Below are 57,590 nucleotides of genomic sequence, written 5' to 3'. Positions count from 1 at the left end.
CTTACACCCGGTCCCCAACCCAATAAACTCCTTCTCATTACCTCAATTTCTAGCTTTCTTTCACCGTCTGTTTCCGAAAGGGATTGCAAAGGTAAGAAGATTATTTTTATTTGCAACACCTCTGATAATAAAAAATTGAACAACCCTTCAACTTTTAACTTAACACTCTAATGAACAGTGATTTATTTTTTAATATTTTTATAAACAGGGACTGTACTACATGGCTCACCATACATTATACTTGAAATTACCGGTAATAATTTCTCAGTTAGGCGAACATAAGCTGAAACAGGAACTTCTTTTTTACTGCACCCTTTAATAACAACTTTCTTGTCACGATACTCTTCGACATTTAATTCATCTATCACTTTGTCGATGATGATTCTATTAATGTCTTCTAAATCCCCAAAATTCACAGAAGCTACATAAGGGCTAAGCTTACTTGTGATAATCATATATGCCCAGGTTGGAATTATAGCATCGGTACTACAATAAATTCCAACATGTTTATTTGCATACTGAGACCAGTCATGCTCTTTAACAAACTGTCTGAATTCTTTTTCCCTAAGAACCAATCCCTGAAACAACAAATCTTTAAGATCAAAGGTAGTCCTTTCGAGATCATCAATTAAAGTCTCCAGATCAATTGAAATCAAAGGAGAATTCGCTACTCTATTTATTATTTCTTCAGCCATTAGTCAATAATGATTTTGGTTTCCCAGCTTTATACTCTTTTAAATAAAAAGGTTCAAAGTAAGCTACGTCTTCAAAGTCATTTTGTTTAAATTTTTCTATTGCAACTTTTCCAATACCTATAGCATCGGGTTGTAAGCCAGGAATATAATATACCCCATTCCTGTCGATTATATCATAAACCTTTTTTGCCCCATCACCAAAAAGGTAAATTTCCTTATCGGTATAATTATCACTGAAAGTGTTTTCATCAGCAATTAATGGATGCGTTTCTTCGAGCTTTATTATTGAGCTACTAAATGCTGATGTATAGACTTCCATTCGTCTTGCATCTATCATCGGAAACAATATATAATCAGCGCTAGATTCTATATATGAGTTAGCTTGGACTGCCATTCCTTCTAAAGTTTCAACTCCTATTAGAGGAATATTATTTCCATAACATATTCCTTTTGCTGTACTTACCCCTATCCTTAGGCCAGTATATGAACCCGGACCTTTACTTACTGCAACAGCCGATAAGTCTACAATTGCCAAATCCAACAACTTCAATAGCTCATCTATCGCAGTTGCCAGTTTAGAAGAATGAGCTCTTTCAATATTAAGATCTATTTTACCTAGTACTTTATCATCTTCGAGCACAGCAACCGAACATATACTAGTTGCTGTTTCTAATGCCAATATTATCATGCTATTTATTTCCCTGAAGTATTTCGCTATAAGCTTTTGTATTCCCTAAAATTTTAACTGCAGCAATTACTTGCGGATCATTATCAAATTCAGCTTCTATTGCTCCTCTTTGAAAAGTACTGCGCGATACAATCTCTTTTTCAAGAAGTTCTTTAATTTGTGGCTTGAAAGTTTGAAGATCAGCTTCCTTGTTATGTATAACTAATTTTTCAAGGTCTTTTAATTCACTGCTAATTGCCTCATAATACCTTTCCTTTTGAGCATAAAATTTAAGTTCATCAATTGATTTTTCAACACCAGTGACATAATCATACTCCTTGGTTTTTAACCAATTTGAAAAGTCCTGATATTCGCTATCTGATAATTTGAAAGAAACGGGGTTTTTAACCTCGGGATTTTTATAAGAATATTCTGTAGCATAATCAAACAAAAGTGACTTCTCTAATAAACTTCTGGTAATTGGAGCATATGACTCTTCTTCTACCAAAAGATCTGGCTTTATACCTTTCCCGTCGTAAACTATCCTGCCATTCTCTGTTTTAAATGCCTGTCTTAATGAATCCGGAATAGTACCAGGTGTTCCATCAGAATTTCTGTGAGAATAATCTATTGCCTGAATACACCTTCCGCTTGGAATATAATATTTTGCGGTAGTGATTTTTAATTGTCCATTATATGAAAGACGTCGGGTTGTTTGAACCAGTCCTTTCCCAAACGTCCTGGCTCCTACTAACACTCCTCTGTCATAATCCTGAATTACTCCAGCAACTATTTCTGATGCCGAAGCACTCATATTATCAGTTAATACCGCTACAGGCATTTCAATATCAACAGGCATATCAAGAGTTTTATAGGTTTGATTCCACTCTTCTATTCTACCTTTGGTTGTAACTACCTCTGAAAACTTAGGGATAAATACTGACGCAACATTAACCGCTTCATTAAGTAATCCGCCGGGATTTCCTCGTAAATCAAGAATGACTGACTCAGCCCCTCTGTCTCTTAGCGTCTCCACAGCTGCGCGTACTTCCCTTCCCGCTCCTTCGGTAAAGTCGGTTAGCTTGACAAACCCCACACTACTATTGATCATGCCAAAATACGGCACATTTTCAACTTTAATTTTTTGTCTTTCAACATCAACATCAAAAGGTTTGTCCACACCATACCTGTTGATTTTCAAAGTTATCATCTTGCCAATCTCTCCTTTTAGAAGAGTACTTACTTGATCATGACTTTTACCTTCTATGTTAACGCCATTCACAGCCAAAATAACATCTCCTGCTTTTAAACCAGCAGTTGTGGCAGGAGATTCTTCAAAAGGCATTATAATAATACTTTTCCCATCTCGGTTACCGACTACAGCGCCAATACCTCCATATTGACCTGTTGTCTGGGTTCTGTATTCTTCAATGGCTTCTTCAGGGATATAATTTGTGTAGGGGTCTAAAGAGGATAACATCGCATCGATACCAGTCTTTATTGCGGTACCGGGAGTTATTTCATCGACATAATAAGTATTCAGCTCTTTATACAGAGTTGCAAAAATATCAAGGTTTTTTTGAATCTCGAAATAGGTATTATTTGGTCTGAAAGAAACCAGACCTACCGCCAACAAAAGAACTGTGAATAGTAAATACTTAACTTTTTTCTTCATCTTTCTGCGTATTATGAATTTTATCAGCCAGAATTTGCTGACATCGGATCATTGAAGATTCGATGTCAGCATAATTTAATATTTTTCTAGCAGTATAAATATACGCAATAATGAGTGGTCGGGATATAGGGATATCATAAAACTCGGGTTTATTTTTTCTATAAACCTCTTTGATACGACGTTTTATCAAGTTTCTTTTAGTAGCTTTTGGCACCAATCTTTTTGGTACTGAAAATAAAGCACTATGATTCCCTTCAGCTTCTGTTGGTAAGCTGTAATAGACCTTGAAAGGAAAAAAATAAAAAGAGGAACCTTGGTTAAAAAGTTCCTGTATATTCTTTTTACCGCAAAGACGCTCTCCCTTGGATAATGTATTTCGTCGACTGATCATTGCATCGACTAATTACAAAGAGGTAAAACCTCCATCCAATGATTATTTATGAGTCTTCTCGTCTGATACGGATAACTTCTTTCTTCCTTTAGCTCTTCTACGTGCTAACACAGCTCTACCACTTGCTGATGCCATTCTAGAACGGAATCCGTGCTTATTGCTTCTCTTACGTCTGGAAGGTTGAAATGTGCGTTTCATTGTATCTTTTTATTATTTTTGGGCTGCAAAGATAAGTTTCTTTTTTATAATTACAAACCTATATTGCGGATAATATTAAAAAACTATTCATGCAAAGATATACTATTTCTTACGAGCAACCATTAAATCATTGGTTAGATATTAAATTATCTTTAAAGAATAACTCTAAAAACCATCTTAAATTAAGTCTAGCTGGTTGGAGACCTGGCAGGTATGAGATGGCTGAATATGCCTCTTATATCCGGCATATCAGAGCTAATGATGATGATGGAAATCAAATCAACATATCTAAAACAGATAAAAATACATGGGAGATTGATCACGCCTCAAAAAACATCACAATCTATTATCAGTATTACGCAGCACAACAGGATGCTGGAGGATCATGGCTTGACCCACAATTGATTTACCTGAATTTTATAAATTTCATATTTAACGTTTCAGGCTTTGAAAACGAAGAGATTACGGTAGATATAAACATACCAGACACCTATAAGGTTGCGTCAGCATTAAAACTCAATGAAGACAAATTACTTATTGCCGAAAATTATAATACTATAATTGACTCTCCTCTTTTTGCTTCTGAAAACATAACTTTTGAAAGCTATTCAATTAATAATACTAATTTCAGGATAGCTGTAAATGGTGATAAGATAAATTCAGAAAAATGGGTCAATGATTTTAAAGAATTCTCTAAGAAGCAGCTTGAAATTTTTGGGGAATTTCCTTTTGATGAATACACATTCCTTATCCTTGCTTTACCATACCCGGCTTACCATGGAGTAGAACACAAAAAAAGTACAATTATAATTCTTGGACCTGATTCTGAAATTAACACAACCAGATACAATGACCTTTTGGGTGTGAGCTCACATGAGCTTTTCCATGCCTGGAATGTATGCAGAATCCGTCCTGAGGAGATGGTGCCATATGACCTAGGCAAAGAAACATATCACAAGACTGGATACGTTACAGAAGGCTTTACAACATATTATGGTGATAAAATACTTATATCTTCCGGTGTTTTTGATTTTAATCAATATTCTCTTGAAATGAACAAAATCTGCAAGCGTCATTTTCAGAATGAAGGCAGAAAGTACTCCTCTTTAAGTGACTCTTCGTTTGATTTATGGGTTGACGGGTATAAAAATAAAGCTCCTGACAGAAAAGTGTCAATATATATGAAAGGAAGCCTTTGTGCTTTGGCTCTTGATCTGACGATTATTAAAAATACAAAAGGAGTAAAGAGCCTGGATGATGTTATGAAAATACTCTGGGTTAGACATGGCAAGATAGAGAAAGGGTATTCTGAAAATGATATTTTACAAGTTTTAAATGAAGTAAATGGAAAAAATTTAACTCAGGAATTTTATTCATTATATCATCAAACTTTACCACTTGAAAGCATTCTTAATCCACTTTTAAATTATGTTGGGTGTCATCTAAACTACACTGATTCACAGCTATCAAACGAAAGAGTATTTGGATTTAAAACGGTTGATGAAAATAACTCTCTTAAAGTTGTCGGAATAGCCCCGGGAAGCCCTGCTGAGTCGGGATTAATGATAGGAGACAAAATTATTGGGGTTGATGATATTAAAGGTCTTGAAGAAATTAATAAATACTTTACACAGGAGGATAAATCTTCAGTTACCCTTACTATTTCCAGATTTGGAAAGGAGTTAAAATTGAGTCTCGAAAAAAATAATCAAAATTATTTTTCCTGGTATGAAATAACCAAAAATAAAGAGGTTAGTGCTAGTCAGAAGGATTTATTCAGAAAATGGCTTAATACAGATTATTAAAAATAAAAGCCGGAGAATATTCTCCGGCTATTTAATATTATAATTCAGTAATTATTCTCGAAACTTCCTTGGCATCGGTCATATCAAGTCTTGGTCCCATTACGGTAACTACTTTTGATGATGCATATGCAGCAAAGATTCCCGATTGGGCAAATCCATGGTTTTGAGTTAACCCATATAAGAATGCTCCGGCAAACATATCTCCTGCACCATTAGTATTAATTGCCTCTACAGGATATGGTTCAATGTCTATATATGTTAATCCATCATATATTATTGCGCCATTTTTACCTTGAGTTATTGCAAAATGTTTAGCAAATGGTTTAAGAGCTTCTCTGGCATCAATAACTGTTTCAGTATCTGTAAAACTCAAAGCCTCTGCCTCATTACAAAACAGCATGTCTATTGGCTCTTCTAATAAGGAATGAAATTCCTCTTTAAAACCAGCTATTATACCTGGATCTGAAAATGTCATCGCAATTTTAGTGTTATGTTTTCTTGCCAACTTCATTGCGTGTCTAATCGCATCACGACTATCAGGACCAGTAATTAAATAACCTTCAATATAAAGGTATTCAGAATTAGCCAAAGCCTCTTCGTCAATCCTTTGTGAATCATATTCAGCTGTAATCCCTAAGAATGTATTCATCGTTCTCTCAGCATCCGGAGAAATCATCACAAGACATTTTCCGGTTATACCCACAGGCACACGTTGTTCATCAAGGTTTGAATCAACACCATTTTCTTTCAAGTCTTTAGCATAAAAATGACCAGTATCATCATCTGCTACCTTACAAGAGTAATAAGACTTACCTCCAAACTGACTTAATGCAATTACAGTATTCGCAGCTGATCCTCCACATTGTTTTTTTGCTGGAATATTATGAAGAACATCCATTAAAAAATTTTGTCTCTCTTCATCTACTAGAGTCATTAGACCTTTTTGAATTCCATTTTCTTCAAAAAAAGAATCATCCACTTCAAATTCAAAATCAACAAGAGCATTGCCCATGCCGAAAACATCATACTTTTTTGACATAATAATATTTAATTAAAAGGCATTCTTTCGAATTCAGCATTTCGATCAAACAGATACCTATACGTTTTATGCGTTTTTAAAATTTCACCACCTATTTGCTCAACCACTCGCATCATCTTTGGATTAAAATCACCAATCCAATTCATTTCAGTGGTTATATATTCATACTCCTCCGAAAAGGCTAGATCAGAATATGAAACAACCATCGCTGCCTCAATACCTTTACCCTGATGCTGCGGAACCACACCAAATACCAAACCCAGCGATTTATCAATTATCCCTCTACTTTGGTAATACAAAAACAATAGCTTTTGAATAAGGCCAAATTTTCCTTTAAACTTTCTGAAAATTTGATTGATATCCGGAATGCTTATATAAAAGGAAATTGGTTCTCCTTTATAAAACCCAAAATATAAAAGCCTTCTGTCCATGATAGGCTTTAACTTCTTAAAAATCATTTTTGCTTGTCGCAGATCCATAGCTTTAACACCACTATGACCGGCCCATGCTTTATTATAAACAGTTACAAAATATTCAGGAAGTTTATCCATCTCATCCTTGGCAGGATACCTAAATGAATAATCCGGGTTATCAATATTCAGTTTTGCTTTATCATAAAACCGCTTTTCAAACTCCTTACCTTTTACTATTCTATAATAAGTGTATTGATTAAAGTAGACTTTAAATCCGAAATCTTCAAAGAATTGCTGATAGTACTCCTTATGATAAAACATTCCATAGTTAGGAGGATAAAACCCGTCTGTCAAGAGCCCCCAGAAACGATCTCTATCTCCAAAATTTATAGGGCCATCCATTGCTTGCATACCCTTCGACTCCAACCATTCTTTTGCTGTTTCAAAAAGTTGAAATGCAATCTCCTTATTATTTATGCATTCAAAGAAGCCGATTCCACCAGTCGGTTGCTTATTGCCTTTATTTGCAAGTTTATTGTTAAAGAATGCTGCAATCCGACCCAAAACTTTACCATTTTCTATTAGTAAAAATCTTACAGCGTCTCCATCTTTGAATAACTTGTTCTTACTTTTATCAAAAACATCTTCAACTTCATTGTTTAAAGGGTGAATATAATTCTCATCCCCTTTATACAGCTCCAATGGGAATTCTAACCATTTTTTGATATCAGATTTATTCTGAACCGTTATAATATTCATCGAGTACTTTTTTTACAATTGAATTTTAACAATCTCATCAACAGGCAGGCTCTTATTGTAGATTGATTTACCAACTTTAATTTCTCCTTTTAAATTTAGGGTAACCGACTTTGAAGCCAAAAGACTTAAAATGCTATTCAATTTACCTATTTTTTTTAGATCTATAGATAAAATAACCGGTACAGAATTTCTACCATACTTTATCTTGACATTTTCATTCATATAAAGGTTTCCTGCTATATCATTATCATTATAGATATCAATATTAACATCTTTGATATTCCAGGTTCTTTTTTCTTCACTATTTAAAATTACATCTCCATGTAAAACAGCCTTATCAGAATTTACATCATTGACAATAATATTTTCAATACCAAGGTATTCGGGAGGAATAGGTTCTTTACATGAGAAAAAAAATAATAAAATACTAATTATAAGTAGCCTATGGTGCAACCCTTTCACTCTTTTTGACATCATTATTACAGAAGTTTGAAAACAGGTGTAAAGATGCAAAGAAAGGACGGTTTTACAACAAAAAGAAAGATAGGAGGAGTAATATTCCACTTTTACTCCGATGCTGCAGAATTTTACGACAAACACTCTGCAAGTTTTAGCATTAACTGCGATAAAATATGTGAAGATCTGGCAGAAGAACTACTCTATGATATAAATCCAACCAACCCGTTAATTAGTAAAGGTGAAATCCGTAAAGCGATATCATTATTAGCTCATTATTGATTTCGAAAAAAAACTTTGTTTTACCCCTCCCATTATACCAAAATTTCATGAATCGCAACATCAAATTATTTTAATTAATCTTTTTCTTAAAAAATTAATATTACTCAGGCAATATTTAAATATTATCCTTCAATAATTCTAATTTAGAATCCTCTAACTGATTTAAAATTTATAACTATTTTCAAATTATTTTGAACTATACTTAGTTTTTATCTAGTCTTTTACCTATTTTTATCATCCGATCAATTATAAGACAGGCTAGATATTTGAAATTGTATCTTTTTAATGAAGTAGAATTAAGAGACGAAACGAATTACTTTTTATGAGTAACACAAGAAAAAATATACTTGTAATTGACGACGATAAAAGTATATGCTGGTTGTTGGAAAGACTGTTGGGTAAGGATTTTAATGTTGTCACACAAACTAGTGGATTAAAGGCCATGAAATGGTTAAATGCAGGCAATAAACCTGATTTAATCATATCGGATATTAACATGCCTCAATTAAGCGGTGGTGTGTTTGTAGAAAACCTTAAGAAAAGCGGATTGTGGAAGGAAATTCCGGTTGTAATGCTATCGGGATATGATGATGAAAAAGAGAAGGAAAAAGCTTTAGCTGCCGGAGCTATAAGTTTTTATCAAAAACCTTTTAATCCGGAAGTATTTATAAAAGAGATCCATGATTTAACTGGTAACAATAAAATAGGTAACTATGCATAGTTTTACTATTAATGAATCTATATCTAACCAAACGCTAACCGAACTTGACTCATTTGTTACCCCAAAAAACAAAAAGAGAAATATTATTTTATACATCGGTTTTAATGGTATAGCTATCTGCCAACAGATGGTGAACTATGCATATGATGGTCTTGCACTAAATGAGACTTCAAAAGCATTCAAATGGTTAGAGGAGCAACTAGTTCAAGGGCATAAACTTCCTACAGCAATAATTTGTGATGCTGATCTTCCTAATGATGCAGCATTTGATTTATTTAATAAATTAAAGAGTAATAACTACTTCAAACATTTACCTTTTATTCTATTATCTACAACTGCCAAAGATGAAGACAAAGAGAAAGCATTGAGATATGGTGTAGATGATTATTATGATAAAAATGTAAATGTTGAAGACCTTGTTTATCGCATTCAATTTCTAAAAGAATACAAAACATTATTACTAGAAACTGAAGAAGAAAAGGGGGCTATAACATTTCATAAAAAACCGAAAATCCCTACTTTAAAAAGACTCTTCGATATTGTAATATCAGGATTAATTTTATTATTTATTAGTCCAATCCTCTTGGTTGTAGCTTTAATTATAAAGTTAGAGTCAAAAGGTCCGATATTTTATATTTCCAAAAGAGCTGGTTCCGGATATCAAATATTTGACTTTTATAAGTTCAGATCAATGCGCGTTGGAGCCGACAAGGAATTAGAAAAGTTAAAGCACCTAAATCAATATAATGAAAGTGGTTCTTTTGTCAAGATCAGTAATGATCCTAGAATAACAAGGTTTGGTAAATTCTTAAGAAACTCTAGCCTTGATGAACTTCCACAACTATTCAATGTATTAAAAGGTGACATGTCATTGGTAGGAAACAGACCATTACCTCTTTATGAAGCAGAGCAATTAACTGTTGATATTTGGGCTAAAAGGTTTGATGCACCTGCGGGCATAACTGGCTTATGGCAGGTAACAAAGCGAGGTAAGGCAGAAATGTCTGAAAAAGAGCGTATGTTACTTGATGTTGCCTATGCGAAGAGATTTTCATTATTGTTTGATATAAGTATCCTTTTAAAAACAATTCCTGCATTGTTACAAAAGGATAACGTATAATTTTTTATGCAACATTTGCCAAAAGTTAGCATCCTCACGGTAAATTATAATCAAGAGGATATGACTCGTGAGTTTCTGGGTTATGTTAAAAACCTGACTTACTCTAACATTGAAACCATTGTTATTGACAATGGAAGTAATCCAAGTTTGTCTGAAAAGATAAAATCAGATTTTCCTGAAGTAATATTTATTATTAGTGAAGAAAACTTAGGTTTTGCCGGAGGAAATAATCTTGGAATTCATAAAGCCACGGGAGATTATCTGCTTCTGCTCAACAATGATACTATTCTTCACACTGATTTTCTTGAGCCGCTTATTGAAAGCGCATCAAAGCTAAAGGACTTAGGAATGGCTACCCCAAAGGTGAAATTCTTTGAAGGAGAAAATCTAATTCAATACGCCGGAGCCACTGGCATCCACCCTATAACAGGCAGGGGCCGATCAATTGGGCATCTTGAAAAAGATACTGGGAAATATGATACTATCTATGAAACAGAATTAGCTCATGGATGTGCTCTGCTTATTCCAAGAAAAGTAGTTGAAGATATTGGCATTATGCCAGAAATCTTCTTTTTATATTATGAAGAGCATGATTGGTGCCAAAAAGCAAAGAGAAAAGGCTACAAAATATATTATTTAGGGGTTACAGAAGTAATTCATAAAGAATCTGTTACGGTAGGTAAAGCAAATCCACTAAAAACTTATTATCTTACACGTAACCGGTTGTTGTTTATGCGTAGGAATAATTATGGATGGAGATGGCTATTTGGAGCTGCCTTCTTTTTTACCATTTCCCTTCCTAAAAACCTGATTCAGAAATTATTGAGTCTGGAATTTCAACATGCCAAAGCAATTATTTCCGGGGCAATTAAAGGTTTATTGATGAAAAAAACTCATCCATCAGATGAAGTTTTTGTTAATAAAAACAATAAGGCCTTAATGAATCAACTTTAACAATTAGAATAAAGGTCATATGCTTTCAGGCATTTCCAAAATATTAGCTGACAAAGAATCTGAATTACGTCAGGACTATCCTGATAAGTCAAGTTTTGGCATTAAGATAAAACTTATTGGATATTTCTTTAGTGGATTATACAGGTCACTTATGGCTAACTGGTATCTAAGGAATTGTATAAAAGGAAAGTTTGTATCGGTAAATGGCAAACCGAAGATCAAAAATGAAGGTGAAATAATATTGGCTGACCGTGTTAGGATATGGTCCGTTATTGAAAGAGCTAAAATCTTTGTTCATAATGGAGCTACATTAAAAATTGGTCAAAATTCACGGATTAATGGATGTCATATCTCTGTAACAGGACTCGTTGATATTGGGAAAAATGTGAGAATCTCACCTTATGTCCTAATCTTAGATGATGATTTTCACGATGTAAAAAATCATTTTGAGAAAGGAATTCAGGCACCTGTGGTTATTAAAGATGATGTTTGGATTGCAAGTAAAGCAATCATTTTAAAAGGGGTTAAAATAGGTAAAGGAGCTGTAATTGCAGCAGGTGCTGTTGTGACAAAAGATGTTCCTGACTATTCAGTAGTAGCAGGTGTTCCTGCTAGAATAATCAAATCAATAAAACCTGAGCATGACAAAATTCTTAATTAATCTTTTATTAGTATTTACATTCACCTTAATCAATGGTCAGGAACTCCTATCTGATAAATTTATATTTGAAACTGATTCTACTCACTATACTTTACAATACAAATACAATAAACCTAAGTCGGACACAACTCCAATTTTAATTTATTTACATGGCGTTGAAGGCAGGGGAAACAATATTGAAAATGCATTAGCCAATAGTCCTGTCAGAATTGGAAAGGACTTGCCTGTAATAAATAATTTTTTAATTGTAACACCTCAAACCTATCAACCAATTGATTGGGACCCAAAGGTAGTCGATGCATTAGTCAACAATATAAACAAAAAGCTTAACCCTCGTGGAAACCCTATCTATATGACTGGGATAAGTATGGGAGGTAATGGCGTTTTTAATTATTTATTAGAATTTACAGATAAAATCAAAGCCGCTGCCCCAATCGCAGGCTGGGGAGACCCTAAAAGAGCTTGTGAATTAAAGAATATTCCAATTTTCGCTTATCATGGAGAATTAGATCATAAACAAGGTAGAAAGACCGGATCTGAAAATATGGTAAATGCAATTGCGGCATGTAATGGGAAAGCTAAATTGACTTTACTCGAAAATACAGGTCATGATGCCTGGACAAAAACATATAGCAATAAAGACTTTTATTACCAATTATTGAATGCTGATAATCCAAAGAATGCCAAAGTCGCATCAATGAGTCAAAGTATCATAAAAGTACTAGATAATACATCTGGATTAGACTATTACCAAATCACAGAACTACATAAGCAATTATCAGAAACATCAGGGCTAGTCTGTATAAATGAAAATGAATTTTGGACGATAACAGACAGTGGCAATCCTCCATATTTATATTCATTTGATTCAACTGGGAAAATCACAAACTTTATTAAAATAACCGGAGCATCAAATATTGATTGGGAAGAGTTAGTTTATGATGGCAGATACTTTTATATCTGTGACATTGGAAATAATGAGAATCAAAGGAAATCATTTCAAATCTATAAACTTCTTTATCCTGGAACCGAAAATCAAACAAGAGCTGATGCAGAAAAAATTACATTTACTATCCCTGAGCAAAAAGACTTCCCTCCTGCTGCTGCTCAAAAGAATTTTGACATGGAATCAGTTGTCAGTTTAAGAGACAGCCTATACATTTTTAGTAAAAACAGAACAAATCCTTATAATGGATTAGTTTCCATTTACAAGATTTCGAATAAACCAGGCTCACATCTTGCTGAAAAAATCGGTTCTTTCTTTATAGGAGAAGGAAAAATATTAGAAACATTTGTTACGGGTGCCACATATCTCAAAACAAGCAAATTATTGTTATTAACCTCATATGCATATCTATACGTCATTCCTGGATGGGATGGAAATACTATAAATAAAGATGAAATAATAAGAATACCATGGAAAAGCTTTAGCCAAAAAGAAGGAATTTCCTTTTACCAGGATCAAATTTATTTTACCGATGAAAGGTATCAAAACTTTATTGGAGGCACCCTAAATAAACTACCATTACACAAAGTAATAAAGACACAATAATTCTCATTTAAAGAATTATACTATATTTGTCTTTAAAGAATAATAAATATTCATTATTTTAGAAAAGGATTAAGAATCCAGAATTACCAGCTATTACACCATGTTGACCAATACCAACTGCACCACGTGGGCACTAACATGTTTGCTGCTTATTAATTTTTGCATTCAAACTGTTGCTCAAACATCTCCTGCTGAAAGACAAACAGCACAATCCTGGACATCTTCTGTTGTTGCTCCCGGAGAAAAATTTGGATACTGGGAATACCTTCCTGAAGGTTATAATGACCCCGGAAAAACTTTTCCAATTGTTTTATTTCTTCATGGAGTTGGGGAAAAAGGTTCTGACTTAAACAGAGTACTAGTTGCTGGTCCTCCAAGACTAATAAGAAACGGTAAAAACTTTCCATTTATTTGTATTTCACCTCAAGCCAGATACCCATGGGACTGGAACCCTGTATTTGTTGATGAATTATTAACCTGGATGATCAACAATTATAAAGTTGATAAGACAAGAGTTTATGTAACAGGGCTTAGTATGGGTGGTAATGGAACCTGGGATTATGCTGCTTATGGCAACCATTCAAGTAAGCTTGCTGCAATTGTTCCAATAGCAGGCTGGTTAACAGGAGACGGATGTAACCTGCAAAGTTTACCTACCTGGGCATTTGTTGGTGAATATGATGGTTCAGGTTCTCCAAACACTGGAACAGAAAAAGGTTTTGAAAGAATTTACAGATGCGGGACGCCTGATCCAGAACCTCTATTAACAATTTATCCAGGAAGAGGCCATGACGCCTGGACCCCAGCTTATAATGATGACAATATGTGGGCATGGTTACTTGCCCAAAGGCTAGGTAGCCCCCCAAACCTACCTCCAACTGTTGATGTTGGTAAAGACTTTAGCATAACACTTCCTACAAATAGTACAACATTAACTGCAAGAGCATCTGATCCAGACGGCAGCATATCAAGTTACCTTTGGACAAAAGTAAGTGGTCCTGCAGCCTTTCTTGATGGTACAAGTAAAGCTAACCTGACAGTAAGAGACCTAGTTGAAGGGCAATATACATTCAGATGTAAAGTAACAGATAACAAAGGAGCTTCAGCTTCAGATGACATTGTAATTACAGTAATAGCCGAGGAAGTAAATAAATCACCGACTGCCAATGCAGGCCAGGATATAACAATTAATTTACCAGCTCAAAATATAACTATCAATGGATCGGGAAGTGATCCGGACGGTCAAATAGTATCATATAGGTGGGACAAAATATCTGGACCTAATATTACACTAAATGACCAAGATAAGCCATCATTATTACTAACTGATTTGGTAGCAGGTACCTTTGACTTTAGACTGACAGTAACTGATGATGATGGAGCTACAGGTAGCGATGTTGTTAGAGTGATTATAAACCCTGAAGATGTAAACCAAAATCCTGTTGCTAATGCTGGTCCTGATAAAGAAATTTCATTACCCACAAATTCGGTTACTCTTTTTGGTCAGGGTTCAGACCCAGATGGAAGAATTGTAGCTTTTAAGTGGGAAAAAGTATCTGGACCTACTGCAACTTTAGTAAATACATCTAACCCAAACCTGACAGTTGAGAATTTGGTCGCAGGTATTTACCAGTTTTCATTAACTGTTACTGATGATGATGGGGCTACAGCCTCTGATTTAGTAAATGTTTCTGTTACCGGAACTAATCGTACCCCTGAGGTGGATGCTGGATCAGACAAAACTGTTACTCTCCCTACAAATACCATTGTTTTGATAGCTAATGCAAATGATCCCGATGGTAAAATTGTTCTATATCATTGGGAGCAGTTATCAGGCCCAAATACTGCAGGACTTGCAAATTATGAAACTGCTGAAGTTACAGTAAATAACCTTATTGAAGGATCTTATACATTCATGATTACAGTGGAGGATGACCAAGGTGCTTCCGCTAGTGATGAGGTGGTTGTGGTAGTTAAAAATCCTCCAACAAATATTCCCCCAAAAGTAAATGCAGGTCCGGATTTACAAATTCAGTTACCAGAAAACAGCATTACTATAACAGCAACTGCAACTGATGATGATGGACTTATAGTTTCAACAATTTGGGAAAAACTTTCTGGTCCAACTGTAACTATTTCAGGTGAAAACACTACAGAACTGGTATTAACTAACCTCGTTGAAGGACAATATGAATTTAAAATTTCTGTAACGGATGACTCTGATGCCACTGTATCTGACAGGGTAAAACTTACTGTTTTCCCTGAAGAGACTAATAAAGCTCCCACAGTCAATGCTGGTCCGGATAAATTTTTGACTCTACCTAATAATACAACGACAATAGCAGCTTCAGCAAATGATACTGATGGAGAAATTGCCTCATATCTATGGACAAAAATACAAGGGCCAAATGCAACAATATCCGGAGCTCAATCTGCAAATCTATCCCTGTCTGATCTGGTTGAAGGTATTTATGTTTTTGAAATAGTAGTCGAAGACAATGATGGTGCATCTGCTTCTGATCGTATAAGAGTTACAGTTGGAGCTGCAAATATCCCTCCTACTGTTAATATAGGTAATGATAGAACAATAACGTTACCTGAAGACAGTGTTATCTTTAATCCTACCGTAGTTGATAATGATGGCACAATTGAAACTTACCAGTGGGTTAAAGTTTCAGGGCCTTCTGCTAATTTGACAAACGGAAATCAAAAGAATCTAAAGGTAATAAATATGGTTGAAGGAACTTATATTTTCTCTTTAACTGTAACTGATAATGAAAATGCACAAGCAACAGATGAAGTTACGGTTACAGTTCTTCCAGAAATTGCTAATAAACGTCCAACTGTTACCGCTGAAGATGATAAAATAATTTATCTGCCAACTAATAGCACTACATTATCAAGTAATGCAAAAGATTCGGACGGAACAATAATATCTTACCTTTGGACAAAAGTTTCTGGTCCGCAGGCAACATTAAAAAATATTAATCAAGCAACAGCAACTGTTGAAGGTTTAGAGGAAGGAATATACAAATTTAGAATAACGGTAACTGATAATGATGCTGCTTCAGCTTCGGATGATATAATAGTTGAGGTACGGTCAACTAATAAGGCACCAGTTGCTAGTGCCGGCCCGGATCAATCAATCACATTACCAACCAATAGTATAACATTGAATGGAAAAGGTTCAGATAGTGATGGATCTATTGCTAGTTATACTTGGGATAAAATCTCAGGACCTTCATTAAATTTTCAAAATAGAAATTCAGCAAATGTAACCTTAACCAATCTGGTAGCAGGTACATACACTCTAAGACTAACAGTAGTTGACGATGATGGTGCTGAAGATTCCGATAATGTTAAAGTAGAAGTACTTCCAGAAGAAATAAATCAACCTCCTACTGTAAGTGCCGGGGCGAATAAAACAATAACACTCCCTAAAAACAATATCACTTTAAATGCAAATGCATCAGATAATGATGGACAAATAGCAACCTATTTGTGGAGAAAAATATCAGGTCCAGCTTCAGATTTATCAGGCACCAATAGTGCCAGACTGGAAGTGACCAATATGCTGGAAGGAAGGTATGTATTTAGGATTACAGTTACTGACGACGATGGAGCCGGAGCTTCAGATGATGTAGTCGTAGTCGTAAATCCGGAAGATGTAAATCAAACACCAGTTGCCAATGCAGGGCCAAATAAATCTATAACATTGCCCGTAAATTCAATTACATTAAATGGTTCAGGCTCTGATCCGGATGGAAGTATTGTAGCATATCAATGGACAAAAGTAAGTGGCCCAGCTGCAACTTTACAAAATCAGAATACAGCTAACCTTACAGTCAGAGATATGAAGGAAGGAGACTATACCTTCAGGCTTAAGGTAACTGACGATGATGGTGCAACATCTTCAGATCAGGTAAAAGTAATCGTTCTCCCAGAGGAAATTAATAATCCACCGATTGTTAATGCTGGTAATGATAAAATAATCTATTTGCCTCAAAACAGCATTAAGATAAACGGTACTTCGTCTGATAGCGACGGAAATATTGAATCAAGGTTATGGACACAAGTAAGTGGTCCAAACACAGCCATAATTACAGGTGAAAATACAAACTCTATTACAATCTCAGAATTAGATAGCGGGGTTTATGTCTTTAATTTCAGAGTTACAGATAATGATGGTGCAGAAGCTAATGACAGAGTTAAAGTTACTGTCCGACCTGAAATAGCTAATAAGCCACCTACCGTTGATGCAGGCGACGACAAAATGGTTCGACTGCCAACAAATACTTTGACTTTAACAGGGTCAGTAAATGATGAAGATGGTCAAGTTGTAGCAGTTAGATGGACAAAATTAAATGGTCCGACAGTTACTGTTTCAAATAGAGACAGCATAGCTATAAATATTAGTGACCTTAAAGCTGGAACATATTCATTTGAGTTGGCTGCAACTGATGATGATGGGGCAATAACCAAGGATGTTGTAATTGTAAGCGTTCTTGCTGAAACAATTAATTACCCACCTACTGTTGATGCTGGCTCTGATCAGTACTACACTATACCCATTTCTGAAATTATTATTAATGGAACAGTTGAAGACGATGGCGAAATAGACCTAATCACTTGGGAACAAGTATCAGGTCCGGAAATAACACTTGACGGGATTAATACACCTACTTTAACTTTATCATCTTTAGTTCCTGGAAATTATACATTCACCCTAATTGCAGTTGATGTAGAAGGGGCAACTGGAACAGATCAAGTTAATATTACAATTCTTGCAGAAAGAGAAAAGTTACCTCCTATAATTGATGCTGGTGCTGATACAACTATTATTTTTCCTCAGAGGAACTTGAATGTATTTGGTAGTGCCTATGACCCTGTAAACGAAAATGAAATCATCAGTTATAGCTGGAGACAAGTAGCAGGCCCTCCGACAACAATACTGTACCCTGACTCATCAGTACTACGGTTAGAACAATTACTAGCTGGAGAGTATATATTTGAGCTTACAGCTGCCAATGAAGATGGACTATCAAGTAAAGATGAAGTTATCATTAATGTTTATGCAACTGAATATGATAAAATCAAAGCTCCTGATTACTTCTCACCAAACAATGATGGTATTGCTGACTTCTGGATTCTTGAGAACTTTGCGGATATATCTTCAAAATTTTACCTGTCTGTATTTGATAAATCAGGTGATATAGTTTACGAGTCACAAAATTATCAAAACAACTGGAACGGTACAGCAAACGGAGGTGGAAGAGACCTACCTGAGGGTGTCTACTTCTTTACATTAAGTATTAACGGAGCCGTTGTAAAGACGGGTAGTATTACATTATTAAGATAATACAATGACCAACTTTAAAAAATTATTTATCATTCTAATAATAGTTACATTAGGTCCGACATTTAAAATATTCGGTCAGGACCAACCAGTTTCTTCAAGTTGGTTATATAACCCAATGTATTATAATGCCGGATATATTGGCCGTGAAGGAATGACAGAACTAAATATGTTTTATCGTCAACAATGGCAAAAAATTGAAGGGGCACCAAGAGTATTATATGGGAACATACAAATACCAATAAATAAGCAAATTTCTTTAGGAGGAGAGTGTCTCTTTGAAGAAGCTGGTTTGTTAAGATCAACTTCAATGAGAGGAGGGGCATCTTATCATTTACAAATGAGTAAAAATCAATGGCTGAATTTCGGAATCATGCTAGGTGCAGGAAAAGAAAATGTTATTGCATCAAGTACAGGAAATGTAAATGACCCCGTTTTCAGGCCAGGAATTGAAGATACCTGGTTTATGAGTGCAACAGCTGGAGTAATGTATTTTAATAGATTTTTCGAAGTTGGTATCAGTGCTCCCCAATTAATAGAAAGAGATTATGCTTACGAAGGATCAAGAGATAATATTTCTTTTGGAGGCATTAATTATTTCACATCTCAGGCCGCAATAGTTCTGAATCTCGATAAAAAATCTAAATTCAAAAACAAAACTGGCGTATTATACAGGCATAGACCTGAGGTACTTGGCGATGGCTGGGAAGTTTTTACAAATTTTATGTTTTATGATATTGTATCAGTTGGTGCGGGTTATAGAAATAATTTTGGCCCAATATTAAATGTGGCAATTCAGCTTAAAAAAAGGGCCCGATTCTCTTACCAATATGACTTCCCTACAAATAATATTGATGGTTTTAATAATGGATCTCAAGAGTTTAATATTGCTATCGGACTATCAGATCAAAACTATTATTATATAGAACCAACCGTTCCGCAAGTGCCAGCAGTGGTTCCACAAGAAGAAAATCAAGCGTTAGAATTTGAAGAAGACCCAATTGATGAATTAATTGAGGACGTTTCTGATGTTGCAGTGGCTATTGACCCTTCTGAAACAGTTGAAGATACTATGGCTGTTGAACAACAGGAAGTTGAATTTGTTGATGTGCCTGCAGATGAAGATTCACCTGCAAATCTATACAAAATGAACAAGGGACATTACATAGTTGTAGGATCTTTTGAAGTAGAGAAAAACGCATCCGATTATACCCAAAAACTTAACAATGAAGGCATTAAAACAGTAATGGGTTACAGGCCTGAGGCTGGCTTATACTATACCTATGTATTCTATACTGAATCAAACATTGAAGAAGCACTTAAAAAAGTATATCAAATACGTAAAATAAATCGTGATGATTTTAGAAAAGCATGGATTTTAACAATTAGATAAGGACTTTTTTAAGAAAAATATAAAACATTGCAATACGATTTTTTCATAAATTAAATTATTCTAATAATATTTTTCATTTACAAAAGATTTAGGTAGTTTTGTTATTCGACATTACTTATGTAATGTTTAAAATCATTCATTCAATTTCCGCAGGCCACAATATACTTAAGAATTATTTTTTCTATGAAAAAGGTATTAATCATCTTCGCTATCACGTTGATAGCCTCTTTTACAGGATTCACTCAGACGGCAGAAACTGAATGTCCTGACCCATCAAACCCATCGCGGATCGGGCCTAATGGTTTTTTGTATAGCAGATTAGGAGGCAATGCCTCTCTAAGAGATACGATTGTAACAGACTACATAAACATGACCCCCTGGGATTCAGAGCGTTACATTCCATATCTATTCAGAACGGGTGCATATGGAGAAACAATGGATTTCAGAATGATTCATCCAAATGACTGGACAGCAGAGTCTACGCAAAAATGGCCTTTAATAGTTATGTTTCACGGACGAGGTGAACGAGGTAAAAAGGAGTATTACTCAACACCCGGAGACAGATGCGACATGACTAGTCAAACCTTAATCAATAACTGGATTAACGACAATAAACGATGGAGAAATAACGACCACTCAATGGTATGGAGTGGTAGAGAGCATCGTGACTGGGTAACTAGCGGTCAATATCCAGGATTTGTGCTTTTTGCACAGGAAGGTTTTGGCTATTGGGTTAATGGTCCTGGTTTTACAAATGGATACCTTGACTTCGATAATGTAGAAAATGATCCTACCAAGGAAATGCGTATGACGATCGAACTAATTGATTATCTAATTTCTCTTGGGCAGGTTGATCCAGACAGAATATATGTCCATGGTCTTTCGTCTGGTGGCTCAGGCTCATGGTACATTACTATGAAGAGACCTGATTTAATTGCTGCCGCATCACCAATGTCTGCACCTGGTGATTTAAGTCAATCACAAAAACTTTCTCATATTCCGGTTTGGTTAACCCAGGGTGGACAAGATGGAAACCCCATTCCGGCGGTTTCACATAATGTAATGGCATCTCTACGCCAATATGGAGGACAAGAAAAGATTTATGAAGGTGAACAAAGAATATATACTGAATATCCGAATAGAGGTCATAATGCATGGATAGATACTTATGCAGACCCTTACTGGATGGAGTGGATGTTCAAGCAAGATAAAACTAACATTACCATCTTTGGAGATACTGCTCTGTGCCCTGGATCATCTATTACAATGGGCGTTGATGGCAGTTTTCTGGATTATGAATGGAAAAGAGATGGTCAGGCAATAGCTGCTAGCACAAACGATATCACAACTGACATCCCTGGTCAATATCAAGTTAGATTCTTAAGAAATATAGGAACTCAGCAAGAGTGGAGTAAATGGTCAAGACCTGTCACTGTATATATAAGAGAAGACAGAACTGAAACACCTGAAATCACACCACTTAGCACTACCGCTCTTCCTCCATCAGGAAGTAATGTTACATTAAGGGGGCCTGATGGCATGACAAGCTATCTTTGGTCGACAGGGGCCACCACCCAGCAAATTACAGTATCGAATATCGGTAGTTATACTCTAGAGGTTACAGCACCTGGAGAATGCGTAAGTTTACCTTCTGCCCCAATGGTTGTTACTCGTGGTCAAGGTGCAAACGTACCTACCTCGCCTGAAAACCTAAGGGGAGTTGTAAGTTCAGAAACAGAAGCAAATCTTTTCTGGGATGACCTGTCTGATAACGAAACAGTCTTTGAGGTTTACAGATCAACTAGCAGCTCTGGACCTTGGAGTTTAATTGCAAGGGTTGATGCAAATATTGAATATTATGAAGATATTACTTTAAACCCAGGAACAACATATTATTATAGAGTCAGAGCAATAAACAATCAAGGTTATAGTAATAATTATACCAATACCATATCACTAACTACTGCTAATGATAATACTGCACCAACCCCTCCTAATTTAACGTTAGGAAGTGTCACAGAGAACTCCATATCATTAACATGGGATACTCCTGAAGATAATTCACAAATTGTAAATTATAATCTTTATCAAGATGGTGTTTTATTAGTGCAGGTAAACAGGAATGACTATACAGTTTCTGGTTTGGATCCAAATACTATTTACCGCTATACTGTTAGAGCGATTGATGCAGCCGGAAACATTTCTGACCATAGTAATCAGGTTACAGCAGTTACAACTCCAAATGGAGTTTACTACGAATACTATGAACATTTAAATTCAATCAACACAGTTGATGTAATCGGACCTTCGGTGCCGGGTGGAAACCGTTTTTCTAAAACAGGTTATGCACCTACATTTACATATGACCCTGCAGAAAGGTTATTCAACATTAGCTTCATCTATATGTCATACCTTGATGTAGAAGTTGCAGGTTACTACAGTTTCTTCACATCCTCAGATGATGGATCCAAATTATGGGTTAAGGGTAATCTTGCCGTTAATAATGATGGAAATCATGGATGTAGAGAGCGCAATAGCTATGGTAATGATGACGGAGATGCAGTTCAAGGTATCTGGCTCGAAAAAGGAAGACATTTATTAGATGCAAGATATTATGAAAACTCAGGAGGAGAATGTTTCTCAGTATCTTACGAAGCTAGAGATATTAATGGAAATGTGTTTTTAAGTAAAACAACAATACCAGCAACAAGATTATTCAGAGGACCTGGAATTTTACCTGATCCTCCTGCTACACCAACTGGCCTTAGTGCAACTAACATCACTAATTATCAGGTAAGATTAAATTGGAATGATGCATCTAACAATGAAACAGGATTTGAAGTATATAGAAGCACAACTTCAGGCTCAGGATACATCATGTTAGGTACTGTTGGCCAAAACGTAGAACAGTTTATTGATGATACTGCAGTTCCTGGGACTGATTATTACTATGTAGTTAAATCAATTTCAAACTCAAATACATCTCCTGCTTCAAATGAAGCAAGTATAACAGTTACAGTTGATAACAATGCTCCTTCTACACCACTAAATCTGACAGTAATGTCAGTAGGAGCTACAAATATCGGACTATCATGGTCTGCTTCCAGTGATGATTTTGGAGTTAGCCACTATGAAGTTTATGCTAATAATAACTTGGTTAGTACTGTATCAAGAACTACAGGCAATGGTTCAGAAATGCAGTTAATGGGTTCAACACCATCAACTGCTACATTAATAACCGGACTAACTCCTGATACAGATTATGACTTCCAGGTTAGAGCAGTCGATGTAGGAGGTTTACAAAGTGGATTTAGTAATACAGCATCAGCTAGAACAGGACAAGAGGGTCCATTACCTGTTGAGTTTGCTTATGTAAGGGCAGAATTAACCGATAATGGAAACACAGTAACTGTATACTGGGGAACTGCATTAGAAATAGACAATGATTATTTTGTAATTGAAAAATCAACTAATGGTAAAAACTTCTCACAAATAGGAATAGTTGAAGGAAATGGCAACTCAAATCAACTTATTAATTATTCTTTTGTTGATGAGGATGTTCGTCCTAAAAACTACTATAGAATTAAGCAAGTTGACTTTAATGGAGACTTTGACTATTCTGAAATTGTAAGTGTATTTAGAAATAACAGCCCAGTGAAATTCAAAGTATATCCAAACCCATTGGTGCAAGGATCACTTAAAGTACAGGGAGAAGGTATAATTCATGGCGATGAAATCACGTATACTGTTTTTGATACATATGGTAACCCTGTAAGAACCGGAACTACAACCACAGACATGTTGTTAAGTAGTGAAGGACAGACTTTGGTTCATAAAGCAGAGCTAGCTTCTGGAATGTACTTCTTACAAGTTGTTTACCGCAATAACATATACAAACAAAAAGTCATCATTCAGTAATTCAATTAATTAATAAGTAACTCCTGTTAATTTTGACAGGAGTTATTTTTTTGCTTTGGAAACAAAACAATTTTTAAGTTATATCCACCAATTTAGAGGGCTGGCTATTCTATTAATAGTCATTATTCACTGTTTTGGAATTTTTGACTGGGACCAATTTGAAAATGGTTGGTTTATAGTAAATGCGGTTATAGGCCGTGGAACATTATTGTTTGTATTTATAGCCGGTTTTTTATTTGGTTACCTTTCCTATAAATACACTTTTCCAAGTTACCTTTCTAAAAAGATTAAATATGTAATACTTCCCTACATTATATGCTCTATTCCAATTTTAGTATATAGAATAGTATTTCAAGATATTCCTCCCAGAGTATTAACATTGTTCCCTGATTTTAGTGAAATAAACCCTGTATTACAGGTTTTTCTTTATTTGGTTAGTGGAACACATCTATTACCATACTGGTTTATTCCAATGATAGCCTGTTTCTACTTTGTTAGTCCGCTTTTCAATTTTTTCCTTAAAAAGAATTTTATAATAATACCCACTGTTATATTAACTATCATTTCACTAACATTTACCCGAGTAGTTACAACTGACATTATTGGGAATTTGATACATTATATTGGAGTATTTTGGCTCGGTATAGTGTTTTGCAAATACAGAAGTGAAATCTTCAAATTCACGGAAAAATACCCTATGCTTCCATTAGGGATTTATTTAATTCTATTAATATCAAGCCTAACAATAAAAATTTGGTCAGAACAACAATTTTTTCTTCAAAAAATTGCACTTTCTTGGCTATTGATTTTTAAATTATATAAAAATGAAAGAGATATACCTGTGTTGAATGCGTTAGCAGATCTTAGCTTCGGTATTTACTTTACTCATTTTTATTTTATTCTGGCAACCAAGCCATTTATCTTAAAATTAGCTCCGGATAACCCTATTTATCTCGCTGTCTATGCATTTATTTATTTTGGTTTGATCGTATTGTTGAGTGGAGTTGCAACAAAGATTGTTAAAATTCCATTTAAGCAAAACAGCAGAATGCTTGTCGGATCATAAATATTTGATAATGAAAAGAGCTTTAATACTGGTCTTACTAGCAATGTTAGTTTTCCTGATCAATAACTTATGGTTAGGAGGATATTTATATTCAATTGACACCTTAGCTGTTGAGTTAATGACTACTCCAGAGTCATTAACTGAATTTAGGATAACTAATGAAGAACCATTTAAGTTCAGAATAGTATTTCAAGGACTTGTGAAAGAAACTTCTTCATTTATTAATCCTGACTCAGCTGAAGTTTTCTATTATACCTACTTGTATTATTCACTAGCATTCTTTGTCATATCAATCTTATCATTCTTTTATCTATTCAAACTAGTATCAAAGAATCAAAATCTCGCATTTATATTTACTTTCCTGATATTGATATCACCTGCATATGTTATGGCGTATAGCATTCCTGTACATACCCGTGAAGATACACTTGCATATGCATTAATTTGCTTGGGGCTTATCGCCTTATTAAAAAATCAATATATAGCTTTAATCATTTGTATTATAATTGCTACTGCCACAAGGGAAACAACAATGATACTTCCTTTGTCAATATTGTTTTACCCTGGATGGTCTAAATTAAAAAGGTTTCTTCCTCTTATTATAGCTCTAGTCGTTTTTGTTTCAATTAGAGTCGCATTAGGTGGAAAAACTGACCTGGATCATCAGCTTTCATTAGGACTTAGATATAATTTAAATCATAAACTATCTTCACTTTCATTTCCAATTATCACTTTACACATATTCTGGGTATATTACTTAATATTCATCAAAGTTAAGTTACCTCCATACAAGACAATACCTGAATGGTTTTCTTCAACAAGTGTAATAGTATTAATACCAATATTTCTTTCCACAATTGTTTTTGGAAGGCTAAATGAAATAAGGTTACTCACTCTTGCCACACCTTGGGTTATGGCAGTCATTTTACTTAATCGAGATAAATGGTGGGTTTTACCTTCACCAAAAATGATAATATTTGTATCTTCTATTTCTATGGCTATAGGAGTAATTGTAATAAGCATTTTAAAAGGACAAGAAATATTTACTCAGTTTAAGCAGTACTATATCCCTTATTCTGAATGGACAGGAATATTTTGCGCATATGGAATATTACTTCTTTATGGTATCCTAAAGTTAATTATCAGTTATCGCCATGAGTATCAGAAAGTCAATTGAAACCGAAAAACTAATGGTTTTCAGTATGCTTTGGGCTTTAACAGTCTTAAGTAATCTGATAATATTTGATGATTGGATTAAAGAAACACATATTTTAGGGTATTCCCTTTTGCTATTTTGTATAGCTCTCCTAATCAGACCAATCTCAAAATTGATATTTATTGCAGCTGTTGTTAATAGTTTGGTTTATTCATTTCAAAAGATGCCATACATTCCAAATCAAATGATGTTTGAGTGGCTTATTAATATCCCAATATTACTTTATCTATTGATTTCATTTTTTAAAGAAAACCCCAATAGTGTAAATTCTGACAAACTTTTCATTTGGATGATTGAGCCAGTCGCTCAATGGGGATTACTTATTCTATACTTCTTCATGTTTTTCCATAAACTAAATACTGGCTTTTTAGATATTGATTACTCTTGTGGAATATTCAGGTTAGATGGACTAACAGATAGAATTAACCAGATTATAGGGTTAAAAAGTTTTGAGGGAATAAGTAGTTCTAGCAAATCTTTAAATTATGTTTCGATATACGGAACATTATTTATGGAAGCTATCATTCCGGTATTTCTATTTACCAGAAGATTTAGAACTACAGGTATTTTCATCGGTATGATATATCACTATATACTTTCTTTACACCCCAACATAGGTATATTTAGTTTCAGCCTTATCATATTTACTTATTACATTTTCTTCCTCCCTGATAGTTTCTTTATTTGGATACGATCATTTAGAAATAGAAACATAAATTTAATTCTAAGGATAATTCTATTTTCACTAATAGGCATTTTCTATATTTCATATTATTTCTTTGGCTATTGGAAATACTATATAACAGGCCAAATATTATGGTACATACTCGGATTTGCTTTTATTATTATTTATCTGGTCTTTTTAAGATCAATAAATAAGATTTATGAAAGTGAATTATTCAAAATTGAATTTCCTGGATTTGCAGGGTTAATATTTCTGTTCTTTATTATGCTGAATGGCTTATCACCTTACCTGGGGCTCAAAACAGAAACTTCCTTTGCTATGTTTAGTAATTTGAAGACCGAGGATGGAAGTAATAACCATTTAATTGTACCTGATTGGTTACAGGTATTTAATTTTCAAAAAAACCTTGTAAAGATAACTGATTCAAATATGAAATATGTTTCACTTGATTATTACCCTGAGGGAAGTGAAAGGCTATTTACTGATTTTGAACTTCAACGAGTTATTAATTTTATGGAGCCAGGAAGTACAATTACTTTTACGGTTGATGATAACTCTTATACAATTAAAAAGAAATCAGATGGTTCTTTAACTAATACAGATAGAGTTAAATCATATTCATATTTCACTTATAAATTTTTATTATTCAGACCATATTATAAAGAAGATATTAACTTTTGTCAACATTAAATAAATGGCTTAAAGTAGGTCTTATGACATAGTGATAACATTGGTATATCCCCTTTTGTATCACCGTACCCTACAATTTTTATATACTTTTCAAGCTGAAAATGTTCTAATACTAACCTCCTCTTTTCTTCACCGTAACAGTTTTCACCATTGTAATCACCAGTAATTAAGCCATCTTCAACCTCCCATTCAGTTGCGATTATGTTAAAACCAAATTGCTCTGACCATGGAGCTATCCAGAAACTATTTGAAGCAGTAACAATATAGAGGGTATAATTTTGGTCTTTTAGTTCTTGAATTTCAGTAATTGCCTTGGGTCTTATCATACCGGGTAATATTTCATTTGCAAACCTCTGCCCGGACATTTTAAGATCACTATATCTCATGCCTTTGAAATACCATTTAATAAAATGTCTTTTTAATACTGAATTTGATATGATCCCAAAAAAATAAAAAATTATAAAAGGCGACAAGGCTATGATACCCAACCAAAAATTGAACTCCCCTTTTACAAATTTAATAAAAGGTATAAACGTATCTCCTTTCGTGATAGTTCCATCAAAATCAAAAAGAGCGAGCTTATCGTTTACTTCCATTATAGCTTTAACCTTTTAAAAATAAATTCAGGAATATTCCTGATAACAAGCATAATCAAACCCCAAATTGGCAAAACATAAATATCATTTTTCTTTTTACTCCAACCCTTAATAATCTTTTTTGCAGCTGCTTCAGGAGAGGCTGTTATAGGCTTTGGTAGATCAAGTCCTTCAGTCATTTTGGTATCCATAAAACCAGGTCTGACAGTCATTACATGGATGCCTTCATGAAATAATTTATTTCTCAGCCCAGATAGGTAAGCGGTAAACCCTGCTTTTGCGCTACCATAAATATAATTTGACATTCTACCTCTATCACCCGCTACACTACTTACTCCTACTACAGTTTTTATCTTTTCCTGATTCCGTTTTGTAACATAACTGTTAATAATTGAAACAGCACCAGTGTAGTTTCTGCACATTATTTTTTGTGCCTCAAGGGTATTTTCTTCTGCTAATGCTTGATCCCCTAAGTATCCAAAAACCACAAATAAATTCTCGGGAAAGGCTCCATCGAATTTATCAAAAAAAACTTCATGAGAATCGGTATCATTTGCATCAAAATACTCACTTTCACACTCAACTTTATGCCTGATACTTATATCACTCGAGGTTTTTTTCAATTCATCAACCTTTCTACCTCCAAGGATTATATCATACCCCTTTGAAGCCAGTTGATGTGCAATCGCCGTTGCAAGGTCAGAAGTGCCACCTAATATTAATACTCTTTCATTCATTTTATGAAGTGTAAATGATAATATAAAAACTTATTACCCAGAGAATAAGATTAACCATTGAAAATTTATCCTTATACAATATTCTTGTTGGTGAGCCACTCTTATTGTCAACTATTGTAATCTGTAAATATCTTAATATTCCGGAAATCACAAAAAGGGAGGTTGCATATAAATAACTACTTTGAATATTTGCTTCGGGACTAAGACAATACATCAAATAAGAAACTATTATAACCCCGGATATTAGTACCAATGTAGCTGTCATATACTCCAGACTATAGTTGGTTACTGATTTTCTAGTTAAATTCCCTGATATAGTAAACTGATAAACATCATCTCTTCTCTTTGCCAGAACAATGAAAAGTGAGAGAAGATAAACCATAACAATTAACCATTGCGAAAGTGGAACTTCAGCTATAATTCCTCCACTAATAACTCTAATAACAAATCCACTAGATACCATAACCATATCTAGTATGGCAACTCGTTTTAGACCTAAAGAATAACTAATATTAATTGCCAGATAAATCAATAGCATGATCATAAACCGGTATTCCAAAAAATAGCCTAAAGTTAGTCCTGCCAAAAGGCAAATAGTCATTATCACAAATGAAGTTGTAATTGATACTTTCCCTGCTGCAATAGGTCTTAATTTTTTTGTGGGGTGTTTTCTATCGTTTTCTCTATCCCTATAGTCATTAATTATATAGATAGCAGACGCTACTAGAGAAAATGAAAAAAAACCAACTATAAGATGAAGAATTTTAGTTGTTTTAAATAAATCCCCGGCAAAAAATAGTGGTACAAATAAAAATGAGTTCTTTATCCATTGATCCACTCTCAACAGATTAAAATAAGTTTTCAGCATAATTTCAACAATATAGGCCAAAAATAAGATTATTTATAAAAAGTATAAAAAAATGAACATTTTTATTTAGAAATTGTGCAAGAAACTGCTATTTTCGTAATTCAAATAAGACAAGTATTCTATGACCAATACCGGAAGGATCATCTCTGTTTCACAAACAGTGGTAATCTTATTTTTTTCTGTGTTGCCATTATTTTTCTCCTATCCTTACCGGATCAATATATTTTTATCCTGGGAAGGCGCTTACAGGATAATGAATGGAGAAATTCCTTTTAGAGACTTTGGAATACCAATGGGCTATGCTTATTGGGTTTTACCATCCTTATTCTTTAAAGTATTTGGCCCCAAATTATTTACACTAATTATCTGCCAAGTATTTATAAATATAATAGGAGGATTAACCTTCATTGGAATTTTAAGGCAATTCAGGATAAATAATTATTTAATACTTGTCTCAGCGTTTGTTTATGGGCTAACCTATATCTTTTTAAACTATTGGCCTTGGTATAACCATAGTGCATTTATATTTGGACAGATTGGTTTATATTTTACGTTAAGATATATCCTTCAAAAGCAAACCATCACTTACCTTATTCTTTCAGGTTTATTTGCTTTTATTTCATTTTGGACTAAGCAAGACTATGGTGCACTTTTTATGGTGTTCACGTTGATTTTACTTGGAGTAAAATCTTTAGAAACAAAAAAGTTTGTCATTCCACTGATATCTTTAGTATCATTTTTACTACCGCTAGCAGCTCTTTTTATTTTACATGGAGAACATAATATACACTATTGGTTTAATTATGGTCAAAGCCCTCATAGTGCGAGGATAATGCCAGTGAATTTTATTCATAAAGCCTTTGGAGAGTCATTCTTTGAAAAAGTTGGGCTACTTATTTTATTCACAGCCGGATGTTACCAACTTTTCAATAAAGAGCTAAAGCTATTTTCAACTAAGTTTTACTTTATACTTACAATTTGCGGAATCCTTTGCCTAGGTTTCATTACTAAAGTAACAAGTGTACTACAGTTAGGAAACGATGCCTTCATCTATGCATATATTTTTGCTGGTATTTTAGGTTCCTTTGAAATCATAAAAAATTACAACTTTAAAATATCTGCAATAATCATTCTTATAGTTGCTCTAATTGGAAGTGAATTATACTGGGGATATGCTACAAATATCCTAAAAATTAGTCCACCAATTACTTTTAACAAAGTTGAAAGTAATGAAACATATGAGCCCTGGATTACCCCACCATACGAAACATTTAATAAAATCAAGGTTCCAAAAAGCACATCAGATACAATGCTTTGGCTAGAAAGATTAAATGATACACTTCCTGAAGGAACAAAGGTGTTGAATATGTCAGAGCTAACTCCGTTAAACCATGAATTTAATTGGGCATATGATAATGGAACACCTTTATGGTTTCACTATAGGGTAAGCATTTTTGATAAAGAGATTGATGAGTATTGTCAAAAAATAAAGAACAAAGAATATGGCATGGTCATTTTTGAGAACATACCAAACCTCAATAACTTTTATCCGGAAAAGATAAAAATGTGCCTTGAAGAAAACTATAAATTAATTAGAACCTGTTCTGCTCCAAGACAAATTAAAGGAGCAACTATAGATATATATGTAAAATAACCCATGCTTTTTAATTCATTACATTTTGCATTTTTCTTTCCGTTAGTTGTCGGAATATTTTTCTTCCTGAAGCCAAAGCACAGGCAGATATTGCTATTAATAGCTTCATATTACTTTTATATGAGTTGGAAGGCAGAGTATATCATTTTAATACTGCTATCAACTTTTATAGATTACTTTGTAGCCAATAGTATTGAGTCAACAGATAGTGCTTCTAGGAGAAGATTTTTCCTGATGATTAGTGTAATCTCGAACCTTGGAATCCTTTTCTTTTTTAAATACTTCAATTTCTTTAGCTCGAATGTCCAGGATGTAATCAATATCTTTAATATAGATTATGATGTTCCTGTACTACAGGTATTACTACCGGTTGGTATTTCGTTTTATACCTTCCAGACAATGAGTTATACAATAGATGTATACAGAAAACAGCAGGAAGCAGAAAAGAATATATTCACCTTTGCATTGTATGTATCTTATTTCCCTCAACTTGTTGCCGGACCAATTGAGCGCCCAAGGCAATTACTTCCTCAATTAAAGCAAGATGCTAAGTTTGATTACAACCGTGTTACATCGGGGTTACGACTAATGGCATGGGGGTTCTTTAAAAAATTAGTTGTTGCAGACCGGGCAGCAATGATTGTAAATGAAATCTATAACAACCCGGATGAATTTAAGGGTTGGTATGTCATAGTTGCCTCAGTCCTTTTTGCCTATCAGATATATTGTGACTTCTCTGGATATTCAGACATCGCAATTGGTACTGCACGAATCATGGGTGTTGAGTTAATGAAAAACTTTGAAAGGCCTTATTTTTCAAAAAGTATCTCTGAATTCTGGAAAAGATGGCACATTTCACTTTCGACGTGGTTTAGAGATTATGTATATATCCCGCTAGGAGGAAACAGAACCAGCAGGCCAAAGTGGTATATGAATTTATTTATAACCTTTTTGGTTAGTGGTTTATGGCATGGTGCAAACTGGACTTTTGTTGTGTGGGGAGCTCTACATGGTTTTTATTTAATATTTGCCATTGTATATGAAAAACCAAAAGCTAAGATCAATCAGATAATTGGACTTGATAAGGTTCCAAGGTTATACGGCAAAATTCAATTATTAACAACCTTCATATTGGTATTAATTGGCTGGGTATTTTTCAGAGCAAATAACATATCTGATGCTTTTGTTCTTTTATCAAACAGTCTAAAAGTTGAATCACAACAGCTTTCATTTGCCTTACTTGAAACGCCTAAAAATCAATTAATTACAGCAATTATATTTATATTTATCTTAGAGGTGATTCAACATTTTCAAGGTAAAAAAGAGATTGAAGAATGGATGGCTTTTAATAAAAAGCCGATTCGCTGGGTTTTCTACATATTATTGATTGCAGCGATCCTTAATTTCGGGATCTTTACTAGTAACGATTTTATTTATTTCCAGTTTTAGCATGAAAAAACTATTAATCAATATATCACTGATTCTATTCTTTGTATTACTTCTTAACATTATAGTTAGGTCAGTATTTGATCTTCCATTCTCATGGGGGTTTGACAGACTTGATAGTAAGACTCAGTTTTATCTGGAAAATGAAGATAATTATAATTGCCTAATGATTGGCTCAAGTAGATTATATAGGCAAGTTGATGTAAGTGAATTTGATAGACAAAATAAGGCTAAAGGTGTAAATACAAATACTTTTAATTTTGGTGTTCATACAATGAGTGCTGCAGATACTTACAGAGTATTAGATGAACTATCAAATTCATTAGAACCTGGAGACCTTGATTATCTAATCATTGAATTAATGAATACAAACCAGGTTAGTATCAGAAACCTGGGCACAACAAGGAGTACTTTTTGGTATACACCCGAATCTTTTGTGTTTAGTGTTAGATCAATTTTAAATTCTAATCGATCATTAACAAACAAGGTTTACGGAGCATTTAGTCATACTTTATCCTATGGACTAAAATATGCTAATGCAGGATATATTTCAGAGTATATGGATTATCAAAACATTGATCCACATTCTGAAAAATACAGTTATTATCTTGGCCCAAATAAGGATGGATATTTTCCATTGATGGATGAAATGACAAATCCACTTACTCAGGATTCAGATAGAAAAGAGTTAAAATCAAGAAATGATTTCTTTGTAAATGATACGGCCTCAGTTACTGAATATTTGAATATTAGTCTGGAAAGCTATTCAAAACAAAATAGTGATAATTTAAACGAATATCATTTAAATTATTTGAATGAGATCATTCAAAAAGTTGAATCTAAAAATATTAAGGTTTTCATATTATTTCCTCCCCGCCAGACCTATGAAAACTATGGGGAACTTTTACCAATTTTAAATAGATTACCTGACAATCAGGTCATTAGTATTTCTGACGCTAATGTTTACCCACAATTTTATATTGCTAAATATTCATTTGATTTCGGACATTTAAATAATGAAGGATCTGAATTATTTACTAAAGAAATCAGTGATAAGTTTATAAACGAATTAAATAAATAATGAGAATAGCGATTGAAGCCCAAAGATTATTCAGACCAAAAAAACATGGTATGGAGGTAGTCACTCTTGAGCTAATCAAGGCAATGCAAGAGCTTGGTCCAAGTGATGAGATAAGGGTTTTTATTAAGGATGACAAAGATGATCAATGCCTGCATAACAGTAACAATGTTATTATTCATAAGACTTCATCGCATAATTACCCTTATTGGGAACAAGTACTTTTACCAAAACTTGTTGGGAAATTTAAGCCTGATATTCTTCATTGTACTAGTAATACCGGCCCTTTAATAGGTGGTACACCAATAATTTTAACACTACATGATATTATATATTTGGAGTCAATAAACTTTGATGGGACGCCTTACCAGAATTTTGGTAACATTTACAGAAGGTTTATTGTTCCACAGATTGTTTCGAAGGCAAAAAAAATTATCACAGTTTCTGAATTTGAAAAGGAAAAGATCATAAAAAAACTCAACTTACCTGAGGATAAAATATCAGTTGTCTACAATGCAAAAAGCGAAAAATTTAAAAAAATTGACGATTTAGATCTTTTAGAATCATTTAAAGTTGCCCATAATTTGCCTGATAAGTTTATTTTATTTCTTGGCAATACGGCTCCAAAGAAAAATACTCCATCTATGATAAAAGCATATTGTGAGTATTTGGAAAGAAGTTCAAATGGACTAAAAATGGTAGTTCTTGATTTGAAAGAAGAAGTTCTAAATAAGATTTTAGCTGATCAGGGGTTCAATAAATTTAGAGAATATTTTGTTTTGCCAGGTTACATTAGAGCTTCTGAAATGCCACTTATTTACAATCTTGCAGAATTATATGTTTATCCATCATTGAGAGAAAGCTTTGGGCTTCCGATAGTTGAAGCAATGGCATGTAATACACCGGTAATTACTTCAAACACATCATCAATGCCAGAGGTGGCTGGAGGCGCAGCAAAACTAATAGACCCATTTAATCACTCTACTATAACAGAAGCATTGTTAGAATTAGCAGATAATGAAGAAAAAAAGGAAGATCTTAAAATACAAGGGTTAAAAAGATCCTCCTTTTTCTCATGGGAAAATGCCGCTGGTCAGATGTTAAAATATTATCATGAATTAATTAATTAACTTCTTCAAGCTTCATCCCAATTAGCTCTTCGACTTCCAGTTTAGAGATTTCTCTATCTCTCTCGGTTGTCATTCTTTTTATTTTTTCAGTATTGTAAACTCTTAATGCAGTATTATACTCATTTAAAGTAGCTCCGCCATTTTTAAACTTTTCCTCTAAAAGCTTTGCTTCAGCATCAGCATCTTCCATAGCAACTGTATTAATCTTAAGAAGTTCATCGTAGAGCTTAAAGTTCTCATAACGCTGAAGAACTTCCTTCCTGATTGTTAACTTTTGTGCATTTACTTCTTCCAGGGAATTTCTATAGATAGCTTTAGCTCTTTTCACCTCAGCAGGAGTATTAACCAAATCACCTAACTTAAGAGTTAATCTAAAGTTGTACCTAGGAAAGAACTGATTACCTTCACCTGGATCTGGATCAATATTAAATTCATTTAAGTTTCCTTGTGCTTCAACATTATCTAACCAATCCCACTGAGCTAAATGAATATCTTTTTTGGCAACCTCAACATTATTTTCTCTTACTCTGTTTAATGGGTAATTTAACCAAGCAAGTCTGACTAGTTTTTCTTCAAACGAAAGTCCGGATGCTTCTTCCGGTAAAATAATTTTATCATAGTCGACATTCTGAGCATTCATCGCAAATGCTCCGAAAATAAAAATGATTAATAGATTTTGTTTCATGATCTTAAAATTTATTCTGTAGCGGTGTTTTGTTTTATTTTATTGTTTATAATCGTTGTCATTTTAATAACCATACCCACTGATATTGCCCAATATGTCATGGTTTCCATTAGCATTACTTCTTGTGGGTAATTTCCCACCATGATAGTAAAAATTGTTGTCAATAAAGCTGCTAATAATATTTTCATTTCAGGGTCATCCGAACGAAAGTAAGCTTCAACCCCTATTTTCAATGATAAAAAGAATATAGTTAAATAAATTAAAAGTCCAATCCATCCGGTATCTAAAGTTACCAGAACAAATTGGCTATCCGGTGGAAACCCGGCTAATAAAGGGTGACCTGATGCATCCATAGTACTTCCTAGACCAGACCCAATAGGATGACTTTGAATAAATGGCTGAATAAACTTCTGGTTTTGAGCTCTTACATCATAAGATTTATCATCACCTCTAAATGCTGTTTGAATAATATAATGTTGTGCATTCAATGGTGGCATCACAATAAATATCACTCCGGCTATAAGCATCATAGCTACACCAATCACAACTGGCTTTCTAAATGTTAGAATTGCATAGAAAACCAACCCAATAGGTATTAGTGCATATGCGGTTCTGGTACCGGTAAAAGACATAGCATAGACCATCAACACAATTAATACTCCCAAAATAATTTTGCTCTTGGACTTGAATGGTCCAGCTAGTAAAACCATACATAATAATGAAGAGTATGCCATGATAATTCCAAAACTCATAGGGCTTGCCAGAAAACTAAACCTTCTCCAACGTCCAAATGTAAATATCCTTGTTGCAACTTCCGGATGCCTGTAAAGCCAGCTTACTTCATAATCTAAAAATCCAAAAAACTCCTGATACAAGCCATAAACTGCTGCCAAACATGCTAATATCAACCATACCCTAATAAAAAGCTTTACCGTTTTTTTTGAATCTACAATATTATAGAAAAGAATATACGACATAAATGGAAACAAGGCTGTCCGAAAACCATTAAACCATAAAGCTCTTGAAAATGTAAACGGATTAGCTATTTGAATAAAATTATATACCACAAAAGCCAACCAAACCCATGTTAAAGCATTATTTGGAAAACCAAACTGTCTTTCACTTTTCATCCGGAGCAAAATGTAAAGCAAAAGGACAAAACACACTGCATCTAATGCCAAGCCAACCGGAATATCAATTGGAAGATACTTTCTTACCCAGCCTAAAGTAAATCCCAATATAATGATGATAATACCCCCAACCTTGAGGGAAATTAATGATATGATCAGAATAATTAAACCAATAAAAAATGCTGATAGTCCTGCGCTTATAGCAAAACCACCCTTCCCCATAATCACCGCAAGTCCTAATGAAAGTACTGTGATTAAGGTAATAACTATTAATTCCTTATATTTTAAGACAACGTCTTGCATAAATTATAAGAACACAATTTTTAGAAAGAAAAAATATGTACTAACAAAACAAAATATCAAAACTACCCATTTCAATATCTTTTCATTGATCCAGGATTTATCCAACATGCTCATATCCCTTATTCTTATAAGATTTTAAAATATCCCAAAACTGGGTTACTCTTGCTCCCCAGGTGTTTTTTTCTGCCACCTTAAATCTGGCTTCCACTCTCTTTTCGCTATTATTTACATATTCTGAAACTATACTTTCAGCGAATTCTTCAGGATCGCTTCCGAAAGAAATAACTTCAGAAAAAGTCAGTATATCTTCCGAAAACCTTGTTGCAACAACAGGTTTACCAGCTGCTAAATACTCATTTATCTTAAGAGGGTAAATACTTTTAGTTAATGTGTTACACTTAAACGGAATAATTGCAACATCAATATATTTTAAATACCCCGGCAATTCATCAATCTTTTTTGGTCCAAGATAAAAAACATTATTCTTATTAAATAAGTCAATTGTTTTATATTCATCAGTTCCGGTTGGTCCAATAAAAATAAATTTATAATCTTTTAATCTATCAATTACCCCTTCTAATAATTGATAATCCATCCGTGTTTCAATATTTCCTATAAACCCAACAACTTTATCAGTAGCTTCTTTTGGCCAGTCTTTTGGCTTTATCAAGTTAGGATCAAGACTTCTTTTGAAAAGCTTCAAATCAGCAGCATTTGGATGATAATAGGCAGACCCTTTTACTTGATTTTTAATCTTATGAAGCTCTTTACCTGTAGTCAAAGTCACATCATAATTGGCAATTGTCTCCTTTTCAAGTCGAGAACCATGCTTATGTGTATATGCCACCTGTGATATATCGTCCATAGACTGATAAACTGATACCTTAGGTTTTATTGATTCCGGTAACTTTTGAAGGAAAAATGGATCAAAGGCATTTATAAAGATAAAATCTTTAATGTCAAACTTTTCAATAGTTTCAGTAATGGCCCTTAATATTATTTTATCATTCAAATTTGAAAAATAATCATACAATTTACCTTGAGGCAAAAAGTTTATCGGAACAGTTAATCCTGGAGTAACGATAGTTAAGTTTTCCGGTAGTTTTTCAGGTCTTGAAAATCTTGTATCAGATTTAAACCATGTATTCATCCTTTGCTTTATTTGAGAAGAATCGAAGTTTCCTATCAAATCCTTATATGAAAAAGGATGATCAACATAAAAAACCCTGTTCTTCTTAGCAAATTCTTTGGCAATAGCCAATGAAGGAGAAGAGATTGGTGAATCCCATCTAGATAAAGTAAAGATTATTATATCTTCGTTGGTTGTTATATCTTGATTCATGGTCATCTTACGTATCTGGCTGACATTAACAGCCCTTTTCGATAAAAATTAAAACATTCCTTAAGTACCCTTAAAAAACTAACACTCAACTTCTTACTAAGATACATTTGATTAAGGAATAATCCGACTGCTAAAGAAGTTAGTGTTCCATAAGCAGCTCCTACCAGTCCGAATTTTGAAATAAATATATAATTGAAAATCACATTGAGAGCAGCTCCCAAAACGATAAAGTAAAAATTAATTTTAGGTCTACCAGTTGCATCCATAACAACTCCAAACTGACGAGCAAAAGGTTCAATTAGAGCATAAAATATAGTTACCTGCACAACTAAAGCGGTATCCAAATACTCCGCACCAGCAAGAATTTTAATTACAAAGTATGGGAATATTAAAACAAAAATCACCAGGGGTATTATAAGTGCTAAAATCAAGCCTACAGATTTTTCATATAATGGTGCTACAGCTTTTACTCCTTCCTCCTTTATTCTCTTTGATGCTTGTGGAAAAAGCACCGTTGCAATACTCATAGTAGGGATTTCAACAAGGCTACTTATTTTTACTGCAGGTTCATAAAGCGCTACCATTGCAGGAGACATCATAGAACCAAGCATCCACTTATCAGTATTTTTAAATAACATGGTACTAATATTTGTACCTAGCGTGTACTTTCCAAAATGAAATAAATTACCCAACCATGTTTTAGAAATAATAAATCTTTTATTTAAAAACTGCCTGCTGAATATATACCCCACAAGAGCCGCTAATAAAACACCAAATGATTGTGCCATGGCAAGATTTATCAAGGAAACTTCCACTCCTTTAATCCAACAAAAACAAACATAGCAAAAGAAAAAACCTTGTTTTATAAAATATATCCAGAATGTCCCCCTGAAATCAAAGTTACTTTGGTTAATATATTCGAATTGCGAAAAAGGAATAAGAAGAAAATTTGTAATCAAATAGATCATCAATATCTCAGAAAGCCCGCTAGCATTCCATAATGACTCTAAAGGAAATCTGAATACCAAAATCAATAAAGTAACCAGTACGGTATAACCCAAATTTAACACCCAGGAAGCTGAACATATTTCATCATATTCAGATTTATCATGACTAGTTACATGCTTAACCAGCGGATTTCTTATAAATCCATTTCTAATTACCTCAAGGATTGAAGTCAGAGATACAAAAAGTACCCAAATACCATAATCATATTTTGGTAGCAGTCTAATAAGTAAAATGAAACTTAATAAGCCAAAAAAGGTCATTGCAACCCTTTGCATTAAAGTATAGCTCCCTGATTTTACCCAATATTTTTTATCCGAACCCGACATCTAAAAAATTATAATATATAAATATATATTGAAAAAGTTGATTTATTTTGCTAATAACCCGATCTGGTAGTAATTTAGATTTTTAAATCGACACTAAATTATCACTATTATCCAATTTAATAAAACTTTCGTCATATTATTGTTTTAAATATGTCTGTAAACACAAAAAAACTTTTCCCAGACTTTTTACTTATCGGAGCCGGTAAGTCGGGAACAACCTCCTTACATAACTATTTGGATCAACATCCTGATATTTATATGAGTAAGATAAAAGAGCCATACTTTTTTGCTTTGGAAGGAGAGGATATTGTTCCTCCGGAAAAAGATCCTTATAAACTTTATGACTTTCCGTGGGCTGTAACTAATCTTGAAGAATATAATAAACTTTTTGAACCAGCTAAAGAAGGGCAAAAAAAGGGCGAGTCATCAACGATGTATCTTTATGGAGATAAAGCACCTTCGAATATAAAAAAATACATCCCGGATGTAAAAATTATAGCTATATTCAGGAAGCCATCATCAAGATTATATAGCAGATACTTACATTTGGCCAGAGAAAACAACCTTATGGGATCATCATTTGATAAGGTTTTAGACAAAAATAGTATCTGGTGGTTAAGAAATGATTTGGTTAAGGAAGGGTTTTATTATAAACATCTTTCCAGGTATTTTAAATTATTTAATGAAGATCAGATTAAAATCTTTCTTTATGATGATTTGAAAAAGGAACCAGAAAAAGTAATTCGAGAATTATACTCATTTGTAGGTGTTGATGAATCTTTTACTCCTGATGTTAGTATCAGATTTAATCAATCAGGCTTTGTTAAAAATAAAGCTCTTGATAAACTATATGGAACAGACAGTGTAATATTTAAATCTGTCAAATCTGCCATGCCGGGGGTTTTTAATAAACTAAAAGAAAACCTGGTAATTCAAAAAGGACTGAATAAGTTGAGAGGGAAAAATCTTGAAAGACCAAAAATTGACCCGGAAATAGAAAAAAAATTAACTTTTGATATTTACTACGAAGACACTTTAAAATTCCAGGATCTGATCAATAGAGATCTGTCTCACTGGCTAAAATAACTAATATGCTTTTTAATTCGATCCATTTTTTGATCTTCTTTCCGGTCGTTGTAAGCCTGTTTTTCATGCTCCCAAAAGCTGTAAAATGGGTTTTATTACTAGTTGCCAGTTACTATTTCTACATGATGTGGAAATGGGAATATATCGGCCTAATAATACTAAGTACATTTGTTGATTATTTTGTTGCAATGGCTATCGAGTCATCTGCAAATGAGCGTAAAAGAAAGCTACTATTATTTATAAGTTTGGCTGTAAATCTGGGGCTGCTATTCTATTTTAAGTATTATAATTTCTTTCTGGATAATATCAATTTAGCATTTTCAGCATTCGGCTCCAGCTATAGCTTACCGTATGCCGATGTAATTTTACCTGTGGGTATTTCATTTTATACATTCCAGACCCTTTCATATACTATTGAAGTGTTTATGAAAAGGACACATGCTGAAAAGAATTTTGGCATTTTTGCCTTATATGTGAGCTTCTTCCCTCAGTTAGTAGCAGGACCAATTGAACGACCTCAAAATCTACTTGGGCAGCTACGCGAGCTCAAGGGCTTTAAGTATGAAAACATAGTATTAGGTTTAAGGCAAATGCTTTGGGGTATGTTTAAAAAGGTGGTTGTAGCTGATAGACTAGCCTTTTTTGTTAACCTCGTTTATGATAATCCTGATCAATTTCATGGGCCTTGGCCAATAATTGCTACAATCTTCTTCACATTTCAGATTTACTGTGACTTTAGTGGTTATTCTGATATTGCCATTGGTGCAGCAAGAATTATCAATGTTGACTTAATGACCAACTTTAGAACTCCTTATTTTAGTAAATCTATTAAAGAGTTTTGGGCAAGGTGGCACATCTCTCTTTCAACATGGTTTAGAGACTATGTATATATTCCACTAGGAGGAAACAGGGTATCAATGTTCAGGTGGATATTTAATCTGTTTGTTACATTTGTCGTGTCAGGCATATGGCACGGAGCTGCCTGGACATTCGTAATATGGGGCTTGATACATGGTCTAGCTGTTTCGATAGAAAGTTACCACAGTGCAAAACCACTTTTTTCATTTAAATTTCCATCGGGGGTTCAAAGGACATATACAATTCTTCTGGTAATGTTTGCCTGGATTTTCTTCAGAGCCTCAGGTTTCAATGAGGCGATAGACATAATTAATAACATGCTTAACTGGAAAGCTAATATTGTTGGAGAAATTAAAAGGATAGAAACAAAAGACCTTTATAATATGGCAATTGGTTTTCCATTAATCATAATGCTACTTTCATTTGAATTATTAATGCAATGGAAAAAGGGAATTGAAATATTCAATAGACATAGATGGATCAGGTGGTCAGGATATATACTTTTATTAATAATTATCGCATTATTTGGAGTCTTTGTTGATCCAAGCGACTTCATCTATTTCCAATTCTGATATGAAAAGATTATTTAAAAATCTATTAATATTCTTCGTACTGGTTTATGCTGTATTCTGGTTTTTAGACTTTGCATTTACATCGATCTATCAACAAGGAACATATTATAAAACACAGTGGCTAAACAATACGGAAAATAATGAGTATGATTTTGCTATTCACGGTAGTAGTAGACCATATACCTGTATTGATACAAAAAAGGTTGTAGAGGATACAAACTTAAAAGGAATAAATATTTCTTTGGATGGAAGTACCACACCAACTCATGCCCTGATGCTGGAAATGTTTTTGAAAAGAGGGAATAAGATCAAAACTCTTTATTTAAATGTCGATAACTGGGAAGCAGATACAGAGGTGGTTGGACAGTTTTCATATCCTCGTTTTTTTCCTTATTACAAAGAAAAAGAAGTGTATGAGCACTATTCACGTTTTGGATTAAAATGGCAATTGTACCGCTTTATTCCTTTTATAAGGTACGCAGAGCAAAACACCACATGGGGGTTACACCAATTGGCCAATAGCCTATTTCATTTCAAAAAGCCTGATTATGATAGCTATGGATCAAAGATCTATGAGTCAACCGAATATCATGGTACACAGGACCTGTTCGAATACAATTTTGATACATCAGGAAAAATGTATTATCTGAACAAGATAATTGAGCTTTGCAATTCTAACAATATTGAACTTGTAGTATTTGTTTGTCCGTTTGCAAATGCAAAAACAGATAGTGAGTATTATAAAGGAATAGAGGATTTCAAAGAATACCTTAATAATAAAGGAGTGAAGTTTTACAACTTTGGAGACAAGTACAATTTGAAATTTGATCTTTTCGTAGATGAAGATCATTTAAATAAAAATGGTGTTCCTTTATTTACTGAAGATGTAGTGAAAATGATTGAAGAAACAAAATAAAAAAAGCCGGACAATGCTGCCCGGCTTTTCCCACATACTACTATCCCCTCTTAATTTTTTAATATTCTTACAGGTGCTCCATCAAATCCAGCTCCGGTCACTTTGATATAGTATGTACCAGTAGGGATGTTAGCTGATACAAGCTCTACTCTGAACTCAGTCATTGATTCAGTTACCTGATATGAGTTTTGAAAATATACAGTTCCGTTTGCGTCAATGATTTCTACATTTGCTTCTCCACTTTTTCCTTCTGCAAACCCAACGTTGATATAATCAGTGAATGGATTAGGGTAAGGATTAATTCCTGAGATTGCAGCTGAAGATGTCATTGCAGAAGCACTAGCAGTTCCGCCGATTTCTTCAATGATCATTGCATTAAGGTATGCGTACATTGAACCAGAAGCTGTTTGAACTGTTAACACAATCTGACCGTTTGCATCAGGAGTCAAGTCTTTAAGAGAAACCCAGCTGCTAGTATTGTTAGAAGCCTGAAGTTTTCCTGACTTACCACCAGCAGAGAATACTGTTGTTCTGTCTCCACCTCCACTACGGCTACCAAACAGGTTCAGATTATAAGTTAATGACTTGTCTAATCCAGTTACAATTATTTGTGCTTTATCACCTGGCATTGCGTAATAGAATGTCTTCATTACATTATCAGGTAGAATATCATCAGTATTGTTTGTAGTCATTCCGTTTGCAGAAGCAGATCTCCAACCAGTGCCTACTTTAATTTTAACACTTGTGCTAGCTCCAGAAGTAGTCTTAAGTGCTTTAGAAACTACATTAGCATCAGGATATGTCTTTGTAGAATTCCACCCGTTAATGTCAGTTGTCATATGAGTTAAGTTAACGTTCATTACTGCGCTTACTTCACCACTTCCAGAACCTGGGTCAGTAGTACCAGGATCAGTACTTCCTGTAAACCAAGATGAAGGAACAACTCTTCTAGAGATACCAGGACCTGCAACTTCTAATTTAAGTTCTTTGCCTCCCCAGTTTTGCATGTACTCAAGAACGAATGGAGTAGCTGCAGTAGTCATATTTACTTTTACTTGCTTAGTTACTGCTGCATGCAGACCGTCATTGTTTATCACTACATTGTTATTGATCTTTAATTTAGATCCGTCATCTGAAGTCAGATAGAAAGTATACTCACCTGCTGTTGGAACTGTTATGCTTCCTATAAATTCAAGTAGGAATGTATTGCTTGCTACAGCGTATGATAAGTTTATATCTGTTGCCTCACCTGTTTTCTTAGGAGTCAACCTTGAAAAATCAGGTAGGCTGCTATAATTTCCTTCATAATAGTTGTAAGTGAATTGTCCTGCAGGAGCCGGGTTAGTTCCACCTGTATTTGGCTTAACATATACAAAGATATCATCATTTGCCATGTCTCCTTGATTATCATATACAGTCAACCTAAACTTATAAGTACCTTCAACCATATTTGATAAGCTTAAAGCTGAGCTTTTAGTTCCGCTTAATGTAGCAGCTGGTCCCATTAGCTTTTGCCAAGAGTAAGTTAATGCTCCACCTTCAGGGTCTGACGCATTAGAAGTCAATTTAATTGAGTTCGTAGGAAGCGTAATTGTTTTATCAGCACCAAGGCTTACAGTTGGAGGCTGGTTAGTAACCTGATCATTAATTATTACAATTACCTGATCTTTTGCTGTCTGACCAGCACCATCAGTTGCTACTACTTCAAATTTATATGAACCTTTAACCATTCCTGAAACATTAAGAGTCTTAGTGTTAACACCGCTCAATGTTGCAGCACCGCCTGAAAGTTTACTCCATTTTACAGTTACAGACTTTCCGGCCGTGTGACCTGCTGTTGCAGTTAAAGAAATGCTATTAGTAGGTAATGTTATTGTTTTATCTGCTGGAGCTGATACAGTTGGAGTTCCAGAAGATGGCGGAGTTCCTCCCCCTCCTGTTGTTCCTCTTTTCTGAGCAAGCATCCAGTTCCACATGTTGTTATCACCATAAGCTTTATCCCATGCATTGTGACCTGTACCAGGATATACCGTTAAAATTGGCTCTGGTGTAGGATTAGAAACACACTTTAAATAAGCAGCAACTGCTTTCTCTGTACCTGTATTAGGTGAACCAGGACCATCGTACTCTCCTGTAAATGCCCACATAGGCAAGTTTTTAAGATTACATCCGTCTTTTGTCATCCAACCTGCAATCGGAACGATAGCAGCTAGTTTATCAGAATAATTGCTTGTTGCAGCGTAATCCCAAACACCGTTACCACCCATGCTAAGACCAGTTAGGTAAACTCTGTCAGTATCAATATTGTATTTATTGATCATTTCATTTACCATTTCGTCAAGGAAGTCCGGAGACCAGTCCCATGGATAACGAGCTTGAGGTGAAATTAAAACGAATGGAAAGTTTCTTCCATTTTTTACCATTTTAGGAGGACCATTTCTCAATACCAAATTAAGATCTGAACCCTTCTCTCCCATTCCGTGTAAAAATATTACCAACGGAACTTTCTCACCAGAATTGGTATAATTCTCCGGTAGATATTGCCAGTAGCCAAATGACTCACCAGGCGCTACAGTTTTCGAAGTATAAGTTTGAGCTGTTTGTCTAGATGCGGGTGAAGTTTGAGCTACCATTTGAAAGGCAGTCCCAAATAAGATTAATAAAAGAATCCCGCGGAATAGAATTTTAGTTCTCTCCATTTATTTTGCTGGTTTTTGTTTTTAATTGATCAGTTACGACTAACTGATTGTCAAGTATTTCGATTGCAAATGTATAAATGAAATTGTTAAACTAATACCCGTAAACAGGGGCTAACATGTTAATGTAAGAAATTGTATAATAGTTATATAATTGGAATAAATGATCACAAATTGGGGAAGATTTATATAACTATTTCAAGATTGTATATAAATTATTAATTGGTGGAATGCGAATTATACACAGTGTGGAACAATTCCCCACGCAAGCCACATGTCACCGAAAACGTTTGCGGTGAAAAAAAAGTGACAAGAAGTGCAATTCTTTACTTAAAATCTATTTTTTCTCAACAGATTTTTTTGTTTTGGGAGTGTGAAAATTGGTCTTATGGGCAGTCGTAACACTAAAAATCCCTATCATCATAGCAATAATAGCCTTAGGTAATTGTAGTGCTGCGGAAACAAAATCACGATTATAAAACCTTGATGGTATGGATATTAAATTAGCAAAAAGGAAAATTCCCAGAAGAGCAAACCAAGAATACCAAGGTATATTTGATGGTATTAGTAAAGAGATTAACCCCATAATAGGCAAAACCCCTAACATTAAAACTCTTGGAGGTATGAATGCCTGAAGAAACTTTTCAAAATAGTCAAAGTTTCCTTTCAGTAAATGAAGAAATGCCGGTTTGAAGTGATCTCTAAAAAAATAAAACTGTCCTGCTATCCAACGAGTACGTTGTTTTGCAAATACTGCAGCACTTGAGACTTTTTCATCATAAATAATGGCATTATCTGCATAAGCTATCTTCTTACGTCTTCCGATAATTCTAAATTCTGCCTCTTTATCCTCACCTCCCATTTCTTCATTGCCCTTCATTATTTCTTTAAAGAAATGGAATTTAAAAGCCATACCCGAACCAATTAATGCCGAAGAAAATCCTAATGCTCTATGGCCTTTTCTAAATACATGATTATTAATTTCCTCACTGATAGAATCTAATAATGCAAAGGCGGAATCCCGATTCTTTGCCGTTCTATGCCCCTGAACAGCATAAAAACCCTTATTCAAATACCCATTTAAGATGTCAAGACAATTCTTTTCCATTACATTGTCCGCATCTAAAATAACTATGTGATCATAATCATGCTGAATTTCTTCAAGAGCTTTATTTATTGATTTGGTTTTAGTGCTTCGATCAAAGAATACTTCAATCACAGTTGCACCCATATTACGAATTGTCTCAACAGTAGATTGCTTTAGTTTATCAGCAATTACCACAACATCAAACTCTCCTCCTTTAAAATCATGACCAAGAGCTTCCTCAGCGGTATGAATAATTATTTCATCCTCCTTATATGCCGGAATTAATACTAAAAACCTATCTCCTGAAGAATGATTATCTACCTTCTTTGTTTTGTAGAAATGCCCGAATATTGAAAAAATCAAAAAATATATTATATAAAAACAAAAATATAGAAAGATTATTCCGAGTATTATCGTTATTACTAATTGCATTGTGAAATCAAAAAATACTGTTTATGCTAAAGTCCAAATGTAAGACTATTTTTTGTATTCTAATAATAATAATTTATACTAAATTAACAGTAAGTGCTCAAATACAAAGTCATTCTGTTGATAATATTATTAAAATTGAGCCCGAAAAGATTATCAATACTACTACAAAAGGTGATGCTTTTAAGCTTTTTGATGAACAAAACATTGATAATCCTCAACATGGATGGAAGCCTCCTTATTCCCCCAAATGGAATTATCCAGCCGAGATAATTATTGACCTGCAAGACACCTATGAAATTGATTATTTTAAGTTTTATGATGGATCTGCAACAGGAGAATTGGAAATCAATTATGGCAACCCATTTAAATGGACAGCAGGAATAAAAACTAAAACGGACAGGTATAATCAATGGCAAAAAAAATCTGTAACCTGGAAAACCCAATATATCCAGATAATACTCCATGACCCAAATGTAAATATTAATGAAATCATCTTTTCAGGAAGAAAAATAAACACCTCAGAAAAATTTAAAACAGACTTAACCCCAGGGAAAACAAAAAAAACTGCTCTAAAAAATGTCATTGGAACCAATAGCTTCATTGATGTGCCTCATTCTACTTTAAGCTCTATTTCAATGATAAGGGAATACCATCAATGGGATTGGATGGAAGGTGATAGGGATAAAAATTATATTGGCTATCCTAATAACCAAAATCGCTTTAACCCTACCCTAGCAGGAGGTGGTTGGAATTTTGACAATTACTATGAAACATTATTTAACAACGGAAAAACAGTTGTTCCAGTAATGGTTGGTACAACATTATGGTTAACCAAGGAGGGCCCTGAAACTTTAGAAAAAAAACCTGCACAAGGTAACCCGGCCGACCCTGAATCATACAAAGCCCATGCTGATCACATGTTTCAATTTGCTGCCAGATATGGAGATAATAAGGTCAAAACAGAATTCTTAAAGTTACATAGCTCTCAATCAAAGGTCTCCGGGCTTGGATATTTAAATTATTATGAAAACTGGAATGAACCAGATAAATGGTGGATGACTAATGTTGAGTTCTTTTCTCCATTTGAATATTCGGCTATGTCAAGTGCAGACTATGATGGGCATGAATCCACTTTAGGTAATACATTAGGGATAAAAAATGCAGATCCTAACTCAAAACTGGTCATGGCTGGCTTAGCAACATTAAACTTAGATTACCTGATATCTATGAAATTCTGGTGTGACCATAATAGAACTGATAAGCGATTTATCTGGGATGTAATCAATTTTCACCATTATTCAAATAACGGTGGTGTACAGCATGGCAAAGCAACTAGTGGTATTTCACCTGAGGCTGATTCTTTATATTATAAAATTAAGCGAATCTCTGATTATCGTAATATAAACCTTCCAACTAAAGAATTATGGATTACTGAATTTGGATATGACACACAATCTAAAGGGAGTCAAATTGCCCCACAAATAGGAACTATGACAAGTGAACAAGTGCAGGCATCATGGCTTATTAGATCCATAATCATTGGGCATTGGGCTGGTGCTGACAAAATGTTTCAATTCATGCTTAGGGATGGCAATGAAAATAGTTTTCAAACATATCAAAACAGTGGATTAACCTCATCAAAACATACCGGATATAAGAAAAAGGCTTCATGGTATTTTTTGTCAACAGTAAATTATCATGTTGGAGATTTCTATTTATCAAATGTTGATGTAGACCCTAATACCAATTTATATACAGCCAAGTTTGTCAAAGAAGGCAGTTCTACTACCATTCTTATATTATGGTTAGGGTCATCAAAAGATGCTAGAATGATAGTTGACTTAAAAACTAATAGATACTACAATCCAAAAAATATAATTGAAAAAAAGGTACAGTTAATGGATGAATACACTGTGGGCCTTGAATTACCGATTAATACAAATCAAGATAAAACAAGTATCGAGGTTAGTGAAACCCCGATAATAGTTATCTTAAATTAACAAGAGGTATTACATTCTAAGGTTTTCAGAATCAACTTTATTTAGAATTGCACCAATTAATTTCCCTTTTAATGATTTCAGATATTTGATTGAATTTTTATCAATTACCTTCAATACTGTATCAGCTGAGAATACAGGAATAACAGCATCTACATAAGACACTAACTCTTTAGAGTCAGGGAAATCATTTAGGGATGCCCCTTCCATTAAAATATAATCATATTGATGCCTGAATTCCTCAAGCATCTTATCAAAATTCTTACCACTAAATATCTCCGAAGGAGAATCTGTACCAGTTTTACACCCTATTACATCAATTAACTTGTGACTGGTTGTACGGATAATTGATTCGTTGTCATCCTCATTAAAGTCATCCTCAAAATTTGACTCTGTGAACGATGACTTACCAGAACCTCCATCTAGCAGTTTCAGGGAATCTCTAACTCGACTTTTCTGCTCTATTTGCTTATTATATGGAGTTACAATCAGAATATCTGTAAGAGAGTTATGCTTGAAGTTTGTATCAATAATTAGAATCCTTTTATTAATCAAGCTTAGAGAGTAAGCAAGGCATAATAAAGAAAATGTCTTCCCAGATCCTTGTCGAGTACTTGTAAACAAGATAGATTTTGGTCTTAATTGCTCAATCTCAAATCTAATCTTCCGTAGTTCTTGTTTAAATATATTTAAATCTTCCTTTTCAGAATCATTTGCAAATACATCTTGCAAATTCAATTTATCATTATCCTTAATTTGATTAATTGCTCCGGCAAGCTCTAAACCTGTTTGTCTTGCAAATTGAGCTGGAGTTTTAATTGAAAAGTCGAGGTACTCAACAAATACAATTCCGAAAACACATAAAACAAAGCTCAAAATCCCCGCAAAACCGGTTATAATAATAGTCTTCGTAGATTCCGGATCCGTTGCTGGCTGCCCCATCAAAACTTGCTTAATGGTACTTTCAGAGATCTTAGATCTATTTCTGGCATCATTAAGCTTTTCTTGTGCAGATAAGTATTCCTGCTGTGCAAGATCAACCTCTTGTTGCAACGCCCCAAGACGACCTTCAAGAGAGGCGTAATCCTTTACGTTATATTGTAGAGCAGCTATACTACTATTAATATTTAATAATGTTTCTCTCGCTACTCTTAATTGCAGCTGTATCTCATCTTTTGAGTCTTCAAGTTCTTGTAGACTAACTCTTTCTCCTCCCAAAGTAGGTCCGGAAGAAGACTGGCTCTGCAAAAGATCTCTTTCATCCCTGAGTTTCTTTAATGAATCCAGAAGAACCTGATCACCTGATTTAATATATTCCTTATTAACTTCATTGATCAAGTTTCTTAACTGTAGGATCCTTCCATAATTTCCTGTTCCAGATCCACCTGTGTTATATGTACTTATTTTTTGATTTACATTTTCTAATTGAAGATTGAGACTATATATCTCTCTTCTAACTTCCGAACGCTGGCTTTCAAGATCAGATAGCTTTGAAACATTACTTTCGCTTTGGACTTCAGTATCGATTACATTGTTTATAGCCTTAAAATTTTCCAGTTCCTTAATTTTTTCATCTAGCTGCTCCTTTTTTTGGACTGATAACTCTTCAAAAAACTGAATAGATTGACCACTTTGACTAACAACATTCATGTTTTGATTCCTGATAAACTCGCTTGCCAGTGTATTTACCACAAAAGCCGATAAGTATGGATCTTCTGAAAAATAGTTGATGCTGATGTAATCTGAATTACTAACCCTTCGTATTTCCAGTTCATCCATTAAACTTTTATAATCGTAGTGAAAGTCCTTAAGAATCTTAACAACCATTCTTTCATCTTCATTAAAAGTTGAAATGCTTTTTAATGAATCATATTTGTTTTTAGCAATATTCTTAGCGATTTCAAAATCGCCTTTGGTATACTTTAATTCACCATCGTGGTAGTTTTCTATATTGCGAAACGCATTAGGCTGATCTAGATCATGTAACAAAAGCTTTAAAGAAAGCATATTGATTATCTTTTCAGACCTTATTGTTTCTATCAGGTTTGTAAATTTGGATTCAATCTCAAACGGATTAAAATTACCATCATCTGATAGTGAAACACCTTCATCAGTTGTTATTCCTGTAGATAGCTGAGTAGTAGATTTATACATCTTCTCTGCCGAGCTAGCAACGAAATATGCAATGGTAGCCGCAATTAATGGTAAAAATACCAATAACCACCATTTACGCTTTAATGCTTTGTATATGAGAATGAAATCCATAACTATAAAAATGCAAATACCCGAAGATACAATCTACTAATTATTTTCTTAATAATATTTTCACAAACCCATTTTGATTTATAGAAGCTTCTGCCTCTGGCATAGCTGATTCTACTAATTCTGCATTTAGCACAACCCTTTCTGATGCCAACCCTTGCTTAATAAACTCATATCGAACCCTTTCAGCAAAAGAAACCACATTGTTAAATTCCATTTGGGTAATCCCTTCATAATAGGGTGTCGTAGCTTTTAATTCCACAAATAGATTTTCGTCATCATTAATAGTATTAACTATAAAATAAATCAATTCCGATGTTGGATCACTTATCAGCCCAGTATCAGTAACAAAAAATCTATCTGGAATATCTACTTCAAATAACGAATATAAAACTGAATCAGACAGAATTCTTTTTTGAAAAAATGTTAAATCTGAAGTAAATGGTTTTTCAAGGAAAGGAGCCCTATAAATATCAGCAAGAGTTCCTCCTCTATTACTTGTAAAAAATATCCTTTGATTTTTCTGATCTATATTCAGATATCCATCAAATTTTTCACTGTTTATGTTAGGTCCCAGGTTTATTGGCTTTGTCCATACCGACCAGCTACCATATAACCTTTTTGTCATAAATATATCAGCATCACCATACCCACCATGCCCATTAGAAGTAAAGTATAACGTCTCTTTATCCTCACTCAAAACCGGTGCAATTTCGAATCCTTTTGTGTTTATTGTTGGTCCAATGTTTTTAGGGATTGACCATTCTCCTGTTGCACTATCCTTTAAAGAAATGTAGATATCCTCATCGCCATAAGAATCAATTCCAGTCATAGAAATAAAAAGGACCTCATAATCTGAAGACATATTAAACCCTATATGCGCAGATAGATCAAGATCCGGTATTTTTATTGCTTCAGGTTGACTCCAGTTTTTACCATTAAATTTTGAGAATGCAATTCCTCCACTATTTTGATATGCATCGGTAAGATATACCACATCTCCTGTGGAGTTGATTCCAACTAGAACATTGTTGCCTTTATTATTCCACTTCGAAAAATTATTTGATGGCTTACTCCATACTCCATTATTTAAAAGTGCTGACATCCAAATGTCGGCTCCGGAATATAAACCACCAACATTTTCCTTACTGAAGATTCTCGAAAAATATAATTTATCATCTTCACTTGAGAAAAAAGGCGCCAATTCTTCAGCTTCAGAGTTAACAGAAGTAGGCAATAGTACAGAAGGACCAAAAACAACATTTTGACCAAATGCATCGAGAAAAAAAATATTTATCCCTAAAAACAAAAAAATTACTTCTTTAATCACTTATTATATCTTTTCGTCTCTTTTCTATTTCCAATAGCAAATAGCACAAAAACCTCATGATTTGAAGTTCCTAAACCTGACTTATCCTTATCCAATATTGAATAAGTATAATTAGCAGTAATAAATTTAGTAATATTTAACCCTATTGGAACATATACCAATGTTCTATTACCTCCACCAACACCAAAGTAACCCACTTCTTTATAAAATAATCGAACTTGCCCGGAAAATATATCTCCTAAACCTTCATGATGATAAAATGAAACCATCGGCGATAACTCAACATTACCCAAATTTCTGAAAAAATAAGCTGCATTAGCTGATATCATCGGCTGTGGCTCAAGATCTTTAATGGGTTCATCTCCTATCGGAGAACTAACTACATTACTTACACCTACACCAACAAAAAAATCTTCGCCCAATAACGCCGCACCTAGCCCCAAATTAAGATAGGATGAATTTGAACCAGATTGCAAAAGGCTTTGGTAAAATTGATCATTTACTTCATCTCTTAATTTATATTTTTCAGGGTTCATGTTTACCCCAAGATATTCCACTTGAACACCCCCTGAAATTTTAATTGACTCATTCAGAGGTATTTGCAAATTATAAGATGCGATAGCTTTATTGAAAAACAAACCAAACTCCTGAAACCCCTGAAATGCGACATTGATACCATGTCTGAGACCAACTCCACCTTTGTCAGCTAATTCTAATAAGGCATCCGGATCACTAACCCTTAGTTGTTGCGTTGACTCTTTTAGGTCACTGCCAAGATTAAATTCTATAGAAGCTGATATTAATTGTGGTGCTTCAGGAATCTTTGGGTAAAACATTTTATACCCTACCTGAACTTGAGTAAAATCTTCAAGAGCTACTAAAGCAGGATTAAAAAGCCCCATAGTACGCTGATCTTGACTATAAAACGGTATGTTTTGACCTACTAAAGGAGCAGATATCCAAATAAATAATATGTAGTATATCAGTGATTTCATTATTTCAATATTGTTACAGAGCCTTTTTGTTTTCTTCCTCTACCCAGATCGATCACATAATAATAAGTTCCGGATAAAAGCTCACTACCTTCAAAACTACCATCCCATTCGTCCTGGTAACCATCTGAAAAGAATACCATTTGGCCTTCTACATCAAATACTCTTACAATAACTTCATCAAAAAATTCAGTATTTAATATACTCCAGGTATCATTTACTCCATCGCCATTTGGAGTGAATGCATCGACTATATCTAATCGTACACTTGCGTTTTCAAATGTCATTATTCTTGAATACACATCACTAAGATTTACACCATCGCTTACTACAAATCCTATTCCTCTTGGAAACGGTCTGGGACTAGATTCTCCAGCATACCCAAATGACAAAGTGTTCATAACATCTTCATAAACAGATTTAGGAGCACTACCTTCTATTCTTAATTTACCATTAATTTCATCATAGTTAGCTGTTAATATAGTTCCATCCACATTAGCTGTCAGATAATCATCGTTTTCAAAAGAAGTAAGGAAATATGCTTCCAAAAAGGCCATATTTTCACTATCATCATCGACTATCTCACCAAATTCGATAATTGGCTGTAAATCTTCGAATTCATTATAAAAGAAATCAAAATCATTAAAATTAAGGACGACAGGTTTATCGTTAACCGGGATTACATTAATTCTCCACCAAGTTGCATTAACGGCTGTTTCAGCTCCATCTGAAACTCTAAGTCGAATTGAATCAGACCCAATAAAATCAGTGTTTGGCACATAAATAAATTTATCTAACTGATCAGCTGCAACAATTTGTCCACCCTGAACAGGATTTTCATCAATAAATAATTGCCCATTAGAAGGTATTGCAACAACCCTTACAGTTGCCAAAGGATCATTATCGGGGTCACTATAATATTGATCAAAAACATCACTGTTTAAGTATAATGTATCATCTTCATCCACCTGAAAAGTTGCACTACTTAAAATTGGATTATCAGGATCATCTTGAACAACAATAGAAAAACTTTGTGTGTCACTTAACCCTTCTGCATCTGTAACCTTAATAGAAACCTGATGTGATCCAACATCATTTTGCTGCGGTGTTCCCGACAATGTAGCCCGTCCATTTCCATTATTAGTTAGAGTAATCCATGTAGGCTTTGATACTGTAGTTATTGTCAACTGATCGTTAGGATCCGGATCAGTCGCAATTATATTATATACATACTGTAACCCTTCCTGAACTTGAGTTACAGGGCTACTAATAATCTCAGGAGGGTCATTAACCAATTCAAATGAAATGAAATATGACTGAGTGGCAGTTGCTCCTACTTTATCAGTAGCTCTAATCACCACATCATTGTCAGACACATCATTACCAGAAGGGGTTCCTCTTAAAGTTCCTGTTCCATTACCCGTTTGAGTAAAGGTTAGCCAAGATGGTTTTGTAGGAACAGACAAGGTAACGTTATCACCATTATCCGGGTCCTCTGCTACAATATTATAAACATATTCCACATTTTCCTGAGCTTCGGTGATTGCTCCCGAGGTAAATACAGGTGTCTTATTTACTTCTCTAACATTAATGTTAAAAGATTTAGTAGAACTCCCTAATCCATCATTTACTTCAACTGTAATTGCATATACACCAGGCCCTTGTTGTTCACTTGGAGTCCATCGAAATTCCCCGGTTGTTTCATTTATTGAAGCTCCCGATGGCGGATTTCCTTGTAAATAAAATTTTAAAGTGTTTTGTGGCAGATCTGAATCAGATGCAGTTACAGTAAATGACAAGAGCTCCTCCTCATTAATATTTCGATCAACTAAGGTTCCTATTACTGGTAAACTATTAACTTCATTAACATTAATTCGAACATCAATTTCACTCGGTAACTGGCCATCTGAAACGCTAAACCTGACATTATAAACTGAAGGCCCTTGATTTTCTGATGGTGTCCAGGTAAATCTTCCAGTATTAGAATCAAGACTCATTCCGGATGCCGCACCACTTACAATAGCATATTTTAAACTATTCACCGGAATATCAGGATCTGTAGCAGTCAATGTAAATTCAAGTAAAGCAAGTTCATTCACGGTTTTTTCACCTGGGTCACTAATTAATGGCGCTCTGTTAGTTTCTAATACCTTAATTTTAAATTTCTCTTCATCTGACCCTCGAGGACTTCCATCATCTCTGACCCTAACAGTTACTTCATAATCACCAGGACCTTGAATTTCTGAAGGAACCCATGAAATCAATCCGGTATTTTCATCAATAGTCATTCCATCAGGAAACATACCCTTAAAATCATAGGATAATACCTGATTCTCACCATCTTCAATATCTTCGTCTGTGGCAATAACCTGATAAGTCCACAATTGAGACTCATTTATCTGTTGATCTTCAATCTTTTCAATCTCAGGATCTTCGTTTTTCTCTAATATATTAAACTGAACAACAATAGAATTTTGTCCGCCATAACTATCGGTAACAACAAACGTGATATTATAGACTCCAGGCCCTTCTGCTTCTGAAGGTGTCCAATTAAAAACTCCGGAAGCCGGATCAATAGATGCAAAGGAAGAAGTTAAACCTGAAAAGCTATATGTTAGATTTTGTTGTGGTAAATCCGAGTCAAGAGCATTTAGATCAATTGAGATTAAACTCAATTCTATAAAATCACCTCCTGTAACAGGATCTAATACGGGGTTAATATTATCTTCTTCTATGGAAACAGTTACTTCCTCCTGATCTTCGCCACCATGATTATCAGTAACTACTATAAAAAATGTATAAGTCATCGGCCCTTGTTCCTCAGTTGGAACCCAATCAAATTCCCCAGTCAGAGGATCTATTGAAGCTCCTGAAGGCACATCACCAGACAAGGAATATGTTAATTGATTAGCAGGAAGGTCTGAATCTGTTGCTGAGGCTGTAAATGAAATCGATGATAATTCATTATATGAAGAAGATAATGTTGGTAAAGTTAACTGCGGAGCTTGATTACTTTCTGAAACTGATAACACAAAAGACTCTGACGAAAGGTACATATCAGTATCTACAACAATTAAATCAATATAGTAACTCAAACCACCCTGATCTTCACCGGGAACCCAGGAAAGTGTCAATGTATTTTTATCAAATACAGCTCCCTGTGGTAAACCAATAAAACTTATATCCAAATCATCAATATCATCAACATCATCCTCGATATCAAAAATATATGAATATGAATCTCCTTCGGCGATCATTTGATCATCGACAGGTTGTATATCTGCTCCATAAAAAAGCGGATTATACATGCTATTTCCATCGGTTGACTTATCTATTGAATTCCCAAA

41 protein-coding genes and 1 pseudogene (1 of these 42 running past the window's edge) are annotated in these 57,590 nt (G+C 34.2%); 21 read left to right on the top strand and 21 right to left on the bottom strand.

Translation table 11 applies throughout. The annotated features are described in order from the left end of the window. Positions 1-182: 182 nt before the first annotated feature. Genes HH304_RS02545 through rpmH form a run of 5 tightly spaced genes read right to left on the bottom strand, consistent with a single transcriptional unit; the run spans position 183 to position 3,626 of the window. Entirely contained in the window at positions 183-695 is a 513-nt protein-coding gene (locus HH304_RS02545; protein WP_169677870.1) for a DUF2480 family protein, read from the bottom strand. Next, positions 688-1,383: a tRNA (adenosine(37)-N6)-threonylcarbamoyltransferase complex dimerization subunit type 1 TsaB gene (gene tsaB, locus HH304_RS02540; protein ID WP_169677869.1), complete on the bottom strand. Its 696-nt coding sequence runs from the start codon at positions 1,381-1,383 to the stop codon at positions 688-690. The genes HH304_RS02545 and tsaB overlap by 8 nt, the downstream gene beginning before the upstream one ends. A gap of 1 nt (position 1,384) precedes the next feature. Continuing rightward, positions 1,385-3,037 (bottom strand): S41 family peptidase, encoded by a 1,653-nt coding sequence (locus tag HH304_RS02535; RefSeq protein WP_169677868.1) that lies wholly within the window; start codon positions 3,035-3,037, stop codon positions 1,385-1,387. Continuing rightward, entirely contained in the window at positions 3,021-3,428 is a 408-nt protein-coding gene (locus HH304_RS02530; RefSeq protein ID WP_169677867.1) for a ribonuclease P protein component, read from the bottom strand. Before HH304_RS02530 ends, HH304_RS02535 begins: the two co-directional genes overlap by 17 nt. A gap of 42 nt (positions 3,429-3,470) precedes the next feature. Beyond that, the gene (gene rpmH, locus HH304_RS02525) at positions 3,471-3,626 is read right to left on the bottom strand and encodes a 50S ribosomal protein L34 (protein ID WP_169677866.1); all 156 of its coding nucleotides are present in this window, start codon (positions 3,624-3,626) and stop codon (positions 3,471-3,473) included. Positions 3,627-3,715: 89 nt separating this feature from the next. On the opposite strand from rpmH, the gene HH304_RS02520 reads away from it, so the two are divergent. After that, positions 3,716-5,431: a M61 family metallopeptidase gene (locus tag HH304_RS02520; RefSeq protein ID WP_169677865.1), complete on the top strand. Its 1,716-nt coding sequence runs from the start codon at positions 3,716-3,718 to the stop codon at positions 5,429-5,431. A gap of 37 nt (positions 5,432-5,468) precedes the next feature. On the opposite strand, the gene HH304_RS02515 is transcribed toward HH304_RS02520, so the two are convergent. The 3 genes from HH304_RS02515 to HH304_RS02505 are packed head-to-tail and all read right to left on the bottom strand — an operon-like array spanning position 5,469 to position 8,119. Beyond that, positions 5,469-6,470 carry an adenosine kinase gene (locus HH304_RS02515; protein WP_169677864.1) on the bottom strand — a complete coding sequence of 334 codons (1,002 nt, stop codon included), beginning with the start codon at positions 6,468-6,470 and terminating at the stop codon, positions 5,469-5,471. Positions 6,471-6,478: 8 nt separating this feature from the next. After that, complete coding sequence (locus tag HH304_RS02510; protein WP_169677863.1) at positions 6,479-7,642, bottom strand: hypothetical protein; 1,164 nt, start codon at positions 7,640-7,642, stop codon at positions 6,479-6,481. Between the two features lie 12 nt (positions 7,643-7,654). Beyond that, positions 7,655-8,119 (bottom strand): hypothetical protein, encoded by a 465-nt coding sequence (locus tag HH304_RS02505; protein ID WP_169677862.1) that lies wholly within the window; start codon positions 8,117-8,119, stop codon positions 7,655-7,657. A 30-nt stretch (positions 8,120-8,149) separates the two neighbouring features. On the opposite strand from HH304_RS02505, the gene HH304_RS02500 reads away from it, so the two are divergent. The 12 genes and pseudogenes from HH304_RS02500 (at position 8,150) to HH304_RS02445 (ending at position 27,712) form a co-directional block, all read left to right on the top strand. After that, the gene (locus HH304_RS02500) at positions 8,150-8,380 is read left to right on the top strand and encodes a hypothetical protein (protein WP_169677861.1); all 231 of its coding nucleotides are present in this window, start codon (positions 8,150-8,152) and stop codon (positions 8,378-8,380) included. Between the two features lie 322 nt (positions 8,381-8,702). After that, a complete protein-coding gene (locus HH304_RS02495) occupies positions 8,703-9,101 on the top strand; it encodes a response regulator (RefSeq protein WP_169677860.1) in 399 nt (132 codons plus the stop codon). Next, a complete protein-coding gene (locus tag HH304_RS02490; protein WP_169677859.1) occupies positions 9,094-10,221 on the top strand; it encodes a sugar transferase in 1,128 nt (375 codons plus the stop codon). The genes HH304_RS02495 and HH304_RS02490 overlap by 8 nt, the downstream gene beginning before the upstream one ends. Before the next feature lie 6 nt (positions 10,222-10,227). Continuing rightward, entirely contained in the window at positions 10,228-11,175 is a 948-nt protein-coding gene (locus tag HH304_RS02485; protein WP_169677858.1) for a glycosyltransferase family 2 protein, read from the top strand. A 475-nt stretch (positions 11,176-11,650) separates the two neighbouring features. Next, a pseudogene (locus tag HH304_RS21435) lies at positions 11,651-11,800 on the top strand (acyltransferase); the annotation flags it as partial. Positions 11,801-11,816: 16 nt separating this feature from the next. Further along, positions 11,817-13,388 (top strand): hypothetical protein, encoded by a 1,572-nt coding sequence (locus HH304_RS02475; protein WP_169677856.1) that lies wholly within the window; start codon positions 11,817-11,819, stop codon positions 13,386-13,388. Between the two features lie 100 nt (positions 13,389-13,488). Continuing rightward, positions 13,489-18,747 carry a PKD domain-containing protein gene (locus HH304_RS02470; protein WP_169677855.1) on the top strand — a complete coding sequence of 1,753 codons (5,259 nt, stop codon included), beginning with the start codon at positions 13,489-13,491 and terminating at the stop codon, positions 18,745-18,747. Between the two features lie 4 nt (positions 18,748-18,751). Next, the gene (locus HH304_RS02465; protein ID WP_169677854.1) at positions 18,752-20,137 is read left to right on the top strand and encodes a PorP/SprF family type IX secretion system membrane protein; all 1,386 of its coding nucleotides are present in this window, start codon (positions 18,752-18,754) and stop codon (positions 20,135-20,137) included. Between the two features lie 183 nt (positions 20,138-20,320). Continuing rightward, a complete protein-coding gene (locus HH304_RS02460) occupies positions 20,321-24,055 on the top strand; it encodes a fibronectin type III domain-containing protein (RefSeq protein ID WP_169677853.1) in 3,735 nt (1,244 codons plus the stop codon). A gap of 55 nt (positions 24,056-24,110) precedes the next feature. Continuing rightward, positions 24,111-25,121 carry an acyltransferase family protein gene (locus HH304_RS02455; protein WP_169677852.1) on the top strand — a complete coding sequence of 337 codons (1,011 nt, stop codon included), beginning with the start codon at positions 24,111-24,113 and terminating at the stop codon, positions 25,119-25,121. 10 nt (positions 25,122-25,131) lie between these two features. Next, positions 25,132-26,298: a hypothetical protein gene (locus HH304_RS02450; protein WP_169677851.1), complete on the top strand. Its 1,167-nt coding sequence runs from the start codon at positions 25,132-25,134 to the stop codon at positions 26,296-26,298. Continuing rightward, positions 26,276-27,712 (top strand): hypothetical protein, encoded by a 1,437-nt coding sequence (locus HH304_RS02445; RefSeq protein ID WP_169677850.1) that lies wholly within the window; start codon positions 26,276-26,278, stop codon positions 27,710-27,712. Before HH304_RS02450 ends, HH304_RS02445 begins: the two co-directional genes overlap by 23 nt. Here HH304_RS02445 and HH304_RS02440 read toward each other — a convergent pair. Genes HH304_RS02440 through HH304_RS02430 form a run of 3 tightly spaced genes read right to left on the bottom strand, consistent with a single transcriptional unit; the run spans position 27,709 to position 29,913 of the window. Further along, positions 27,709-28,308 carry an HAD-IB family hydrolase gene (locus HH304_RS02440; protein ID WP_169677849.1) on the bottom strand — a complete coding sequence of 200 codons (600 nt, stop codon included), beginning with the start codon at positions 28,306-28,308 and terminating at the stop codon, positions 27,709-27,711. The genes HH304_RS02445 and HH304_RS02440 overlap by 4 nt on opposite strands. Next, a complete protein-coding gene (locus HH304_RS02435; RefSeq protein ID WP_169677848.1) occupies positions 28,308-29,045 on the bottom strand; it encodes an SDR family oxidoreductase in 738 nt (245 codons plus the stop codon). Before HH304_RS02435 ends, HH304_RS02440 begins: the two co-directional genes overlap by 1 nt. A 1-nt stretch (position 29,046) precedes the next feature. Next, entirely contained in the window at positions 29,047-29,913 is an 867-nt protein-coding gene (locus HH304_RS02430) for a decaprenyl-phosphate phosphoribosyltransferase (RefSeq protein ID WP_169677847.1), read from the bottom strand. Between the two features lie 121 nt (positions 29,914-30,034). On the opposite strand from HH304_RS02430, the gene HH304_RS02425 reads away from it, so the two are divergent. Genes HH304_RS02425 through HH304_RS02410 form a run of 4 tightly spaced genes read left to right on the top strand, consistent with a single transcriptional unit; the run spans position 30,035 to position 35,221 of the window. Further along, complete coding sequence (locus HH304_RS02425) at positions 30,035-31,567, top strand: glycosyltransferase family protein (RefSeq protein WP_169677846.1); 1,533 nt, start codon at positions 30,035-30,037, stop codon at positions 31,565-31,567. Positions 31,568-31,570: 3 nt separating this feature from the next. After that, a complete protein-coding gene (locus HH304_RS02420; RefSeq protein ID WP_169677845.1) occupies positions 31,571-33,016 on the top strand; it encodes an MBOAT family O-acyltransferase in 1,446 nt (481 codons plus the stop codon). Position 33,017: 1 nt separating this feature from the next. Continuing rightward, positions 33,018-34,094 carry a hypothetical protein gene (locus HH304_RS02415; RefSeq protein WP_169677844.1) on the top strand — a complete coding sequence of 359 codons (1,077 nt, stop codon included), beginning with the start codon at positions 33,018-33,020 and terminating at the stop codon, positions 34,092-34,094. Next, entirely contained in the window at positions 34,094-35,221 is a 1,128-nt protein-coding gene (locus tag HH304_RS02410) for a glycosyltransferase family 4 protein (RefSeq protein WP_169677843.1), read from the top strand. The genes HH304_RS02415 and HH304_RS02410 overlap by 1 nt, the downstream gene beginning before the upstream one ends. Here HH304_RS02410 and HH304_RS02405 read toward each other — a convergent pair. The 4 genes from HH304_RS02405 to HH304_RS02390 form a co-directional block, all read right to left on the bottom strand. After that, positions 35,214-35,906, bottom strand: coding sequence for a TolC family protein (locus tag HH304_RS02405; RefSeq protein WP_169677842.1), 693 nt, complete (start codon positions 35,904-35,906; stop codon positions 35,214-35,216). The genes HH304_RS02410 and HH304_RS02405 overlap by 8 nt on opposite strands. Positions 35,907-35,917: 11 nt before the next feature. Beyond that, positions 35,918-37,339: an O-antigen ligase family protein gene (locus HH304_RS02400; protein WP_169677841.1), complete on the bottom strand. Its 1,422-nt coding sequence runs from the start codon at positions 37,337-37,339 to the stop codon at positions 35,918-35,920. A 97-nt stretch (positions 37,340-37,436) separates the two neighbouring features. Beyond that, a complete protein-coding gene (locus HH304_RS02395; RefSeq protein WP_169677840.1) occupies positions 37,437-38,681 on the bottom strand; it encodes a glycosyltransferase in 1,245 nt (414 codons plus the stop codon). Between the two features lie 2 nt (positions 38,682-38,683). Next, the gene (locus tag HH304_RS02390) at positions 38,684-40,015 is read right to left on the bottom strand and encodes a flippase (RefSeq protein ID WP_271711469.1); all 1,332 of its coding nucleotides are present in this window, start codon (positions 40,013-40,015) and stop codon (positions 38,684-38,686) included. A gap of 150 nt (positions 40,016-40,165) precedes the next feature. On the opposite strand from HH304_RS02390, the gene HH304_RS02385 reads away from it, so the two are divergent. Genes HH304_RS02385 through HH304_RS02375 form a run of 3 tightly spaced genes read left to right on the top strand, consistent with a single transcriptional unit; the run spans position 40,166 to position 43,447 of the window. Next, on the top strand, positions 40,166-41,101 hold the full coding sequence (locus HH304_RS02385; RefSeq protein ID WP_169677838.1) for a sulfotransferase family protein: 936 nt from the start codon (positions 40,166-40,168) through the stop codon (positions 41,099-41,101). A 5-nt stretch (positions 41,102-41,106) separates the two neighbouring features. Continuing rightward, positions 41,107-42,531 carry an MBOAT family O-acyltransferase gene (locus HH304_RS02380; protein WP_169677837.1) on the top strand — a complete coding sequence of 475 codons (1,425 nt, stop codon included), beginning with the start codon at positions 41,107-41,109 and terminating at the stop codon, positions 42,529-42,531. A 1-nt stretch (position 42,532) separates the two neighbouring features. Further along, positions 42,533-43,447 (top strand): hypothetical protein, encoded by a 915-nt coding sequence (locus HH304_RS02375; RefSeq protein ID WP_169677836.1) that lies wholly within the window; start codon positions 42,533-42,535, stop codon positions 43,445-43,447. A 50-nt stretch (positions 43,448-43,497) separates the two neighbouring features. On the opposite strand, the gene HH304_RS02370 is transcribed toward HH304_RS02375, so the two are convergent. Beyond that, positions 43,498-46,146 carry a PKD domain-containing protein gene (locus tag HH304_RS02370; protein WP_169677835.1) on the bottom strand — a complete coding sequence of 883 codons (2,649 nt, stop codon included), beginning with the start codon at positions 46,144-46,146 and terminating at the stop codon, positions 43,498-43,500. A gap of 334 nt (positions 46,147-46,480) precedes the next feature. Then, positions 46,481-47,593, bottom strand: coding sequence for a glycosyltransferase (locus tag HH304_RS02365; protein ID WP_169677834.1), 1,113 nt, complete (start codon positions 47,591-47,593; stop codon positions 46,481-46,483). A 92-nt stretch (positions 47,594-47,685) separates the two neighbouring features. Here HH304_RS02365 and HH304_RS02360 point away from each other — a divergent pair, with 92 nt between their 5' ends. Continuing rightward, entirely contained in the window at positions 47,686-49,662 is a 1,977-nt protein-coding gene (locus HH304_RS02360) for a hypothetical protein (protein WP_169677833.1), read from the top strand. Between the two features lie 9 nt (positions 49,663-49,671). Here HH304_RS02360 and HH304_RS02355 read toward each other — a convergent pair whose 3' ends face one another. The 4 genes in view from HH304_RS02355 to HH304_RS02340 are tightly spaced (at most 40 nt apart) and all read right to left on the bottom strand, a layout consistent with a single transcriptional unit that may run on beyond the window. Further along, complete coding sequence (locus tag HH304_RS02355; protein WP_169677832.1) at positions 49,672-51,924, bottom strand: exopolysaccharide transport family protein; 2,253 nt, start codon at positions 51,922-51,924, stop codon at positions 49,672-49,674. A gap of 40 nt (positions 51,925-51,964) precedes the next feature. Then, positions 51,965-53,251, bottom strand: a complete 1,287-nt coding sequence (locus HH304_RS02350; protein ID WP_169677831.1) for a TolB-like translocation protein — start codon at positions 53,249-53,251, stop codon at positions 51,965-51,967. After that, a complete protein-coding gene (locus HH304_RS02345) occupies positions 53,248-54,246 on the bottom strand; it encodes a type IX secretion system membrane protein PorP/SprF (RefSeq protein WP_169677830.1) in 999 nt (332 codons plus the stop codon). The genes HH304_RS02350 and HH304_RS02345 overlap by 4 nt, the downstream gene beginning before the upstream one ends. Next, positions 54,246-57,590, bottom strand: partial view of a putative Ig domain-containing protein gene (locus HH304_RS02340; RefSeq protein WP_169677829.1) — the 3' portion only. It continues 51 nt past the right edge of the window; 3,345 of the gene's 3,396 nt are visible here — the last part of the coding sequence; its start codon lies beyond the right edge, outside the window — the gene reads right to left on this strand; its stop codon occupies positions 54,246-54,248. The genes HH304_RS02345 and HH304_RS02340 overlap by 1 nt, the downstream gene beginning before the upstream one ends.

The organism is Marinigracilibium pacificum (genome assembly GCF_012926615.1).
Taxonomy (GTDB): Bacteria; Bacteroidota; Bacteroidia; order Cytophagales; family Cyclobacteriaceae; genus Mangrovivirga; species Mangrovivirga pacifica.
Note: the sequence above shows the minus strand (reverse complement) of the source record. Positions and strands in the feature narration are given on the sequence as shown.

Bases quoted from the DNA above. Each gene is read 5' to 3' on its own strand.
- HH304_RS02410 (WP_169677843.1), top strand. From the start codon at position 34,094: ATGAGAATAGCGATTGAAGCCCAAAGATTATTCAGACCAAAAAAACAT.
- HH304_RS02435 (WP_169677848.1), bottom strand. From the start codon at position 29,045: ATGAATGAAAGAGTATTAATATTAGGTGGCACTTCTGACCTTGCAACG.
- HH304_RS02450 (WP_169677851.1), top strand. From the start codon at position 25,132: ATGAAAAGAGCTTTAATACTGGTCTTACTAGCAATGTTAGTTTTCCTG.
- tsaB (WP_169677869.1), bottom strand. From the start codon at position 1,383: ATGATAATATTGGCATTAGAAACAGCAACTAGTATATGTTCGGTTGCT.
- HH304_RS02400 (WP_169677841.1), bottom strand. From the start codon at position 37,339: ATGCAAGACGTTGTCTTAAAATATAAGGAATTAATAGTTATTACCTTA.
- HH304_RS02460 (WP_169677853.1), top strand. From the start codon at position 20,321: ATGAAAAAGGTATTAATCATCTTCGCTATCACGTTGATAGCCTCTTTT.
- HH304_RS02545 (WP_169677870.1), bottom strand. From the start codon at position 695: ATGGCTGAAGAAATAATAAATAGAGTAGCGAATTCTCCTTTGATTTCA.
- HH304_RS02470 (WP_169677855.1), top strand. From the start codon at position 13,489: ATGTTGACCAATACCAACTGCACCACGTGGGCACTAACATGTTTGCTG.
- HH304_RS02475 (WP_169677856.1), top strand. From the start codon at position 11,817: ATGACAAAATTCTTAATTAATCTTTTATTAGTATTTACATTCACCTTA.
- HH304_RS02360 (WP_169677833.1), top strand. From the start codon at position 47,686: ATGCTAAAGTCCAAATGTAAGACTATTTTTTGTATTCTAATAATAATA.
- HH304_RS02515 (WP_169677864.1), bottom strand. From the start codon at position 6,470: ATGTCAAAAAAGTATGATGTTTTCGGCATGGGCAATGCTCTTGTTGAT.
- HH304_RS02390 (WP_271711469.1), bottom strand. From the start codon at position 40,015: ATGTCGGGTTCGGATAAAAAATATTGGGTAAAATCAGGGAGCTATACT.
- HH304_RS02380 (WP_169677837.1), top strand. From the start codon at position 41,107: ATGCTTTTTAATTCGATCCATTTTTTGATCTTCTTTCCGGTCGTTGTA.
- HH304_RS02530 (WP_169677867.1), bottom strand. From the start codon at position 3,428: ATGATCAGTCGACGAAATACATTATCCAAGGGAGAGCGTCTTTGCGGT.
- HH304_RS02440 (WP_169677849.1), bottom strand. From the start codon at position 28,308: ATGGAAGTAAACGATAAGCTCGCTCTTTTTGATTTTGATGGAACTATC.
- HH304_RS02425 (WP_169677846.1), top strand. From the start codon at position 30,035: ATGACCAATACCGGAAGGATCATCTCTGTTTCACAAACAGTGGTAATC.
- HH304_RS02415 (WP_169677844.1), top strand. From the start codon at position 33,018: ATGAAAAAACTATTAATCAATATATCACTGATTCTATTCTTTGTATTA.
- HH304_RS02490 (WP_169677859.1), top strand. From the start codon at position 9,094: ATGCATAGTTTTACTATTAATGAATCTATATCTAACCAAACGCTAACC.
- HH304_RS02345 (WP_169677830.1), bottom strand. From the start codon at position 54,246: ATGAAATCACTGATATACTACATATTATTTATTTGGATATCTGCTCCT.
- HH304_RS02485 (WP_169677858.1), top strand. From the start codon at position 10,228: ATGCAACATTTGCCAAAAGTTAGCATCCTCACGGTAAATTATAATCAA.
- HH304_RS02395 (WP_169677840.1), bottom strand. From the start codon at position 38,681: ATGAATCAAGATATAACAACCAACGAAGATATAATAATCTTTACTTTA.
- HH304_RS02535 (WP_169677868.1), bottom strand. From the start codon at position 3,037: ATGAAGAAAAAAGTTAAGTATTTACTATTCACAGTTCTTTTGTTGGCG.
- HH304_RS02355 (WP_169677832.1), bottom strand. From the start codon at position 51,924: ATGGATTTCATTCTCATATACAAAGCATTAAAGCGTAAATGGTGGTTA.
- HH304_RS02370 (WP_169677835.1), bottom strand. From the start codon at position 46,146: ATGGAGAGAACTAAAATTCTATTCCGCGGGATTCTTTTATTAATCTTA.
- HH304_RS02385 (WP_169677838.1), top strand. From the start codon at position 40,166: ATGTCTGTAAACACAAAAAAACTTTTCCCAGACTTTTTACTTATCGGA.
- rpmH (WP_169677866.1), bottom strand. From the start codon at position 3,626: ATGAAACGCACATTTCAACCTTCCAGACGTAAGAGAAGCAATAAGCAC.
- HH304_RS02375 (WP_169677836.1), top strand. From the start codon at position 42,533: ATGAAAAGATTATTTAAAAATCTATTAATATTCTTCGTACTGGTTTAT.
- HH304_RS02420 (WP_169677845.1), top strand. From the start codon at position 31,571: ATGCTTTTTAATTCATTACATTTTGCATTTTTCTTTCCGTTAGTTGTC.
- HH304_RS02465 (WP_169677854.1), top strand. From the start codon at position 18,752: ATGACCAACTTTAAAAAATTATTTATCATTCTAATAATAGTTACATTA.
- HH304_RS02405 (WP_169677842.1), bottom strand. From the start codon at position 35,906: ATGAAACAAAATCTATTAATCATTTTTATTTTCGGAGCATTTGCGATG.
- HH304_RS02520 (WP_169677865.1), top strand. From the start codon at position 3,716: ATGCAAAGATATACTATTTCTTACGAGCAACCATTAAATCATTGGTTA.
- HH304_RS02445 (WP_169677850.1), top strand. From the start codon at position 26,276: ATGAGTATCAGAAAGTCAATTGAAACCGAAAAACTAATGGTTTTCAGT.
- HH304_RS02505 (WP_169677862.1), bottom strand. From the start codon at position 8,119: ATGATGTCAAAAAGAGTGAAAGGGTTGCACCATAGGCTACTTATAATT.
- HH304_RS02495 (WP_169677860.1), top strand. From the start codon at position 8,703: ATGAGTAACACAAGAAAAAATATACTTGTAATTGACGACGATAAAAGT.
- HH304_RS02500 (WP_169677861.1), top strand. From the start codon at position 8,150: ATGCAAAGAAAGGACGGTTTTACAACAAAAAGAAAGATAGGAGGAGTA.
- HH304_RS02510 (WP_169677863.1), bottom strand. From the start codon at position 7,642: ATGAATATTATAACGGTTCAGAATAAATCTGATATCAAAAAATGGTTA.
- HH304_RS02430 (WP_169677847.1), bottom strand. From the start codon at position 29,913: ATGCTGAAAACTTATTTTAATCTGTTGAGAGTGGATCAATGGATAAAG.